We start from the raw sequence: 54364 nt of genomic DNA on the forward strand, positions 1-54364 counted from the left end.
ATCTCCTGCACCTGCACGCCCATCTGGCCGCGACGCACCTGGCCGGTGGCCTTGAGCTGGTCGGCGACGTTCATGACCACGTCGATCGGGATCGCGAAGCTCACGCCCATGTAGCCGCCGGAGTTGGAGAAGATCTGCGAATTGATGCCGATCACTTCGCCGCTGGTGTTGAGCAGCGGGCCGCCCGAGTTGCCGCGGTTGATCGCGACGTCGGTCTGGATGAAGGGCACGTAGCGCTGGTTGGCGTAGTGGTTGGCGCGGCCGACGGCGCTGACGATGCCGGCGGTGACCGACTGGTCGAAGCCGAAGGGCGACCCGATGGCGACCGCCCACTGCCCGGGCTTCACGTCGGCGGCCTTGCCGGCGCGCAGGAACGGCAGCCCGCTGGCGTCGACCTTGAGCAGGGCGACGTCGGACTGTTCGTCGCTGCCCACCACTTCGGCGTCGAAGCCGCGGCGGTCGGGCAGGGTCACCCGCACCGTGGTGGCGCCATCGACGACGTGGTGGTTGGTGATCACGTAGCCATCGGCCGAGATGAGGAAGCCGCTGCCCATCGACAGCCCGCCGCGGCCACCCGGATCCTGCGGCATGCCGGGGAACGGCGAGCCGGGGCCGAAGAAGCGGCGGAAGAACTCGGGCATGTCGTCGGGCAGCTGCTGCTGGGCCTGGCGGGTGTCACGCGGGCCGATGATGACCTCGATGTTCACCACCGCCGGCGCGACCCGGTCGACCAGCCGCGTGAAGTCGGGCAGGCCGGTGACCAGCGGCACCGCGGGAGGCGCGCTGGCGGCCTGGGCCTGCGGGGACTGTGCGGTGGCGGCGGGGAACACCACGGCGGCGGTGCCGGCCGCGGTGAGGGCGACCAGGGCGACGGCAAAGACAGGGGATTTCATCAAGTCGGTAACCTCGACGATCGGATCGAAAGAAGAAGGGGCGTGGGGTCGCTGTCCGGCCTACAGGCAGTGCCCCGCAAGCGGGATCAGCCGCCGGGAGGCTGGTCGGCCGCGGCCTGGTCCGCAGCCTGCTGCGCGGAGCCGGGCCGCGCGCCCGGGCGGGGCGCGGCCTGCGCCGGGAACGCGGCGCGCGCGCCATCCAGGCGCGGCTGGAACGGTGCAAAGGCCTCCTCCTGCTGCGGCAGCCCGTAGCCGGCTGCGAAAGGCTGGGCCCGCGACAGGCCCGGCAGCACGGCGCGCGGCCAGGGCCTCGCCGCCGCGGCCGGCGCACCGAACAGCGCATCGCCACCCGCGTCCGTGCCCGCCGCCGGCATGCCTGCCAGGACCGGGAGCGAACCGTCGGGGATCACGACCGCGGGCGCGGCCGCTGCCGGAACCATCCGCTGCGGCGCCGCGGCGACCGCGGTCCGCGCAGGCCCGTCCACGCCATCGGCCCGCCGCAGCGCGGCGCGCTGGGCCTGGCTGCGGGAACTGCCACGCTGGGCGGCACGTCGCGGCACTTCGGCCACGGCGATCACCGCCGGCGCCGCCGCGGCCAGCAGCGCGGCCGCGTCACCGCCCCGCTCCGGTCCGGGCTCCGGCTCCGGCGCCACGGCCAGCGCGCCATCGTCGGCACCCACCAGTACGCGCGGCGCCGCGTCGACCATCGCCGGCGCCGGACGCGCCGCGTCCGTCGCCTCGACCAGTGCCGGGGCCTGGGCATCGGGCATCTGCCGGGCCATGAACAGCGCCACCAGCGCCACCGAAGCGGCCAGCGCGCCGCCCCCCCAGCGCAGCAGCCGGTGCGACCGGTGCGGCGCGGCAACCGGCGCCGAGGCCGTCGCGGCCGCGGGTGCCGCGATCGCGTCCGCCACCCGCTTCGAGAAGTCCGCCGGCAGCAGCGCGTGGCCGCCGCCGCGCAGCACGTCGCCGCAGACCTGCCAGCGCTCCCAGCATGTCGCCAGCTCGGTGTCGTGCTGGAGCCGGCGCAGCATGAAGCGCGCCTGGTCCGGCGACAGCTCGCCGTCCAGCATCGCCGACAGCTGCCGGCGGTTGTGGGCGTACAGCCTGTCGGGTTCGGGCTGGAATTCGATATCGATGTCGTCGTTGGGGTGGCTCATCTCGTACTCATCGCGCCGCGCGTTCGGGCGCGGCCTCGTTGTCCATCAGCGGCCTGAGCTCGACGTCGATCGCCTCGCGGGCCCGGAAGATCCGGGAGCGGACGGTGCCGATCGGGCAGTCCATGCGCGCGGCGATCTCCTCGTAGCTCAGCCCTTCGACCTCGCGCAGGGTGATCGCCGTGCGCAGCTCCTCGGGCAGGGCTTGGACCGCGCGCAGCACCGTTTGTTCCATCTGCTGGCGCATCAGCTCGCGTTCCGGCGTGTCGTGGTCGCGCAGGCCGGTGGCGACGTCGAAGTGCTCGGCGTCGTCGGGATCGATGTCGTCGGTCGGCGGGCGGCGGTTGCTGGCCACGAGGTGGTTCTTGGCGGTGTTGACCGCGATCCGGTGCAGCCAGGTGTAGAACTGCGCGTCGCCGCGGAAGTTGCCGATCGCCCGATAGGCGCGGATGAAGGTCTCCTGCGCGACGTCCTGGCACTCGCTCCAGTCCCGGACGTAGCGGCCCACCAGCGCGGCGACACGGTGCTGGTACTTGCGCACCAGCAGGTCGAACGCAGCCATGTCGCCGCGCTGCACGCGGCGGACGAGGTCCTGGTCAAGCTGGCTGCTGTCGATCTCGGCCATGGGCCGGCACTCTCCTGGGAACCGGCCCTGGGACCGGATGTGACCTTCACGCAGGCGGAAAGTTCCGCCCTGCACGATGATCTGGGGCCGGGTTCAGCCTCCCGCAAGCCGCCGCCCGCCCTGGCGCCGATTTGACGGAGCCGAAAGGGACTCTGGATCATAGGCGGCTCCCGTACCCGCACGGATGGTTCCGCATGATCGCTGGACTCGATGGTCTGCGCTTCAGCCACTGGCACGCCGAGCAGCGCCCCGACGGCGTCGTCCTGCTGACCTTCGACCGCTCCGGCGAGTCGGTCAACACCTTCGCCCAGGACGTGCTGGTCGAACTCGACACCCTGCTCGAGCGCCTGGCCCTGGATCCGCCGCGGGCGCTGGTGCTGCGCTCGGGCAAGGCCCGGGGCTTCATCGCCGGCGCCGACATCCGCGAATTCGCGGAGTTCGATGCCAAGGGCACGATCGGCGACTCCATCCGCCGCGGCCAGCAGGTGTTCCAGCGCCTGGCCGAGCTGCCCTGCCCCACCGTGGCCGCGATCCACGGCTTCTGCATGGGCGGCGGCACCGAGATCTCGCTGGCCTGCCGCTACCGCGTGGCCAGCAACGACCCGTCCACGCGCATCGGCCTGCCCGAGGTGAAGCTGGGCATCTATCCCGGCTGGGGCGGCAGCGTGCGCCTGCCTCGCCTGGTCGGCACGCCGGCGGCGATGGACATGATGCTGACCGGACGCACGCTGTCGGCGTCGGTCGCCAAGGCCATCGGCCTGGTCGACCGGGTGGTCGAGCCGGCCCAGCTCATCGACGCCGCCGCCGAACTCGCGCTCAAGGGCGCCGAGCGGCCGTTCCGCCAGCGCTTCATGGGCTGGATCACCAACACCTGGCCGGCGCGTCAGCTGATGGCGCCGATGCTGGTCAAGCAGGTCGCGCGCAAGGCCCGCCGCGAGCACTACCCGGCGCCCTACGCGCTGATCGAAACCTGGCGCCGCACCGGCGGCGGCATCCAGAACCGTCTGTCCGCGGAGCGGAAAGCGGTGGTGAAGCTCGCCGGCACGCCCACCGCGCGCAACCTGACGCGCGTGTTCTTCCTGCAGGAGCGGCTGAAGGGGCTTGGTGGCAAGGACAGCGGCATCGCCCGCGTGCACGTGGTCGGCGCCGGAGTCATGGGCGGCGACATCGCCGCCTGGTCGGCGCTGAAGGGCTTCGAGGTCACGCTGCAGGACCGCGAGCAGGCCTATATCGACAAGGCCATGGCGCGCGCGCAGGAACTGTTCGCGAAGAAGGTGAAGGTCGACGCGAAGCGCCCCGAGGTGGTGGCACGGCTGAAGTCCGACCTGGCCGGCAACGGTGTCGCCGACGCCGACCTGGTGATCGAGGCGATCATCGAGCAGCCGCAGGCCAAGCGCTCGCTGTACGCGGGCATCGAGCCGGCGCTGAAGCCCGACGCCCTGCTTGCCACCAACACCTCGTCGATCCCGCTCGACGAGCTGCGCACCGGCCTCGCCCGTCCCGCGCGGTTCGCCGGCCTGCACTACTTCAACCCGGTGGCGCTGATGCCGCTGGTGGAGATCGTGCGCCACGATGCGATGGATCCGGAAACCGAGCGCCGCCTGGCCGCGTTCTGCAAGGCGATCGACAAGCTGCCGGTGCCGGTGGCCGGCACGCCGGGCTTCCTGGTCAACCGCCTGCTGTTCCCCTACATGCTCGAGGCCGCGACCGCGTATTCCGAAGGCATCCCGGGCGCGGTGATCGACCGCGCGGCGGTGAAGTTCGGCATGCCGATGGGGCCGATCGAGCTGATCGACACCGTCGGCCTGGACGTGGCCGCGGGCGTGGGCGCGGAGCTGGCGCCGTTCCTCGGGCTGCCGATCCCGCCCTCGCTGTCCACGCCGCCGGAAGCCGGCAGGCGCGGCAAGAAGGACGGCCAGGGCCTGTACGCCTGGGAAAACGGCAAGCCGAAGAAGCCCGAGGTGCCGAAGGACTACCAGGCGCCGGCCGATCTCGAGGACCGGCTGATCCTGCCGCTGGTCAACGAGGCGGTGGCGGCGCTGCACGAGGGCGTGGTCGCCGACGGCGACCTGCTGGATGCCGGCGTGATCTTCGGCACCGGCTTCGCGCCCTTCCGCGGCGGCCCGATCCAGTACGTGCGCGAGACCGGCGCCGAGGCGGTGCTGCTGCGGATGAAGGGCCTGCAGGCCGCCCACGGCGACCGCTTCGCGCCTCGTCCCGGCTGGGACTCCCCCGCGCTGCGCAAGTAGCGCCGCCATCCCCGCTGTGCGGACACCTCCCCCGCTACATCGTGTGCGTGGCCTTGTCCGCGTTCAGCGAGCCGGCGAGCAGCGTCTCGATCCGGCCCTTCACGTTCTCGCCCTCGGCGGTGTCGGCGAACTGCACGCCGATGCCGGCGGTGCGGTTGCCCTGGGCGCCGGGCGGCGTCACCCAGACCACCTTGCCGGCTGCGGGCAGGCGCTCGCTGGACTCGGGCAGGGTCAGCAGCACGAAGACCTCGTCGCCGATGAAATAGCGCCGCGTGGTCGGCACGAAGATGCCGCCGTGCTTGAGATACGGCATGTAGGCCGCGTACAGCTGGGCCTTGTCCTTGACCGCCAGCGACAGGATGCCCTGCCGCGCGCCGCCACCGGTTGCACTCATCGCGTCACTCCACTTGCGTTCCCGCCCGCGGCGTCGCGCCATGCGAGCAGCAGGTCCACCACCGCGAGGTCGGCGCGGACCGTGCTGCGCAGCAGTTCGCGCGTGCGGTTGGCGCTGTCGAACCAGGCGGCCAGCTTCCGGATTCGCGCCGGATCGGTCAAGCCGGCGGCCTCGTCGCGGGCCACGTCGGCGGCATGCAGCAGGCGCTGCGTGGCCTGCTCGTCCGCCGTCCAGGCCTTGGCGACCTCGAGCGGCGAAGCGCTGTTGCCCGCCAGCTTCGCCAGGTCGGCCGCAACCTCGCGGCGCAGCGCCATGCCGCCGTCGCGCAGCCAGGCATCGGCCAGCCCGGGATGGCCGCGGGCGGCGGCCAGAGCCTCCGCGGCGGCGCCGTCGGCGTGGCCCTGCGCGCGCAGCCAGGCCACGGCCTCGTCCGCCGGCGGCAGGCGGAACTCCAGGCGCTGGCAGCGGCTGCGGATTGTCGCCGGCAGGCGCGCGGGATTCGCGCTGAGCAGCCACAGGTAGCGGCCTGGCACCGGCTCCTCCAGCGTCTTCAGCAGCGCGTTGGCGGCGGCATCGTTCATGTCGTCGGCCGGATCGATGATCGCGACCTTGGCATCGCCGTACTGCGGCGTGGTAGCCAGGCGCGCCGACAGCTCGCGCACCTGGTCGACCGGGATCACCGAGAGCTGGCGCGGCGGCGACGGCGTCAGCCGCCAGGCGTGGCCGACGAAGATCGCGTCCGGATGGCCGGGATGGCCCCAGGGGTGCGAGGGCGAGCCGTCGGGCCGCTGCTCGAGCGGATCCTTCTGCGCACGCGCGCGATACAGGCTGCAGGACCGGCACTGGCCACAGGGGCGCGCGGCGGCGTCCGGCGACAGGCACAGCACGCGCTGCGCAAGCCGCTCGGCGACCAGGCGCTTGCCCAGCATCGCCGGGCCGCAGAACAGCAGCGCGTGGCCCATGCGCCCGGCATCGATCGCCGCGGCCGCATGGTCGTGCATGCGCTGCTGCCAGGGCGCGAGCGGCAGGTCGTCGTTCATGCCCTCTCCGCGAAGGCCCGCAGGGCCGCGACCGCGTCGGCCACGACCTGCTCGACCGCGCGCGAGGCGTCGACGACGCGGAAGCGCTGCGGCTCGGCGGCGGCCCGCGCCAGGAAGGTCGCGCGCGCGCGCTCGAAGAAGGCCGCGCGCTCGCGCTCGATGCGGTCCGGCCGTGGATCCCGGCCCTGGATGCGCTCGCGGCCCTGCGCGACGTCGAGGTCGAGCAGCAAGGTCAGGCCGGGACGGATGCCGACCACGCGACGCTCCAGCGCCTCGATGAAATCCGCATCGAGCCCGCGCCCCCCGCCCTGGTAGGCGTAGCTCGAATCGGTGAAGCGGTCGCACAGCACCCAGGCGCCGCGCTCCAGCGCCGGCAGCACCGTCGTACGCACGTGCTGCGCGCGCGCGGCGAACATCAGCAGCAGCTCGGTGTCCGCCGCCACCGCTTCGTCGTCGGGCTGCAGCAGCAGGGCGCGGATCTTCTCGGCCAGCGGCGTGCCGCCGGGTTCGCGGGTGACCACCACCTCGCGGCCCGAGGCGGCCAGCTCCGCGCGCAGCGCCGCCAGCACCGTGGTCTTGCCGGCGCCCTCGCCGCCTTCCAGCGAGACGAAGCGCGGATGCAGGGGCAGCGCGCTCATCGCGGCCCGTGCCGTTCGCGGTAGCGCTGCACGTACTGGCGCACGGCGGCGTTGTGCGCCTCGAGCGAAGGCGAGAACACGTGGCGGCCGCTGCCGTCGCCGACGGCGACGAAGTACAGCGCATCGCCCTCCTCCGGCTGCGTCGCCGCGCGCAGCGCATCGGCGCCGGCCATCGCGATCGGGGTCGGCGGCAGGCCGTCGCGGGTGTAGGTGTTGTACGGCGTGTCGGCCTGCAGGTCGCTGCGGCGGATGTTGCCCGCATACGCGCTGCCCATGCCGTAGATGACCGTGGGATCGGTCTGCAGGCGCATGCCGATACGCAGGCGACGGGTGAACACGCCCGCGATCAGCGGGCGCTCTTCGGCGATGCCGGTCTCCTTCTCCACGATCGAGGCCAGCACCAGCGCCTGCTCCGGCGTATCGATCGGCAGGTCGTCGGCGCGCGCCTCCCACGCCGCCGCCAGGGCGCGGTCGAGGTCGTCGGCGGCGCGCTCGAGCAGGTCGACGTCGGTGTCGCCGCGGTCGTAGGCATAGGTCTCGGGCAGGAAGCGGCCTTCCGGATGCACGCCCTCGCGGCCCAGCATCGCCATCAGCGCCGCGTCGTCGACCTCGTGCAGGGTCTGCACCAGCGGCGTGGCGCGGCCGAGGGCGGCGCGCAGCTCGCGGATGTTCCAGCCTTCGACGATGGTGAAGTGGTGGCGCACGACCTTGCCGTCGCGCATGTGCCGCAGCAGTTCGCCGGCGGTGATGCCGGGCTCGAGCGCGTATTCGCCGACCTGGATGCGGCCGCCGGTGCCGAGCTGGCGCGCGAGCAGGCGCCATTCCAGGTCGCGGCCGGCGTCGATGCCCTGTTGGCGCAGGCGCGCGACCACGCTGCGCAGCGTGTCGCCGCGCTCGACGACCAGGTTGTCGCCGGCCTCGACGCCCGCCAGCGGTGCGTTGGCGAAGTCCTGGTAACTGGTCCAGGCCCACCAGGCCGCCGCACCGGCGACCAGCGCCGAGAGCAGGAACAGGACCAGGACGATGCGCTTGAGCGCCTTCATGGCACGCGCCGCGCGGGGCGGTGATCGGGGGTCGGATGCATGCGCCGAAGGATACCGTGCCGACCGTGGCGCCGGTCAGGCACCGATTGCCTGCAGCATGCCGCGGGCCTTGGCGCGGGTCTCGTCCAGTTCGTGCGCAGGGTCCGAATCCGCGACGATGCCGGCGCCGGTGCGGAAGCGCAGCGTGTCGCCCGCCACTTCGGCGCTGCGGATCAGGATGTTGAGGTCGAGGTCGCCGCTGCGGTCGAGCCAGCCCATCGCGCCGGTGTAGGCGCCGCGGCCGACGCCCTCCAGCTCGGCGATGATCTCCATGCAGCGCACCTTCGGCGCGCCGGTGATCGTGCCGCCCGGGAACACCGCGCGCAGCACCGCGCCCGGGGTCGCGTCGTCGCGCAGGCGGCCGCGCACGTTGCTGACGATGTGGTGCACGTGCGCGTAGCTCTCCACCACCATCAGCTCGTCGACCTCGACGCTGCCGCCGCGGCAGACGCGGCCGAGGTCGTTGCGCTCGAGGTCGACCAGCATCACGTGCTCGGCGCGCTCCTTGGCGTGGCCGATCAGCTCGCGGATGCGGCCGGCGTCGTCGTCGCCGGGCAGGCGCGGACGGGTGCCGGCGATGGGGCGGGTCTCGACCAGGTCGCCGCGCACCGAGACCAGGCGTTCGGGCGAGGCGCTGACCACGGCGCCGGCTTCGCCCAGGTCGAACAGGCCGGCGAAGGGCGCCGGATTGGCGCGGCGCAGGCGTTCGTACAGCGCGGCCGGCGCCAGCGGCGCGTCGAAGCGCGCCTGCCAGCCGCGGGACAGGTTGACCTGGAAGACGTCGCCGGCGCGGATGTAGTCGAGCGCGCGCGCAGCCGCTGCGGTGTAAGTCTCGCCGGGGTCTTCGCTGCACGCCAGCAGCGTGGGCCAGCCGGTGTCGCCGGTCGCAGGCTGCGCTGCGCGCGCGCCGAGCGCTCCGAGCGCGCCGCATTCGCCGGACCCGGCCTGCGCCGCCGCGGGGTTCGCGACGGTGTCCGCGGCATCGGCCGGGGTGGGCAGGCCGCCGATGTCCGCCAGCACGGCGTCCAGCAGCGCCTCTGCGCCCTCCTCCGCCACGGCCACCACTTCGCCGCTGAGGCGGTCGCGGAGCACCGCCCCCCGGCAGCGACAGGCCACCGCCACCGGCAGCGCGCCGGGCGACGCCGGAAGCCGCAGCACCGGCTCCACCTGTGCCGCCAGCTCGTAGCCCAGCAGCAGCGCCCAGCCGCCCTGGAAGGGCCAGGGCGAGGCGTCCGGGGGGCGATGCAGCGCGCGCCAGTCGGCATCGAGGGCGCGAAGGAAATCGTGGTCGTGGTCGACGTCGTCGCTGCGATGGGCGGCAGCGCCCTCGCCCGCAACGCCGCCATCGACAGCGCCTGAACCCGAGTCGCCGTCAGCAAGCCTGTCACGCCGGACCCGGCCATCGCGCCCCAGCACCAGCCGCGTACCGTCGGACGCGAGCAGCATGTCCCAGCGCCCTTGCGCGGTGCCCGAGGCCACCGATTCCAGCAGCAGCGGATAGCGCGCGGGCGCACGCTGCTGCAGCGCAAGCAGGTCGAAGCCGTGCGCCAGCGCGCGGACGTGGGTCATGTGCGGGCCTCGCCGCCCGTCGGGGCGGCGCCGTGGATCAGATGCGGCGGAAGACCAGGCTGCCGTTGGTGCCGCCGAAGCCGAACGAGTTCGACATCGCGACGTCCACCTGCGCTTCGCGCGCGGTGCGCGGCACGTAGTCGAGGTCGCAGCCTTCCGACGGGTTGTCGAGGTTGATGGTCGGCGGGATCACGCCGGTGTGCAGCGCCATCGCCGAGAACACCGCCTCGACGCCGCCGGCAGCGCCCAGCAGGTGGCCGGTCATCGACTTGGTCGAGCTGACCATCACCTTGCGCGCGTGCTCGCCCAGCACGCTCTTGATGCCCATGGTCTCGGCGAGGTCGCCGGCCGGGGTCGAGGTGCCGTGGGCGTTGATGTAGCCGACCTCGGACGGATCGATGCCGGCATCGCGGATCGCGGCCACCATGCAGCGCGCGCCGCCCTCGCCGTTCTCGCTCGGCGCGGTCATGTGGTACGCATCGCCGCTCATGCCGAAGCCGGCGAGCTCGGCATAGATGCGCGCCCCGCGCGCCTTCGCGCGCTCGTACTCCTCGATCACGAGGATGCCGGCGCCGTCGCCCATCACGAAGCCGTCGCGGCCCTCGTCCCACGGACGCGAGGCCTTCGTCGGATCGTCATTGCGCGTGGACAGCGCCTTCATCGCGCAGAAGCCGCCGAGCGAGGTCGGGGTGGTGGCGAACTCGGCGCCGCCGGCGATCATCGCGTCGGCGTCGCCGTACTGGATCATGCGCATCGCCAGGCCGATGTTGTGCGTGGCCGTGGTGCAGGCGGTGACCGCGGCGATGTTCGGGCCCTTGGCGCCGGTCATCATCGACACCTGGCCGGCGATCATGTTGATGATGGTGCTGGGCACGTAGAACGGCGAGATCTTGCGCGGGCCGGCCTCGTGCCACTTGATCGCGGTTTCCTCGATGCCCTTCAGGCCGCCGATGCCGGCGCCGATGGCCACGCCGATGCGCTCGGGGTCGGCAGCGACGTCCAGGCCCGCGTCCTGCAGCGCCATCATCGAGGCGGCGACGCCGTAGTGGACGAAGGGGTCCATCTTCTTGACGTCCTTGGCCGCGATCCACTGCGTGGGATCGAAGCCCTTGACCTCGCCGGCGATGCGGGTGGCGAACGCCGACGCGTCGAAATTGGTGATCGGGCCGATGCCCGAGCGGCCGTCCACGATGCCCTGCCAGGACGAGGCCAGATCATTGCCGAGTGGCGACAGGATGCCGAGGCCGGTGATGACGACGCGACGCTTGGACATGGGAACTCCGGACGGTTGTGCGTGCTGTGCGAGCGCGCCGCTACGGCGCGCCGGAAACGCCCGAGGCCGCATCAGCGGCCCCGGGTTGTGCATTCGGTCGGCGCATCGCGCCGCCGGCGATCAGGCCTTGACGTGGGCCTTGATGTAGTCGATCGCCTGCTGCACCGAAGTGATCTTCTCGGCTTCCTCGTCGGGGATCTCGCACTCGAACTCTTCTTCGAGGGCCATCACCAGTTCGACGGTATCGAGGGAATCGGCACCCAGGTCGTCGACGAAGGAGGCGCTTGCGCTGACCTCGTCTTCCTTGACGCCCAGTTGTTCGACGACGATCTTCTTGACGCGCTCTTCGATGCTGCTCATGTGTTGTTGGCTCCGGTGGAGGCTGTTGCGGTGGGTAGTGTAAGGGATTCGGTCCGGGGCGGTACTGCCCGTCGGCTCCCCTTTCGATTCAAGGGCTTGGCGCCCGGGTGCATCACGGCATGTACATCCCGCCGTTGACGTGCAGGGTCTCGCCGGTGATGTAGCCGGCGTCCGGGCCGGCCAGGAAGGCGACGGCGCGGGCGATGTCGGAAGGCTCGCCGAGGCGGCCAAGCGCGATCTGCTGTGACATCGCCGCCTTCGCGTCCTCGGGCAGGTCACGGGTCATGTCGGTGGCGATGAAGCCCGGCGCGACCACGTTCACGGTCACGCCGCGGCTGCCGATCTCCTTCGCCAGCGACTTCGAGAACGCGATGATGCCGGCCTTGGCCGCGGCGTAGTTCGCCTGGCCAGCATTGCCGGTCACGCCCACCACCGAGGCGATGTTGATGATGCGGCCGCGGCGGGCCTTCATCATCCCGCGCATCACCGCCTTGCTGCTGCGGTAGACGCTGGTGAGGTTGGTGTCGAGGATGGCCTGCCAGTCCTCGTCCTTCATCCGCATCAGCAGGTTGTCGCGGGTGATGCCGGCGTTGTTGACCAGGATCGAGAGCGCGCCGATGTCCTTGCCGATGCCCTCGATCAGCGCCTCGATCGCACCGGGCGCGGCGACGTCGAGCACGCGGCCGTGGCCACCCTGCGCCGCGAGGCGCTCGCCGATGGCCTTCGCCCCGCCCTCGCTGGTCGCCGTACCGACGACCGTCGCGCCGCGCGCGGCCAGCTCGTCGGCGATCGCCGCGCCAATACCGCGGCTGGCGCCGGTCACCAGCGCGATCTCGCCCTTCAGTTCCTGGGTCATGTCGTTTTTGCCTGTGTCAGTTCAAAAGCCTTGCCACGGATGAACGCGGATCACACGGATTCACACGGATAAAGCAGGAAAAACATGTCTGCAACGGCGGCGCCAATGCTGTTTCATCCGCATTTGCTCTATCCGTGTAAATCCGTGTGATCCGCGTTCATCCGTGGCAAAAAATCAGCTCTTCCATTCCGCGAGCGCTGCCTCGAAGTCGGCGGCGGTGCCGAGCGTGCGGGCGTCAAGGGATTTGTCGATGCGCTTCGCCAGGCCGGTCAGGACCTTGCCGGGGCCGCATTCGGCGATGCCGGTGGCACCGCGGGCGGCGAGTGCCTGCACGCAGCCGGTCCACTGCACCGGGAGGTAGAGCTGGCGCACCAGCGCATCGCGGATGGCCTGCACGCCGTCGTGCACTTCGGCATCGACGTTCTGCACCACCGGCAGCGAGGGCTCGCGCCAGGCGAGGCCGGACATGGCTTCGGACAGGCGGTTGGCGGCCTCGCGCATCAGCGGGGTATGCGAGGGCACGCTCACCGCCAGCTTGACCGCCTTGCGCACGCCCTTCGCGGCGAGCAGCTCCAGCGCGCGGTCGACCGCGGCCGCATGGCCGCCGATCACCACCTGGCCGGGCGAGTTGAAGTTCGCGGGCACCACCACGTCGTCGCCGGATGCCTCCGCGCAGGTGTCGCGCACCAGCGCGTCCTCGGCGCCGATCACCGCGGCCATCGCACCGGTACCGGCCGGCGCGGCGTCCTGCATCAGCTGGCCGCGCAGGCGCACCAGGCGCGCGGCGTCGGCCAGCGGCAGCGCGCCGGCGGCCACCAGCGCCGAGTATTCGCCCAGGCTGTGGCCGGCCAGCAGCGACGGCATCGCGCCGCCCGCCGCCTGCCAGGCGCGCCAGACGGCCACGCCCGCGGCCAGCAGCGCCGGCTGGGTGAACTCGGTCTGGTTGAGGCGCCCGTCGCCCTCGTCCTGCGACAGCGCCCAGAGATCCACGCCCGCGCCTTCGGAGGCCTCGGCAAACGCCTCGCGCACCACCGCATGCACGTCCGCCAGGTCGGCGAGCATGCCCGGCGACTGCGAGCCCTGTCCGGGAAACACGAAAGCGAGCTGGGAACCGGTCACGCGCACATCCATTCGAAAAAAGCCGGGCGATGATAAGCGCGAACCCCCCGCTCCGTCTGTACCCGCCCGTATTGACCGCCCATGACCGCGGACGCGATGTGGCATTTGAAAGCCTTTGGCCACGGATGACGCGGATTAGCGCGGATTGCGCGGATCTGGCCGGGGCAAGCCAGGAGCATCACGTCTCTTGGTCAGCATTCTTTCTTTTCAATCAAGGGGATCGCTCCGATCTGGCCTCAGCCGGATCCGCGCAATCCGCGTCAATCGGCGTCATCCGCGGCAGAAAGCTCTCGACAGCCCGGAACGCAAAAAGGCCGCGGAATGCGCGGCCCTTGCGTGGTGCGATGTGGCGCGGCTCAATAGCGCAGCAGCGCCGAGCCCCAGGTGAAGCCGCCGCCGAAGGCTTCCAGCAGCAGCAGCTGGCCGCGTTCGACCTTGCCCGAGCGCACCGCTTCGTCCAGCGCCAGCGGTACCGAGCCCGAGGAGGTGTTGCCGTGCTTGTCGACGGTCACGACCACGCGCTCCATCGGCATGTCCAGGCGCTTGGCCGTGGCTTCGATGATGCGCAGGTTGGCCTGGTGCGGGATCAGCCAGTCGATCTCGTGGCGGTCGATGCCGTTGGCCTCGAGCGTCTCCTCGACGATCGCATCCAGCGCCTTGACCGCGTGCTTGAAGACGTCGCTGCCGGCCATGTTGATGCGCACGCCGGCGTTCTTCTCGCCTTCCTTGAAGCCGACCGACACGCCCACCGGGTTCCACAGCAGCTCCTTCTTCGCGCCGTCGGCGTGGAGATGGGTGCTGAGGATGCCGGTTTCGGTGTCGGCCTTGAGCACCACCGCGCCGGCGCCGTCGCCGAACAGCACGCAGGTGGTGCGCTCGCTCCAGTCGACCATGCGGGTGAGCGTCTCGGAGCCGATCACCAGCGCGGTCTTCACCGAGCCCGAGGCGATGAACTTCTCGGCCACGCTGAGCGCGTAGATGAAGCCCGAGCAGGCGGCGTTGACGTCGAACGCGGGACAGCCGGCGATGCCCAGCCGCGCCTGCACCAGGCAGGCCGTGGACGGGAACACCAGGTCGGGCGTGGTGGTGCCGACCACGATGAGTTCGACCTCGGACGCATCCGTGCCCGCCGCTTCCAGCGCGCGCAGGGCGGCATGCACGGCCAGGTCGCCGGTGGTCTCGCCTTCGGCGGCCACGTGGCGCTGGCGGATGCCCGTGCGCGCGGCAATCCACTCGTCGGAGGTGTCGACGAACTTCGCCAGGTCGTCGTTGGTCAGGACCTTGGCCGGCAGGTAGCTGCCGGTTCCGGCGATGCGCGCATACACGCGCGGCACGGGAGATTCGCTCATTTCGCGAATCAGTCTTCTTCGACGACGCGGGTCTTCGGCACGATGACCTGGCGGCCGCGGTAGAAGCCGTCGGCGGTCATGTGGTGGCGGATGTGCGTCTCGCCCGAGGTCGGGTCCGTCGACAGCTGCTTCGCGCTCAGCGAATCATGGGCACGGCGCATGCCGCGGCGGGAGGGGGACACTCGGGACTTCTGAACAGCCATGGGATTGCTCCAGCAACGAATTCGGGGTGATCGGGACGATCGGGCAACTCAATTGTTCTTCTTCAGCGCCGCCAGTGCCGCGAACGGATTGGCCTGCGCCTCCTCGTCGTCGGTGACCGGCCAGTCACGGTCGACGCTTTCCGATCCGGGCGACACCGGCACCACCGGCACCGCCAGGATCAACTCATCTTCCAGCAGGTCCGCGGGGCGGATGGCGCCGTCCTCGCCCACCTCGAGGGCTTCGTAGCCCTCCGGCAGCGCGGCCTCGGCGACCTCGGCCTCCTCGTCCCCCGCCCGCAGCAGGCCCAGCCGCTGCACCACCGCCACCGGATGCACGAAGCGCTGCAGCGTGCGCTGGCAGAGCAGCGGCAGCTGCGCCTCGACCCCCAGTTCGACGTAGGGCACCCGCAGCGCGTCGCGGTCGAAGGACAGCGTGAACGCCACGTCGCCCTCGGCATCGACCAGCAGCTCGCGCAGGCGCGGCATGGCGGACAACGGCAGGCGGCCGGCGAACTCGCGACGGGCCGCGACCATGCGCCAGGCGTCGAGTACTTCGGGCACGTCTGCGGACATAAGCCGCGGAATGTTATGCCTCGGACACACCCATGTCAAACCGCCGGGATCCCGGCAAACCCTTGTCGCCGCGGGCAATTTGCCTCGCGCGAGGGTTCGGCGGCAGACTGCGGGCCCGCACGCGAGACCCCCGGTTTGAGCCTGATAGCGCTGCTGATCGCGATCGCCGTGGCCCTGGCGGCCTGGCTCCTCTTCCGCCGGCGCAGTGGCCACGACCGCCACCGGCGGGCCATGGCCGGCGTGCTCGACGCCGCCGACGCCCTCGAGGCCCGCCTGCGCACCGCGCGCAGCGAGATCGAGGCGGTGGCCGGGGACGGCGCCGACCCGGTGCGCGAGGCCATGCAGGAGATGCTGCGCCAGCGCCTGTGGCTGCAGCAGCACGGCGCCTCGGCGTCCAGCGGGCAACTGGACGCCGTGCGCGAGTCCATCGACGCCGCCCGCTCGCGCATCGACCACCAGCTCGGCCGCATCGAGCGCGCCCGGGCACCGCTGCCGTGAGCGCGATGCCGCGCCTGGTGCTGGCCTCCACCTCGCGCTACCGCGGTGAGCTGCTGGCGCGGCTGCGATGGCCCTTCGACACCGAGCGCCCGGACGTCGACGAGACGCCGCTGGCGGACGAGACCCCGCAGGCGCTGGCCCTGCGCCTGGCCGTGGCCAAGGCCTCCGCGGTGGCCGCCCGGCTGCCGCATGACTGCGTGATCGGCTCCGACCAGGTGGCCGATTTCGACGGCCGGCCGCTCGGCAAGCCGGGTGGACGCGAGGCCGCGATCGCCCAGCTGATGGCGATGTCGGGGCGCTGCGTGGCCTTCCGCACCGCCGTGGCAATCGCCCTGGGCGGCCGCGTGGCCAGCGCCCTGGACACCACCGTGGTGCGCTTCCGCAGCCTCGCCCGGGGCGAGGTCGAGCGCTACCTCGACCTCGAGCAACCCTACGATTGCGCCGGCAGCTTCAAGTCGGAAGGCCTGGGGATCACGCTGTTCGACGCCATCGAGACCAGCGACCCCACCGCCCTGGTGGGCCTGCCGCTGATCGCCACCGCGCGCCTGCTGCGCGAAGCCGGCCTCGCCCTGCCCTGAGCCTCAGTGCGCCGCGGCGTCGAGCACTTCGATCCGCTGCTCCGACCAGTCCTCGACGCTGCCGTCGCGCCCGTGCAGGCGCAGGCCGAGCCAGTGCGTGCCGCCGCTGCCGGGCGGCAGCGCGACCTTGGCCGAGAAGCCGACGCCGGGATGGCCCGGATCGGTGGAGATCTTCCAGTACCGGGCCACGCCGGGGCTGGCGAGCCCGTACGTGGCCTCGGCGACGACGCTGCCGTCGAACAGGACCTCCACGCGTTCGATGCCGACGCCGTCCTTGAAGGCCCAGCCATCGACCCTGAAGTCGCCGCCGACCCGGGCATTCGCCACGGGCGCGTCGACCCAGGCCATCGCCGGCAGCGTGCACGCCGCGTCGGGGTCACGCGTGCCGCCGTCGATGGCGAACAGCAGGAAGCGGGTGCGGCCGTGGTCGACGTTGAGCACGCGCGGCGGCGGCAGCGGGCCGAAGCGGCGGCACAGCGCGTGGTAGCGCAGCAGCAGGTGCTTGTATTCGACCTCGCTGGCGGCGATCACCAGCAGCACCGGCCCGCCGGGATCGGTGGCGCCGGTGGCCTCGAGGCCCCACAGGCGCAGCTGCGGGGCGCGCCCGTGCTGGCGGTTGACCGGGTGCTCGAGCACTTCGATCCCGGCATCGCCCAGCGCGAAGCCCAGTTCCGCCCCGACCTTGAAGTTGTCGGCCACGATGCGGGTGCCTTCGGGCATGCCCTCGCGGACTTCGCGCACGCCATCGGCGAGCACGTCCCAGCCGGCGAAATTGGACGGGTACCACTTCATGGCCGCGGTGCGGGCACGCAGGTCGGGCACGGAAACGAAGGCGTAATACCCCAGCACCGCCGCCATGCCGACGCCCGCACCGGCCCAGGTGAGCACGCGCAGCCAGCGCGGCCAGCGCAGCAGCAGGGTCGGCAGCAACGGCAGCAGCGCGACCAGTCCGGGCAGCGGCCAGTGGAAGCTCACGCGCTCGGTGTCGGCGAAGAAGCCGAGCACGAAGAAGCCCAGCACCACCAGCCCACCGCACAGCGCGATGAAGCGCACCGGGTCGCTGTCGTCGCGGACGCCGCGGACGCCGGCCCACAGCAGGGCCGCGAACAGCAGCGGCGTGGCCAGCAGCGCCTGGATGGCGATGAACCAGACGCCGTCCCACTGCCAGGCCCAGGGATGGCGGTCGACCAGCTGGAAGCGCAGGCCGGCCTCGGCGTTCTCGAAGTTCCAGGCCAGCAGCGGCGTCCACGCCGCGATGCCGAAGGCGATCGCGATCCACAGCCGCGGGTCGCGCAGCGCCTGCCGGCCCTGCGGCAGCGCCAGCAGCGCGAGCGCGCCAACGCCGATCACCGCCGCGAAGCGGTAATGGCTCAGCGCTCCGATCGCGAGGCCGAGCGCGAGCTGCAGGGCGGCGCCGTAGCCGACGCCGCGCAGCAGGCGCGCGCCGGCGTCCAGGCACAGCAGCGTGGCCAGCACCATCGCCGTGTCCGGCAGCGCCATCAGGCCCAGCGTCCCCGACAGCGGCAGCAGCAGCGTGGCGATGCCTGCCAGCCAGCCGTGGCGCTCGCCGAATTCGCGCGCGGTCACCCGCACCACCAGCCACGGCACCAGCGAGGCCAGCAGCAGGAACGGCATGCGCAGCGCCAGCGTGCCTTCACCGAAGACGGTGGTGCCGATGCGGATCAGCCACGCGGTGAGGCCCGGGAGATCGGAGTACGCCCACGCCAGGTGGCGGCTCTCCTGCCAGTAGAACGCCTCGTCCACGAACAGCGGCAGGCGCGCGGCGACCACCGCCTTGAGCAGCAGCAGCGCGCACCAGAGCGCGACGAAGGTCGCGCGCGCATCGATCTTTTCCCGCATCCCGCAACGACCTCGCTACACTTCGCCGGAGCCACACGGAGCCCGGCATGACCGCCCAGTCCGCGAAACAGGACATGCTAACCGACGCCCTGCGCAACGCCCTGAACGATGCACAGGCGCAGGTGAATTCCCTGGTACTGGGCAAGCAGCAGGCGGTGCGCTTCGCCTTCACCGCCCTGCTCTCCGACGGCCACCTGCTGATCGAAGACCTCCCCGGCCTGGGCAAGACCACGCTGGCGCATGCGCTGGCCGCGACCCTGGGCCTGGGCTTCCAGCGCGTGCAGTTCACCTCCGACCTGCTGCCGTCGGACATCGTCGGCGTGTCGGTCTACGACGCCCAGGGCGGCGGTTTCAGCTTCCATCCCGGCCCGGTGTTCGCGCACGTGCTGCTGGCCGACGAGATCAACCGCGCGCCGCCGCGCACGCAGAGCGCGCTGCTCGAGGCCATGGCCGAGCACCAGGTCACCGTCGACGGCACCACCCATGCGCTGCCGCGGCCGTTCTTCGTCATCGCGACCCAGAACCCGGTGGACCTGGCCGGCACCTACCCGCTGCCGGATTCCCAGCTCGACCGCTTCCTGCTGCGCCTGCAGCTGGGCTATCCCGATCCCGAGGCCGAGCGCGCGCTGCTGGCCGGCACCGATCGCCGCGACCTGATCGCGCAGGCGGTGCCCGTGCTCGGCGCCGACCAGGTGCTGCGCCTGCGCGAAGCGGTGCTTGCGGTGCATGCCAGCGACGCGCTGGTGCGCTACGTGCAGGCGCTGCTCGAACGCAGCCGCCACCACGCCGGCGTGCGCGTGGGCCTGTCGCCGCGCGCGGGCATCGCCCTGCTGCGCGCGGCACGCGCGCACGCGCTGCTGCTGGGTCGCGGCCACGTCCTGCCCGACGACATCCAGGCGCTGTTCGGCGCCGTGGCCGCGCACCGCCTGGTCGGCGATGCCGACGCCGGCGACGCCGCGGCGCTGGCGCAGGCGATCCTGCACGCCGTCGCGGTCGACTGACCGTGGCGGGCGGGCGGCTGTCCGGCCTGCGCGCGCGCCTGGAGGCGCTGGCGCGGCCGCGCGGGCCGGAGCCGCTGCCGGTCGTCTTCGACCGCCGCCGCATCTACGTCCTGCCCACCGCCTTCGGCGCGTTCTTCGCCGCGCTGCTGGCGGTGATGCTGGTCGGCGCGCTCAACTACAACAACAATCCCGCCCTGCTGCTGGCGCTGCTGCTGGGCGGGGCGGCCAACACCAGCCTGTTCGCCGCGCACCTGCAGCTGTCGGGGCTGGCGGTGACGGCTGTCGACGCCGATCCGGTCGCGGCTGGATCGCCGATGGCGCTGCGCGTGCACCTGCGCGCCGATCCGGCGCGTGCGCGCCGCGGCCTGCGGCTGCGGCTGGGCGATGCCGTCGCCACGGCATCGCTGGTCGACGGCGCCGGCGAAGCGCGACTGCTCCTGCCCACGCGGCAGCGCGGCTGGCTGCACCCCGGGCGGATCACCGTGTCCACCACGCGCCCGCTCGGCATCGCGCGCGCCTGGGCCTACGCCTGGCCCCCGGCGCCGCTGCTGGTGTATCCGCGACCGGAAACCGGCGGACCACCGCTGCCGCTGGGCGCCGGCGACACGGCGCAGGCGCGCCTGCATCCCGCGGGCGACGACGTCCACCACCTGCGCGCCTACCGCCGCGGCGATTCGCGGCGCGCCATCGCCTGGAAACCCTCCGCGCGCCACGGCGCGCTGCTGGTGCGCGAGTACGAGCAGCCGCAGGGCGCCGACGTCGTGCTCGACTGGTCGACGCTGGTGTTGGCGCATGAGGACCGCATCCGCCGCCTGGCGCGCTGGGTCGACGAGGCCGAGCGCGAAGGCCGCCGCTACCGGCTGCAGCTTCCGCGGCAGGCGATCGGCCCGGCCAGCGGTCCGGCGCACCGCCACGCCTGCCTGCGCGCGCTGGCGCTGCTGCCGCCGGCCGACCCCGACGCCGTGATCCGCCATGGCTGAGCCGCGCAGGAGCCTTCCGCTCGATCCCCAGGCACGCGCCTGGACCCTGGCCGCGGCGGCGGCCTGCCTGCTGCCGCTGCTGCTGCAGCTGCCCGGGCCGCTGGCGGTGGGCCTGGCGGCGGTGTCGGCGATGGTGGGCGCCCTGTCCTGGTGGCGCCGGCTGCCGGCGCCGCTGCGCCTGGCGCTGTCGCTGGCGCTGGTCGCGGTGGTGCTGGCGCAGTGGCGATTCTCGTTCGGCCGCGACACCGGCTGCGCGCTGCTGGCGGCGATGCTCGCGCTCAAGCCGATGGAGCTGACGAACCTGCGCGACGCGCGCAGCCTGCTCGGTTTCGCGCTGTTCGCGCCGTTCGCGACCTTCCTGCTCGACCAGGGACCGGTGAGCCTGGTGCTGGGCCTGGCCGCGGCCCTGCTCGCGCTGGCGGCCATGCTGCGCCTGGCCGAGCTGGAAAGCGGCGAGACCGCCACGCTGCGCCCGCGCGAGCGCCTGCGCCGCGTCGGCGCCATGGTCGCGATCGGACTGCCGCTGGCGCTGGCGGTGTTCTGGCTGTTCCCGCGCATGGCGACGCCGCTGTGGGGCGTGCCCGAGCGCGCGATCAGCCGCACCGGCCTGTCCGACACCATGCGCCCCGGCGACTGGGTCGACATGATGGCCGACGACCGGCCCGCGCTGCGTGCCACCTTCGACGGCGCCGCACCGCCGACTTCGGAGATGTACTGGCGCGGGCCGGTGCTCTGGGACTACGACGGCCGCGAGTGGAGCGCCTCGCGCTGGTTCAGCGCCCTGCCTCCGGCCGCGGTCGAACACGGCCCCGCGCGCTACAGCTACGAACTCGAGGTCGAGCCGACCGAGCGCCGCATGCTGGTCGCGCTCGAACTGCCGCTGGCAGCGCCGGACGGCGTGCACCAGGGCTACGACCACACCCTGTCCACGCGCCGCCCGCTGACCGCCATCACGCGCTGGCGCATGCAGTCGGCCGCACCGACGGTGTTCGACACCGGACTGCGGCCGGTCCTGCGCCAGGCCGCGCTGCGCCTGCCCGAGGGCTTCAACCCGCGCACCGTCGCGCTCGCCCGGCAATGGCGCGCCGAGGCCGGCGACGGCGCGCAGGCCGATGCCGCGATCGCCAACCGCGCCCTGGCGTGGATCCGCGGCGAATTCGGCTACACGCTGACCACGCCGCTGCTCGGCCGCCACGCCGTCGACGAGTTCCTGTTCGAGCAGAAGCAGGGCTTCTGCGAACACTTCAGCGGCGCCTTCGTGGTGCTGATGCGCGCGGCCGGCGTGCCGTCGCGCGTGGTGACCGGCTACGTCGGCGGCTACCGCAACCCCTTCGGCGACTACTGGATCGTGCGCAACTCCGACGCCCACGCCTGGGCCGAGGTCTGGCTGCCCGAGCGCGGCTGGGTGCGCGTGGATCCCACCGCGGCGGTGGCGCCCGAGCGCATCTACGACACCATCGCCGAGCGCGCCTCGCGCAGCCCCGGAGGCCTGCAGGCGCTCGCGCCGGTGGTCGACATCGGCGACTGGATGCGCCGCGGCTGGAACGACCTGGTGCTGGGCTTCGACGCCGGGCGCCAGCAGCGCCTGCTGCACGCTTTCGGCGCCGGCGACCTCGGCAGCCGCCAGCTGGTGCTGCTGTTCGCGCTGGTGGCCGGGCTGGCGCTGGCCGCGATGCTCTGGATGGTGGCCCGCGGCGAACGCGAGCGTGATCCCGTGCTGCGCGCCTGGCACCGGCTCGGCGCCCGCTACGCGCGACTGGGCCTGGCGCGGCATCGCCACGAGACGGCCTCCGACTGGGCCGCGCGCGTGGTCGCGCTGCGCCCGCGCTCGGCGGCGCTGCTGCCGCTCACCGCGCGCTTCAGCGATTGGCGCTACGCTCCGGCCCAGGACGGCGTACGCGACCTGCTGCGCGACCTGCGCGCCCACCGGCCGTGACCACGGCCCAAGCCCGGACCCGAATGGAGACCCCCATGCGCACCACCCTTCTCGCCCTGGCCGCGATCGCGCTGCTCGGCGCATGCGCGTCGCAGCCGAAGCCCCTGCAGGGCGAATACGCCGCGCTGACGCCGCGCGACGCCGCCGAAACCGACGCCACCGGCAGCCCCGTGCGCTGGGGCGGACGCATCGTCCAGGTCGAGCCGCGCGCCGACAGCACCTGCTTCGAGATGGTGTCCACGCGCCTGGACCACTACGGGCGCCCGTACTGGGCGAGCGACGACACCGGCGGCCGCTTCATCGCCTGCCGCGCCGGCTTCTACGACCCGGCGGTGTTCGAAGTGAACCGCGAAGTGACCTTCACCGGCCGCCTGGCCGGGCACGAGAGCCGCAGCATCGGCGGCTACAGCTACCGCTTCCCGCTGGTGGACGCGGACATCGTCTACCTGTGGCCCAAGCGCGAGCGCAGCCTGGTCACGCGGCCGGCGCCGTGGCCGTGGTGGGGTTACTGGTAGGAGCCGCCACGGCGGCGACGTGTCGCGCCTGGTGCGTCAGCCGGACGTGCCGAAGCGGCCCAGCGGCGCACCCGCCAGCAGGTGCAGGTGGATCTGGAACACCGTCTGCCCGCCGTCCTCGTTGCAGTTCATGACGATGCGGTAGCCGTCCTCGGCGAAGCCTTCCCGCTTCGCGTATGCCGCCGCGGCCACCGCCAGGCGTCCGACGACTTCGGCCTGGTCCGGCGCCAGGTCGTTGAGCGTGGCGACGTCGACCTTGGGCACGAACAGCACGTGCACCGGCGCCTGCGGCGCGATGTCGCGGAAGGCGATCAGGTGCTCGTCCTCGTAGACGATGTCGGCGGGGAGTTCGCGGTTGATGATGCGGTGGAAGATGGTGCTCATCGCGAAGGACCTGGCAGCGGACGTTGCCGCGATGGTAGCGCTTCGCTTCCGTCGGCACGCCGCTGCGGCGCTGCCGCGGCGCCGGCTGCAGGCCTCAGGCCGCAGGGCTCAGGCCATCTCGCCGCGGCTGCCAAACGCATGCGACAGCGTGCCGCGGTCGACGTACTCCAGCTCCCCGCCCAGCGGCAGGCCGTGCGCGGGGCGGCTGGGGCGCACGCCGTGCTGGCGCGCGAGCTGCGCCAGGTAGTGCGCGGTGGCCTCGCCTTCCACCGTGGGGTTGGTGGCGATGATCAGTTCCTGCACCTCGCCCTCGGCGAGGCGCTCGCCGAGCAGGTGCAGGCCGAGTTCGCGCGGGCCGACGCCGTCGAGCGGACTCAGCCGGCCCTGCAGCACGAAGTACAGGCCGCGGTAGCCGGTGGCCTGTTCGATCGCCAGGCGGTCGGCGGGTGATTCCACCGCGCACAGCAGGTGCGCATCGCGCGAGACGCTGGCGCAGGTCGGGCACAGCGGCGTCTCGCTGAAATCGCGGCAGCGCTCGCAGTGGCCGATCTTCTCCACGGCTTCGCCCAGCACCGCGGCCAGGCGCCGGCCGCCGTCGCGCCCGCGCTCGAGCACGTGGTAGGCCATGCGCTGCGCGGTCTTCTGGCCGACGCCGGGCAGCACCCGGAAGGCCTCGACCAGCTGTTCGAGGAGGGGAACGCTCATCGGGGTACGTTCACAAGGGCATGTTCACAGGGCTCGCTCATGCCACACGAGCGCTTCGGACGCGCCTGCTCAGAACGGCATCTTCATGCCGGGCGGCAGCGGCATGCCGGCGGTGGCCGCGCCCATCCGCGCCTGCGACTCGGCATCGACCTTGTTGCTGGCGTCGTTGAAGGCGGCCGCGATCAGGTCCTCGGCCATTTCCGGATCCGCCAGCACGCTGGGATCGATGCGCACCTTGCGGCACTCCTTGGTGCCGCTGAGGGTGACGCTGACCATGCCGCCGCCGGCGCTGCCGGTGACTTCGAGGTTGGACAGTTCGGCCTGCGCCTTCTGCAGGTTTTCCTGCATCTTCTGCGCCTGCTGCATCAGCTGGGCGATGTTTCCACGCATGTCAGTGCTCCTGTTCCTGGATCGGTCGTATCGAATCCGGCACCAGGCGCGCGCCCTGCTCCACCAGGCGGCGCACGTGCGGATCGTTGTGGAAGGCGGCTTCGGCGGCGCCCTGGCGTTCATCGCGCACGCGCTCGTTGCGCGCGTGCAGGGTGTCGCCGGCGGGCGCGCCGGCCTCGAAGCGGATCTGCGGCGGCGCGCCCCAGCGCGCGCCCAGCGCAGCGGCCAGCTGCTGCACCAGGAAGGGCGCGCGCAGGTGGTCGTCGGACTCGGGCAGCGACAGACGCAGCACCTCGCCCTCGCGCGCGATGAACGCCGAACTGGCGGCCAGCTCGCGCACCGGGCCGCGGAGGTCCAGCGCGGCGACCAGGTCGGGCCAGGTTCCGGCATCGAGCGACGCAGCCATCGCCCCGGCGGGTGCCGGCGACACCGGCGCGGCGGCGGCAGGCGGGGGCGAGGGGCGCGCGGGCGCGGCGGCCGGCGCGCGAGGCGCCTCGGCACGCTGCGGCGGCACTTCCGGCCACGGCGGCGCATCGTCGAACGGCGCAGGCGCCGGACGGTGCGGGGGCGGCGGGGGCGGCGATGGCGCTGGCGACGGCATCGATGGCGGGCGGGCCGGCCCGTCCGCGCGCGCCGACGCCGCGCCTTCGAGCGCCGCACGCGCGGCCGCGGCGGCCGAGCGGCCCGAACCTGCCCCCGCACCGGCGCCGCTGGCGGCGCTCCCGCCCGCGCCGGGCGATGCGCCCGTCCCCGCCTCTCCCGGCCGGAACGCCAGCATGCGCAGCAGGCTCATCTCGAAGCCCACCCGCGCGCTTGGTGCCAGGTTGATGTCGCGGCGGCCGGACACCGCCATCTGGTACCAGAGCTGCACCAGCTCCGGACGCAGCGACGCGGCCAATGCATCGACATCGATGCCATCGGCCTCGACCTCGCTGCCCGGCACCAGCTGCTTCACCTGTATGCGGTGCAGGGCTTCGGCCAATGCGTCCAGCACGCCGCCCCAGTCCGGCGAGAAGCCCGCCAGCACCTCGATCGTCGCCATCAGCCCGGCGCCGTCGTCCTCTGAAAGCGCGGCGAGCAGGGCCGCCACCCGGGTGCGGTCGACCGAGCCGAGCATGGTCGCGACCGCCTGGTCGGTGAGCGCGCTGCCGGCGCCGGCGCCGCTGTAGGCGATCGCCTGGTCGAGCAGCGACAGCCCGTCGCGCAGGCTGCCGTCGGCCGCCTTCGCCAGCTGGCGCACCGCGCCAGCCTCGGCCTCGATGCCCTCGGCGCCGAGGATCTTCGCGATCTGGCCGCGGATCTGCTCCTCCTCCAGGCGCTTGAGGTTGAACTGCAGGCAGCGCGACAGCACCGTCACCAGCAGCTTCTGCGGGTCGGTGGTCGCGAACAGGAACTTGACGTGCTCCGGCGGCTCCTCGAGCGTCTTCAGCAGCGCGTTGAACGCCGCCTTCGAGAGCATGTGCACTTCGTCGATCAGGTAGACCTTGTAGCGGCCGCGCGAGGGCATGTACTGCGCGTTGTCGATCAGGTCGCGGACGTTGTCGACGCCGGTGTTCGACGCCGCGTCGATCTCGAGCAGGTCGATGTAGCGGCCGGCGTCGATGGCCTGGCAGGTCTCGCACTCGCCGCAGGGGTCGCTGGAGGCGCCGCGCTCGCAGTTCAGGCTCTTGGCGAAGATCCGCGCGATCGTGGTCTTGCCCACGCCGCGCGTGCCGGTGAACAGGAAGGCGTGGTGGACGCGGCCGGAATCGAGCGCGTTGACCAGGGCGCGGACCACGTGTTCCTGGCCCACCAGCTCGGCGAACCGCTTCGGGCGCCACTTGCGGGCGAGGACGAGGTAGGACATGCGGTCATTCTGCCACGCTGGCCGAAGCGGGCGACGACCGAGTAAGGCGGAGGTGGGGAAAAGCGTCGCGCCTTCCGCCTTGTCGGCTGACCGGCCGTACCGTGTGCCTCCGCGCTCCGGTATTCCTTGTCCCCGCCAGCCCCGGGAGGATAGAATTCCGGGTCCCGTACGGTCGCGCCAAGGCAGGCACAGCGTACGGACCAGGTGCGGAGAGGTGTCCGAGTGGTTGAAGGAGCACGCCTGGAAAGTGTGTAAGCGTCTAAACCGCGCTTCGGGGGTTCGAATCCCCCTCTCTCCGCCAGTTTTCGCAACAGCCTGCGGCTCCGGCCAAGCAGTTCCGGCCCCCACCCTGCCCGAAGACCTCCTGCGCCTGATGTTCCGGAGGGATCAGCAGCGCCCCGGCCCGCCGTGCTCCAGTCCCGCCAGGATCGGGCAATCCGGGCGATCGTCGCCGGCGCAGGCATCGACCAGCTCCTGCAGCGTGTCCACCATCTGCTGCAGCTGTTCCATGCGCCCGCGCAGCTCGCCGATATGCGCCCGGGCGAGCTTGCGGACATCGGCGCTGTGCCGCGAGCGGTCGTTCCACAGCCCGAGCAGTTCCGAGATCTCCGCCATCTGGAAACCCAGGTCGCGTGCCCGGCGCACGAAGCGCAGCCGGTGCACGTCGGCGTCCGAGTAGATGCGGTAGCCGGCCGCGGTCCGGTCCGCGGGCGGCAACAGGCCGTTGCTCTCGTAGTAGCGGATCATCTTGGCCGACACGCCGGAGGCGCGGGCCGCCTGGCCGATGTTCATCTCGCTGTCCATCAGTGGATCCTAGCGCCCGCCGGGGGCTGGAAGCGGCGCAGGCGCAGGGCGTTGCCGAGCACGAACACGCTCGACAGCGACATCGCGCCGGCGGCGAAGATCGGCGACAGCAGCAGGCCAAACGCCGGGTACAGCACGCCGGCCGCGACCGGGATCAGCGCGGTGTTGTAGGCGAAGGCCCAGAACAGGTTCTGGCGGATGTTGCCCAGGGTCGCCTTCGACAGCGCGATCGCGGTCGGCACGCCCTGCAGGCTGCCCGACATCAGCACCACATCGGCCGACTCCACCGCCACGTCGGTGCCGGTGCCGATCGCCAGGCCGACGTCGGCCTCGGCCAGCGCGGGCGCGTCGTTGATGCCGTCGCCGACGAAGGCGAGCGTGCCGTGGCTGGCGCGCAGCCGCTGCACCGCCTCGACCTTGCCGGCCGGCAGCACCTCGGCGACGACTTCGTCGATGCCCAGCTGGTCGGCGATCGCCCGCGCGGTGCGCGCGTTGTCGCCGGTGATCATCGCCACCTTCAGGCCGAGCCCGTGCAGGGCGTCGATCGCGGCCTTCGAGCTGGGCTTGATCGGATCCGACACTGCCACGATCGCGGCCAGCCGGCCGTCGAGTGCGGCATACAGCGGCGACTTGCCTTCGCTGCCAAGCCGCTGCGCGGAGGCGCCGAACGTGGTGACGTCCAGGCCCAGCTCCCGCATCCAGCGGTCGGCGCCGACCTCCACCCGCACGCCGTCCACGACCGCGCGCACGCCCATGCCAGTGACCGACTCGAAATCGGCCAGCGCCGGCAGTTCCAGGCCCTCGCCTTCCGCCGCTGTCACGATCGCGCGGGCGATGGGATGCTCGGAACGCGACTCCACCGCGGCGATCGCCGCCAGCACCCGGGTCCGGTCGAAGCCCTCGGCCACGTCCAGGTCGGTCAGCACCGGATGGCCCTCGGTCAGCGTGCCGGTCTTGTCGACCGCCACCACCCGGGCGTCCTTGAGCAGCTGCAGCGCCTCGCCCTTGCGGAACAGCACGCCCAGTTCGGCGCCGCGCCCGGTGCCGACCATGATCGAGGTCGGCGTGGCCAGGCCCATGGCGCAGGGGCAGGCGATAATCAGCACCGCCACCGCGTTGACCAGGGCGAAGCTCAGCGCCGGGGATGGGCCAAAGACCAGCCACACCAGGAAGGTCAGCAGCGCCGCGCCCATCACCGCCGGCACGAACCACAGCGTGACCTTGTCCACCAGCGCCTGGATCGGCAGCTTGGCGCCCTGCGCCTGCTCCACCATGCGGATGATCTGCGCCAGCATGGTCTGCCCGCCCACGGCGGTCGCGCGCAGGGTGAAGGCGCCGGTCTGGTTGACCGTGCCGCCGACCACCGTGCTGCCGGCGCTCTTTTCCACCGGCACCGGCTCGCCGGTGATCATCGATTCGTCCACGTAGCTGCCGCCTTCGATGACCTCGCCGTCCACCGGCACGCGCTCGCCCGGGCGCACTTCCACCAGGTCGCCGGCCACGAGCTGCTCGACCGGGACATCGACCACGCCGCCTTCGCGCCGCACGCGGGCGACCTTGGCCTGCAGCCCGACCAGGCGCTTGATCGCCTCCGAGGTGCGCCCCTTGGCCCGCGCTTCCAGCCAGCGGCCCAGCAGCACCAGCGCGACGATCACCGCCGCGGCTTCGTAGTACACGTTGACGGTGCCGGCGGGCAGCAGCTGCGGCAGGAAGGTGGCGACCACCGAATAGCCCCAGGCCGCGGCGGTGCCGACCGCCACCAGCGAGTTCATGTCCGGCGCCAGCCGCGCCAGCGCCGGGAAGCCCTTGAGGTAGAAGCGCCGGCCGGGGACCACCAGCACCAGCGTGGTCAGCGCGAACTGCAGGTACCAGCTCGCCTGCATGCCGATGCTGCGCTCGATCAGGCCGTGCACGCCCGGCAGCAGGTGGGCGCCCATTTCCAGCAGGAACACCGGCAGCGCCAGCGCGGTGGCCAGCAGCAGGTCGCGGCGCAGGCCTTCGCGCTCGGCGTCCTTGCGCTGCGCGGCGGCCTCATCGTCGGCGCCGGGGGCGGCGGTGTCGACCGGCCGCGCTTCATAGCCGGCGTGTGCAATCGCCGCCAGCAACGCCTCTGCACTGGCGGTGCCACGCACGGTCGCACGCTCGGTGGCGAGGTTGACCGCGGCATCGACGACGCCGGGCACGGCCTTGAGCCCGCGCTCGACCCGGCCCACGCAGGACGCGCAGGTCATGCCGTCCACGTTGAACTCGACCGTCGTGGCCCCCTTCGGGGAACTGCCCATATCCGGATCCTCCTTCAGACGATGGCGGCAGCATGGACCTTGACATCATGGCAAGGTCAAGCCCGACCTTCCCACAATGGCTGCATGTCATTCCCCAACCGGAGCAACCCCATGCAGACCAACGTCCTGATCCGCGCCATCGCGATGTCGCTGGCCCTCGCCAGACCGGCGGCCAGCACGGGACCGGCCGCCGGAACGCCAGCAGGTTCGCGATCAGCTTCTGGCAAACCTCACTCCATGGATCGGGCATACGGCGGGTAATCGACCAGCCCCCGGGCGTCGCCTCCGTAGTACGTCTCGCGGTCGGGCGTGGCCAGGGGCCAGCCGTTCTCCAGCCGCGCCACCAGGTCCGGGTTGGCGATGAACGGCTGTCCGAAGGCAACCAGGTCGATGATGCCTTCGCCCAGCAGCTGTTCGCCGCGCTCGCGGGTCATGCTGCCGGCCAGGATGACCGCGGTGGTGGTCGGCAGCGCCTTGCGGATGCCGGCCAGCAGGGCGTGGAAACGCGCGGCGATCTCCCGGGCTTCCTCCGACTGCGTGCCGGGGCCGACCTGGTCGTTGAGGTGCACGTAGGCGATCCCGCGCTCGCCCAGCGCCCGGGCATAGGCGAGGTAGGTGGCGTCGATTTCGTCGTGGTGCGGCATGTCGGCGAAGCGGCCGTACGGAGAGATGCGCACGCCCACGCGCGCGGCGCCGATGCGGGCGCAAACCGCGTCCACCACCTCGAGCGCAAAGCGCAGGCGGTCGTCCATGTTGGCGGCGCCGTAGCGGTCGCTGCGCGCGTTGACGTGCGGGTTGAGGAACTGCTCGAACAGGTAGCCGTTGGCGCTGTGGATCTCCACGCCGTCGAAGCCGGCGTCGATGGCGTTGGCCGCGGCCTGCGCGAAGTCCGCGACCACCCGCGCGATCTCGTCGGTGTCCAGCGCGCGCGGCACCCCGGGCGGGATGAAGCCGGGATTGCCGTCGGCGTCATAGCCGAAGGCATGCGAGTTGGCCGGCTGCTTCGCCGAGGCACTGACCGGATCCCGGCCCTCGTGCTGGATCGACGGATGCGACATCCGCCCGACATGCCACAGCTGGGCGAAGATCCGGCCACCGACCGCGTGCACCGACTGCGTCGTCAGCCGCCAGCCCTCGATCTGCTCCGGGGTGAAGATGCCCGGGTTGAACAGGTAGCCCTGCCCCTCGCGCGACACCGGCGTCCCCTCGCTGACGATCAGCCCGGCGGTGGCGCGCTGGGTGTAGTACAGCGCGATGGTGTCGGTGGCGATGTCCTCCGGCGCTCGGGCGCGGGTCATCGGTGCCATCACGATGCGGTTGGCCAGGTCCAGGCCGGACAGGTTGAAGGGGGTGAACAGGTCGGACATGAAGGAGTTCCATGAAGGAAGAATCCTCCCAGATGGCGGCTTCGCCGTGCCGCACCAGCGCAGGATCCCGAACAGTGCGATCCATCGCGGAGCGGTTGGGTGGCTCGCTGGCGCTCTCGCCACGCGAGCCACACGGGCTGGTCGCCGTCCTTACGCTGCCGCTGCAGCCAGGTACTCGTCCGTGGCGATGACCTTTGCGTCACCCAGTGGCTGAACGCCGAGCGCGTCGCGCGGGCGCAGCAGCTGCTGGAAACCACCGACATGCCGATCGAGGCGGTCGCCGGCGAGGCGGGATTCGGCACGCCGCTGGGCCTGCGCCAGCAGTTCGCGGCGCAGCTGGGCACCACGCCGTCGCACTACCGGCGCACGTTCCGCGAAGTCAGCCGGCCACGTCCCGCGCAACACCCGCCACAGGCGTTGACCTTTCCACGGTGACAAACCTGACAATGGTCCCCGACGCATTTCCCCCGACTGGAGAAAGAGCAATGCAACTGAACGTGGAAGGCATGACCTGCGCCCATTGCGAGCGCGCCGTCCAGAAAGCGGTCGCCGGGCTTGGCGGCACGGCCGTGGTCGACCTGTCGGCCGGCACCGTGCACGTGAGCGGGATCGATGACGTGGCCGCCGTGCGCAGCGCCATCGAAGAGGCGGGCTACAAGGTCACCGACGCACCGGGCCGGTAGCCGTCGGGGCGCCGGGAGCGCGCTTGCTCCTGGCGCCCTGCCCCAGGCACGAAGCGGATCCGACCCGCCGGGGCTGGCTGCGCCTGCGCCCAGTCCGCTAGAATGGCGGGCTCACGGAACAGGGCGCCAGCCCGATGCGTGAATGCCAACTGGTTCAACCGGTTGGACCGGTTTCAACGGCACGCCGCAACGGCATGCCCGCATGATTTCCATGGTGGCCCCGTCGGCCCCTCGCGACGCTAGGTCGAAAACCCCGCCAGGGCCGGAAGGCAGCAACGGTATCGATCGACGCGGGTGCCGAGGCCAGTCGGCGGGGCTGCCTCCATTCCGGACCACTGTTCCCGTGCCCACGGCGCGGCGATGCCCCGCGCACCGGGCCCGCGCCTCAGCCCGGCAGCGCCGGGTGCGGCACCGGTGCGGCCAGCGCGAACGCCTCGCCCGGACGCGCGACGCGGTGGCCCCGTCCGCGCAGCGCCTCGCCGTCGGCCTCGCTGGCGTAGTGGTAGAGCACGCAGCGGGCCAGGAGGCCGGGCGGGTATTCGCGCTCGAGGTCGTCGATGCCGGTGTGCGAGGGATTGCCGACCAGCCCGCAGTCGTGCGCGACCAGTTCACCCTCGCCGGCCGCCGCCGCCAGGACCTCGGGGATCGGACGCGTGTCGCCGGTCCACGCCAGGCTGCCGCGCAGGCGCAGGCCGAAGGCGGTGCGCGGCCAGTGGTGGCGCGACTCGAACACCTCCAGGCGCACGCCGTCGTGCCAGAACGCATCGCCAACGGGGACCACGCGGAAGGCATCCCAGAAGTTCGCCCCGCCCTCGGCCAGCGCGTTCGGGTAGTCGGCCACGCGCCGGTGCAGCAGCGGCAGCACGTCCACCGGCACGTACAGCGGCATCCGCCCGCGGCGCGCCGGATCGAACCAGTTGGCCACGAACAGGCGCTCGAAGCCGGCGACGTGGTCGAGGTGGACATGGGTGACGAACATCGCCGGCGGCGGCGCGCCGTAGTGTGCGAGGTACGCGGTCAGGCCCTCGGCGCCGCAGTCGATCGCCAGCCACGGCGCGCCATCGCGCTCGATCGTCGCCATCGGCGAGCCCAGCGACACCGCCGACGCGCTGCCCACGCCCTGGAAGCGCAGCGTCCAGCCCATGCTCAGAAGCCCTTGTCCCACTGCGCGTCGTAGCCGGCACGCAGGCGCGCGAAGTCGGCGCGCACGTCGGCTTCGTCGCGCGTGCCGCGCAGCTTGAGCAGCGAGCGCTGCAGCCGCGCCAGGTTACGTTCGCGCCAGGCGGTTTCGGGGATGTGCATGCGGCCGCGGTCGAGGTCGATCAGCCAGCCCTTGCCGGCGTCGTCGTAGAGGATGTTGTGCGCGTTGAGGTCGGCGTGGTCGAGGCCCTCGCGGTGGAAGCGCGCGATCAGCCGGCCGGTCTCCGCCCACGGCACGGTCGCGGGATCGGCCGCGGCCAAGTCGGCCAGCGAACGCACGCCCACGAGGCGTTCCATCAGGATGGCGGCGGTATAGGTCAGGCCGTCGCGCACGTAGGAGGCCGCGATCGGCTGCGGCACCGGCAATCCGCGCCGGAGCAGTTCGCGCAGCAGCCGGTACTCCACGAAGCTGCGCGCGCGGTTGGCGCCGCGCCAGAGATGGCGGTCACGGTTGAGCGGCGCGACCAGGCCGCCGCGCAGGTAGTGGCGCAGCACGGTCGGCCCGTTGCTGGTGTCGTCGATGAACCAGGCCCCGCCGCGGCCGCTGCCGGACACCGGGACCGCGCGCGGGCCCCAGGCCTGCGGATCGAACCAGCGCGGGTCGGCTTGCCGCAGCTGCGTCCGGTCGAACAGAATCGAGCCCGCGCCGCGTCCTCCGGGACCGGCGCGGAACGGCGTCAGGCTCTCGGCGGCGTCGAACACTGCCATCCGCCGGAGTCTAGCAAGCTTGCAGCCTCAACCCGATCCACCGCGTTCGATCTGCCTGCTGCGCCTGTCCGCGCTGGGCGATGTCACCCATGTGCTGCCGCTGGTGCACACGCTGCAGCGCGCATGGCCGGGCGTCGCGCTCACCTGGATCATCGGCCGTGGCGAGCAGCGCCTGCTCGACGGCCTTCCGGGCGTCGAGTTCATCGTCTACGACAAGAAGACCGGCCGCGAGGGCATGCGCGCGCTGCGCCGCGAGCTGTCCGGCCGCGAGTTCGACGCCCTGCTGCTGATGCAGCTCGCGCTGCGCGCCAACCTGCTGTCGCGCGCGGTGCGGGCGCGGCGCCGCATCGGCTACGACCGCGCGCGCTCGAAGGAGCTGCACGGCCTGTTCGTCGGCGAACGCATCCCCCCGGCGCCCGGAGGCCACGTGCTGGACGTGCTGGGCGCCTTCGCCCGTCCGCTTGGGCTGCGCCAGGAGCACATCGAGTGGAACCTGCCGGTACCCGGCGACGCCCGTGACTGGGCGCGCGCGCAGTGGCCCGACGACGGCCGCCCGACGCTGGTGGTGTCGCCCTGCTCCAGCCACCCGCTGCGCAACTGGAGCGCGGAGCGCAACGCCGCGGTGGCCGCGCACGCGGTGGCGCAGGGCTGGCGGGTGGTGCTGTGCGGCGGGCGCAGCCAGCTCGAACGCGACACCGCGGATGCGATCCTCGCCCGGGCCGGCGTGCCGCTGCTCGACCTCGTTGGCAAGGACACGCTGAAGCAGCTCCCGGCGCTGCTGGAGCGCGCCGACCTGGTGATGACGCCCGACTCCGGCCCGACCCATATCGCCAACGCCATGGGCACGAAGGTGCTGGGGCTGCACGCGGCCACCGACCCCGCGCGCAGCGGGCCGTACTCGGACCGCCGCTACTGCGTCGATCGCTACGACGAGGCCGCGCGCCTGTACCTGCGCCGGCCGGCGTCGGCGCTGCGCTGGGGCACCAAGATCGAGCGCGAGGGCGTGATGGACCTGATCAGCGTGGACGACGCGATCGGCGCCTTCGAGCGCTACCGCGCCGACCACCTCGCCGCGAAGCAGCTGCCGCCCGTGTAGGAGCACTACAGCTGCGACCGCGTCATCCCCGGTAATCCTGGTACGACTTCTCCTCGACATAGCTCGAACCCAGCGCGAGGTTGATCGCCTTCTTGATCCGCGCGCGCTCGTCGTTCTGCTGGTAGACGCTGCGCGCCAGCTCGACGAAGGCCTGATCGAAGGACCCGGCCTTCTCCTTGAGGCGGACTTCGTCCTCGATGTCCCAGAGCCGCTCGTTGACGGCCTTCAGGTCCGCACGCAGGCGGGCGATGTCGCCGCCGGCGGCCGGGTGCGCCATCCAGGTCTTCTCCAGCGCCGACAGCTCGCGGCGGACGTTGGCCAGCTTGGCCTCGTCGCTCATGCGCTCGGACTTGATCTGCAGGATCGAGATCTTGTCCAGCAGCTCGCCGAAGGAGACGGGGACGGTGATTTCGGACATCGGGGACCGCCGGAGCGTCGGTAGGGCCGGCCAGTGTAGCGCTTCGCCTTGTCGCCGCTCCCCGCGGCCCGTATCATTGCGCCCCCGGCCCACGCGGCCGGGACCACCGGAGAGGTGGCAGAGTGGTTGAATGTACCTGACTCGAAATCAGGCAGGCGTTTATAGCGCCTCGGGGGTTCGAATCCCCCCCTCTCCGCCAGATACGCAAAGCGCCCCGCAAGGGGCGTTTTGCGTATCTGGCGGAGACGGCGGATGTTGATTCAACCATCCGGTTCGACCCGGAGGCGCGCAGCGCCGCAGGGCGCCCGGCCAACGGCCGGGCCATCCCCCCCCGGCCCGGTCTAACGGAAGACCACCCCAAACGCGACGTTGCCAAAATCCGCCCGCGCGCACCGTCGCGTGCATTCCCCCATACGCATGCCACCATCAGCCAATCCCACGCGCCTTCCACGCCGTGTATACCATCATCCCCATCCGACTCCGCCGTCCCACGCACTGCATGCCCGCTGACCTCCGCCGCCCGCCGCTTCCGTTCTCCCATCCAGCCCACCCGGGAACCGACGCGGCCAGCGCATGATCGAATTCGGCCATCTCACCCACGTCGGCCTCCGGCGCGAGCTCAACGAAGACACCTATTACGGCGACAGCGAGCTGGGCCTGTGGCTGGTCGCCGACGGCATGGGCGGGCACGAGTACGGCGAAGTCGCCAGCGCGCTGGCGCGCGAGGCGATCGTGCGCGAGACCCGGCAGGGCACGTCGCTGGCGCAGGCGATCCGCATCGCCGACGAGGAGATCATCGGGGCTTCGCGCCGGCGCCAGGACGCGCTGCCGATGGGCACCACCGTGGTCGCGGCGCGGGTGACGGGCAGCCGCTTCGAGGTCGCCTGGGTCGGCGACAGCCGGGTCTACCTGTGGCGCGACGGCAAGCTGGCGCAGCTGTCGCAGGACCACAGCTACGTCCAGGAGCTGATCACCCAGGGCGCGATCAGCATCGACCAGGCGCGCAGCCATCCGCAGCGCAACGTGGTCACCCAGGCACTGGGCGTGACCGACCCGCAGGCGCTCAACGTCGAGACGATGTCCGGCGAGCTCGGCCCCGGCATGCAGCTGCTGCTGTGCAGCGACGGCCTGACCGAGGAGGTGGACGACCGCGCCATCGCCCGGGTGCTGGCGCACGGCGAGTGCAGCGCGCAGGAATGCGTCGACGGGCTGGTGGCCGCGGCGCTGGACGGCGGCGGTTCCGACAACGTGACCGTGGTGCTGGTGCGCCGGCACTGAGGCCGGCGCAACGGATGACGTGCCGCCGCCGCGGGACCGGGTGGTCGCGGCCGCAGCCGTGACTACAGGGCGCTGGCCTCGGGAGCGGGCGCGCCGGCGTCGTCCCACAGCGCCGTACCGGCCCGCCCACGGATCGCGGCGACGCGCGCCAGGTGTGCCTCGAGCTCGACCGGGTCCACCGCCACGCGCGGCCGCGGAGCCAGCGCTGCGGCGCGCGGCAGGTCGATTCGCGCCACCGAAGGCTCCGGCATGGCCGGGCCGGCCAGGCCCAGCTCGGTCTGGCCCGAGGTCAGCGCCAGGTAGACCTCGGCCAGCAGCTGGGCGTCGAGCAGCGCGCCGTGCAGCTGGCGGGCGGCGTTGTCCACGCCCAGGCGGCGGCAGAGCGCGTCGAGCGAGTTGCGCTGGCCGGGGAAGCGCTGGCGCGCCAGCTCGAGCGAGTCGAGCACCGTGGCGCGGTCGGTGATCCGGCCGCGGCCATCGAGCATCGACAGCTCGTAGTCCAGGAAGCCGATGTCGAAGGCCGCGTTGTGGATGACCAGCTCGGCGCCTTCGATGAAGTCCAGGAATTCGTCGGCGATCGCGGCGAAGCGCGGCTTGTCGGCGAGGAAGTCCAGGGTCAGGCCGGTCACTTCCTGGGCACCCGCCTCGAACTCGCGGTCGGGATGGATGTACTGGTGCCAGGTGCGGCCGGTGGGCCGGCGCTCGACCAGCTCCACGCAGCCGATCTCGACGACGCGGTTGCCCTTGCGCCATTCCAGGCCGGTGGTTTCGGTGTCGAGGACGATCTGGCGCATCGGTGGTCGGGGCTTCCAGGTGGACGGAGGACGCGGGCTCAGCGCGCCGCGGCGCGGAACCGGATGGCTTCGTTGCGCGCCAGTGTGTCGACGCGCTCGTTGTCGGGGTCGCCGGAATGGCCCTTCACCCAGCGCCAGTCGATGACGTGCCGGCCGCTGGCGGCGTGCAGACGCTCCCAGAGGTCGCGGTTCTTCACCGGGTCGCCGCCGGCGGTCTTCCAGCCGCGGCGCACCCAGTTGCGCATCCACTCGGTGATGCCCTTGCGGACGTACTGGGAGTCGGTGTGCAGCGTGACCGCGCAGTCCTCGGTCAGGGTCTCGAGGGCGACGATCGCCGCCATCAGCTCCATGCGGTTGTTGGTGGTCTCCGCCTCGCCGCCCACCAGCTCGCGCTCGCGTGCGCCGTAGCGCAGCAGCGCGGCCCAGCCGCCCGGGCCGGGGTTGCCGAGGCAGGCCCCGTCGGTATGCACTTCGACCGCCTTCATGCCGTCGCGGCCCCCGGCGCCACCGGAAGCAGGCGCCGCCGCCGGATGGGCGTGAGCGGCAGGCTTCGCTTGTCCGCGCGCAGGAGGTAGGCGGCGCGCAGCCCGGCGCCCTCCTGGCGGCGCGCATCGGCCACAGGTTCCCAGCGCGGGCCCATGCCTTCCGACACCGCCCCCGGCTCGAGGCCTGCACGGCGCAGCAGCCGCCGCCACGACAGCGGCTCGGCGGCGCGCAGGCCATGGCCGCGCCAGCGCCAGCGGTACGGCGACAGCGGGTTGAGCCCGAACAGCAGCACGCGGCCGCCGGGCAACAGCAGGCGTTCGACCTCCTCCAGCAGCGCGCTGCCCGCCGCGGCCGGCAGTGCGACGTGCTGCAGCACCACGGTGCCGAAGGCCTCGCTGGGCAGCGGCAGCGGCAGGCCGCAAGCCACGTCGCCGCCGAAACGCCCGCCGCGGGGATACAGCGCGACGCCGCGACCGTCCTCGGGGCGCTCCGGCGGCAGCGGCGCCAGCCACAGCCAGTGCTGCGCGGGCCGCTCCGCCAGCGCGCCGGCGATGGCGTCGCGCTCGCTCTGGAGCAGGGCCGCGCCTTCGCTGGACGCGAACCAGGCCTGGGCGGCGTCGGGTTGACCGGAGCGGGAACGGAGGGGCATGGTCGCCATTCTAGACGCCACGTCCCCGCCACGCGCCCCCGCCCATGGCTCCCGTTCCGATCCCGGCGTTCGCCGACAACTACATCTGGCGGCTGCCCGCGCAGGCCGGTCGCGGCACGCTGCTGGTGGATCCCGGCGACGCCGCACCGGTGCTGGCCGCCGCGGATGCCGGTGGCTGGGAGCCCGATGCCGTGCTGCTGACCCACCACCACGACGACCACATCGGCGGCGTGGCGGCGCTGCGCGAGCGCTGGCCGGGGCTGGAGGTCATCGCACCCGACGAGCCGCGCATTCCCTTCGCCACCCGGCGGGTCGGCGACGGCGACCGGGTCGAGGTCGCCGGCCATGGCTTCGACGTGCTGGCGGTACCCGGCCATACCGTGAGCCACATCGCATTCCACGGCCATGGCCTCTTGTTTTGCGGCGACACGCTGTTCAGTCTCGGTTGCGGCCGGCTGTTCGAGGGTACGCCGGCTCGTATGCTGGCCTCGCTCGACCGGCTGGCGGCCCTGCCCGGCCATACCCTGGTGTGCTGCGGGCACGAGTACACACAGTCGAATGCCGCCTTCGCGCGGACGGTCGACCCCGACAACCCGGCGCTCGTGCGCCGCAGCGAAGAGGTGGCCACCTTGCGCGACAGTTCCCGTCCCACGCTTCCCGTCACGCTCGCCGACGAGCGCGCCTGCAACCCCTTCCTGCGCGTGGACGCGCCGGCTGTGCGCGCGTCCATCGCCGCCTGGTCCGGGGAGGACGCCCTGGCGCGCGTCGACGCATTCGCCGCGCTGCGGCGCTGGAAGGACGGATTCCGCGCATGAGGGCGCGCACCCTCGCCGCGGCGGCGCTGCTGATGGCGTTCGCCGCGGGACCGGTGGCGGCCGCCGACGCGGCGGCCGACGGATCGGACAGCAGTACCGCCACCAGCGCGACCGCGATCACCACGACCACTGCCACCGCCACTGCCGGGGCCACGTCAACGGCGGCTCCAGCGTCGGCCAGCCAGGCCGTCGCGGTCGCGACACCAGCAGCCGCCCAGGCTTCGACGGCCCCGCCGCCAGTCGGCCAGGCCGCCGCTGTGCCGGTACCTGACAGCGTCACCAGCGGCACCGCCATCTACGGGCGCTTCGTCGAAGGCCTGGCGCAGCCCGGGTGCGAGGACGCCAGCCCGCGCTGGCGTGCGCACTTCGCGCATGTGCCCGAGCAGCTCGTCTCCGGCGAGGGCGAGGTGCTGCCGCTGTTCGGCTACGTGGTCGAAGCGCTGCGCGCCGCGCACCTGCCAACCGAGTACGCGCTGATCCCCTTCGTCGAAAGCGGCTACCGCCCCGGCGCGCGCAGCGGCAGCGGCCCGGCCGGGCTGTGGCAGTTCATCGCCGTCACCGCCCGCAACCACGACATCCCGGTGCGCAAGGGTTACGACGGGCGCCTGTCGCCGGTCGACGCCACCCGCGCCGCGGTGCGCTACCTGAAGACGCTGCACGGCATGTTCGCCGGCGACTGGCGGCTCGCGGTCATGGCCTTCAACGCCGGCGAGTACCGCGTGCTCGGCGCCCTGCGCCGCCACGACCAGCGCGCCGCCGCGGCCAACCCCGAGCGGCTCGAGAGCCTGTCGGGCATCACCCGCGCCTACGTGCGCAAGCTGCATGCGCTGTCGTGCCTGATGGTCGAGGCCGGCGGCGACGCGGCCTGGACCCGCTCGCTCGACCGTCCGGTGGCGCGCCTGGTGGCGCTCGACATGGCCGACGAGCCCGCGGGCCTCGACGGCTATGCCAGGCGCCACGGCCTCGACGCCGCGCGCCTGCGCCGGCTCAATCCCGCGCTGTCCGGTGCGGCGCCGCAAGGCCACAAGGTCCTCGTCCCCATGGCGGCGACCCCGGCGGCGACCGGCGTGGCAAACTAGCCGGCCCACTCCACCGGGTCGAACACACCATGGGATTCCTGCAGGGCAAGCGCGCACTCATCACCGGCATCGCCAGCCAGCGCTCCATCGCCAACGGCATCGCCGAGGCCATGCACCGCGAGGGCGCCGAGCTGGCCTTCACCTACCAGAACGAGAAGCTCAAGTCGCGCGTCGAGGACGTCGCCTCGCGCCTGGGCGGCGGCCCCTCGTTCCCGCTGGACGTCACCGACGACGCGCAGATCGACGCCCTGTTCGCCGATGTCGGCAAGCACTGGCCGGACGGCTTCGACATCCTGGTCCACGCCATCGCCTTCGCCCCGCGCGAGGCCATCGCCGGGCAGTTCCTGGACGGCCTGTCGCGCGACGCCTTCTCGGTGGCGCAGGACATCTCCGCATACTCGCTGGCGGCGCTGGCCAAGGGCGCGCGCCCGCTGATGCAGGGCCGCAACGGCGCCGTGCTGACGCTCTCCTACCTGGGCGCCGTGCGCACCCTGCCCAGCTACAACGTGATGGGCGTGGCCAAGGCCAGCCTCGAGGCCACGATGCGCTACCTGGCCTACAACCTCGGGCCGGAAGGCATCCGCGTCAACGCGATCTCCGCCGGCCCGATCAAGACGCTCGCCGCGTCGGGCATCGGCGGCTTCCGGAAGATCCTGGGCCACGTCGAGGCGCATGCGCCGATGCGGCGCACGGTCAGCATCGAGGATGTCGGCAACGTCGCCGCTTTCCTGTGCTCCGACCTGGCCTCGGGCGTGACCGGCGAGGTCACCTACGTCGACGGCGGCTACAACATCGTCAGCATGACCGGGCTGGAAGAGCCGGCGGGTGGCGAAGCTGCGGCCGAGTAGTCGCTGCATACCGGCCGCCGCGCGTCCCGCGGCGGGCCTGGATACGAAGGTCCGCCGCGGGCCGCCGGCGTCGCCGCGGCCCCGGTGCGCGCTACAGGCGCGCTTCGACCGTGGTCACCCGCATCCGCTGGCGCAGCGCGCGCATCAGCGCCATCGCGTCCTCGTTGCCGGCCATGCCTGCCAGCTGCGTCTGCAGCATCGTGCGCTCCTCGGCGCTGGCCGCGGCGGCGTCGCCCGGGGTCACCTTCTCGACCGCATAGACCACCACGCTGCCGTCGTCCTGCAGCACGCGGCCCGCGGAAACCTTGCCTTCGGCCGGGGCCGGCGCGGCGAAGATCGCCTCGTTGGCCTCCGCCGACGGCATCGGCATGCCACGCGGCGTCCCGGGCATGGGCATGTGCATCCAGCCCTTGGCCTCGGCGACTTCGGCCAGCGGCTTGCCGCCGGCGACCTCGGCCACGGCCGCGTCGGCCTCGGCGAGCACGGCCTTGCTGGCGCGATCGGCGCGGATGGCCGCGACCACTTCGTCGCGGACATCGGCCAGCGGGCGTTCGCGCTCGGGTTCGTGCGCGGTGACGCGGATCAGCACGCTGTGGTTCGGACCCAGCTCGATCGGATCGCTGACGGTGCCGTCCTGGACCAGCGCCTCGGAGAACGCGGCGCGCTGCACCTGCTCGTTGGCGACGATGCCCTCGCCACCGCCGCGGACGAACGGGCCGGCCTTCTGCACCGGCAGGCCCGCCTCGCGCGCGGCCGGCGCCAGCGAGCTCGGGTTGCGGTAGATCTGGTCCACCAGGCGGCCGATGAGTTCATTGAACGCGCGTTCGCCGTCGGTCACGGCCTGCGCGGCCGCAAGTTCGGCGCGGGCCTCCTCGAAGCCGACCGCGCGGCCTTCGCGCACCTCGCGCACCAGCAGCACGTGCCAGCCGAAATCCGTCAGGACCGGTTCGCTCGGGACGCCGGGCTCGACCGAGGCCACGGCCTGATCGAAGCTCTCGCCCATGATCCCGTCTTCGATCCAGCCAAGGTCGCCGCCGCCGGCCTTCGAGCCCTCGTCATCGGACTCCTCGCGCGCGATCGCCGCGAAGTCGGCGCCGGGCGCCCGGACCTTCGCCGCGATGGCATCCGCGCGCGCCTTGGCCGCGTCGCGCGCGCCGGCGTCGTCGCCCTCGGGCGCGCGCACCAGGATGTGCGAGACCAGGCGTTGGGCAGGCTCGACGAACCGCGCCTTCTCCTGCTCGTAGCGCGCGCGCAGGGTGGCGTCGTCGGCGGGCTGCGGCGCAGGCACGGCGTCGGCGGTGATCTCGACGTACTCGATCGACACCTGCTCCGGCGCGCGGTACTCGGCGCGGTGCGCGTCGTACCAGGCCTGGATCTCGGCGGCCGACACGGCGCCGGTGTCCGCCGCGGGCGCCGGCAGCATGGCGACAGTGGCGTCGCGCTGCTGGCCCAGCAGTTCCATGGTGCGCGCCAGCTGGCCTTCGCTGGCGAACGCGGTCGCGGCGACGCGGCTGGGCAGCAGCACCATCTGCAGGCGTTCGCGGAGTTCGTCCTGGTGCTGGCGCGGCGTCTGCACCGGGACGCGCGACTGCAGCAGCATCTGGTAGCGCTGGGGATCGAAGCGGCCTTCGACCTGGAATTCCGGCATCGCCTGCAGCACTTCGCGCACCTGGTCGTCGCCCACGGCCACGCCGGCGCTTTCGGCGGCAAGACCGAGCACCGCGCGGTCGACCAGCTGGTCGAGGACCGCAAGCTTGTTGTCCATCTGTTCGAACGCGCGCGCGTCGAAAGCGTCGCCCTGGGCCGCGCGCGCCTGCTGGCGGGCGAGCTCGAATTCACTGCGGAACTCCTCCGGCGACACCTCGCGGGATACCCACACCGCCTTGCGCACCGGCCACAGGTCGGGCGCCGAACGCCACCATGACGGTGGTGCCTCGACCTTCGCGGCGTAGTTCGCCGAATTCTGGAACAGGTACTGCTCCATGCCGAAGAAGGCGAACGGGATCGCGAGGATCGCGACGATCACCACGGCGATCCAGCCGGAGGTCTTATCTCGAAGTGCTTGCAGCATGTCAGGGCGCGCGTTGGACGTAGCCGCGCAGTCTAGCGCATGGCCGGGCGCAGCGGCCCCGCGGACCGGAAAAGAAGAAAGGCGCCCTTTCGGGCGCCTTCCTGGTGTGACTGGCGGAGTGGACGGGACTCGAACCCGCGACCTCCGGCGTGACAGGCCAGCATTCTAACCAACTGAACTACCACTCCGCGTTGTCGAACCTTGTTGCGAGCGTCAATCCCCGGTGGTGGGTGCTGAGGGGATCGAACCCCCGACCCTCTCCTTGTAAGGGAGACGCTCTACCGCTGAGCTAAGCACCCCAGCGGAGTTGCTCAGTTTACTGCATCCTTCAGCGCTTTGCCAGCCTTGAACACAGGATTTTTCGAAGCGGCGATGGCGATCTCTTCGCCCGTGCGCGGGTTGCGGCCCGTGCGCGCGGCGCGCTCCTTGACCTGGAAGGTACCGAAGCCGACCAGCGCGACGGTGTCGCCCTGCTTCAGGGCCTTGCCCACCGACGACAGCACGGCGTCGACGGCGCGCGCGGCATCGGCCTTGGACAGGTTGGCCTCGTCGGCAACGGCCTGGACCAGATCATTCTTGTTCATCTATTCGGTGCTCCTGCGCAGCACATGGCCGCTCGTGTGGTGGCGGGCCTGCGGGCGGTGTTCGCCGCCGGCGGCTCCGGGGTCGCGTGCGGCGCGGGGCCGTCGATGCGAGCGCGACTTTATACCAGCGCGCCCGCACCCACGCAAGAAAAGCGTGCGCTCCGTCAGTGCTTGACGGCCGCGCGCGACGACGATTTGCGCGGCGCGCGCGCGGTCTGCGCGACCACCGCGCCGGCCTTCTTCACCGGCGACAACGGACGCTCGAGGGCGAGGTCGAGCACCTCGTCGATCCACTTCACCGGCACGATCTTCATGCCGTCGGTGACGTTCTTCGGGATGTCGGCCAGATCCTTCCTGTTCTCCTCGGGAATGATCACCGTGGTGATGCCGCCGCGCAGCGCCGCCAGCAGCTTTTCCTTCAGCCCACCGATCGCGGTCACCTTGCCGCGCAGGGTGATCTCGCCGGTCATCGCCACGTCGGCGCGCACCGGCACCTTCGTGAGCGTGGACACCAGCGAGGTCGCCATCGCGATGCCCGCGCTGGGACCGTCCTTGGGCGTGGCGCCGTCGGGCACGTGCACGTGCACGTCGTGCTTCTGCAGGAAGTCGAGCTCCAGGCCGAGGCGTTCGGCGCGCGCGCGCACCACCGACAGCGCGGCGGACGCGGACTCCTTCATGACGTTGCCCAGCTGGCCCGTCAGCGTCAGCTGGCCCTTGCCCGGCACCAGCGTGGACTCGATCTGCAGCAGGTCGCCGCCGACTTCGGTCCACGCCAGCCCGGTGACCAGGCCGATCTCGTTGTCCTGCTCTGCGCGGCCGAAGTCATAGCGCCGCACACCGAGGTACTTGTCGAGGTTCCTGGAGTTCACGCTGACCGCGCGCGCCTTCTTCTTCTGCGGGCCGGCCAGCGCCACCTCCTTCACCACCTTGCGGCAGATCTTCGCGATCTCGCGCTCGAGGCTGCGCACGCCGGACTCGCGCGTGTAGTAGCGCACGATGTCCTGGATCGCCTCCTCGGCCACCCTCAGCTCGCCGTCGCGCAGACCGTTGGCCTTGATCTGCTTGGGCAGCAGGTAGCGCATGGCGATCTTGATCTTCTCCTCCTCGGTGTAGCCGGGGATGCGGATCACTTCCATGCGGTCGAGCAGCGGGCCGGGGATGTTGAGCGAGTTCGACGTCGCCACGAACATCACTTCCGACAGGTCGAGGTCGACCTCCAGGTAGTGGTCGTTGAAGGCGTTGTTCTGCTCGGGATCGAGCACTTCAAGCAGTGCCGACGACGGGTCGCCGCGGAAGTCCATCGACATCTTGTCGATCTCGTCGAGCACGAACAACGGGTTCTTCGTGCCGGCCTTGTTGAGGTTCTGCACGATGCGGCCCGGCATCGAACCGACGTAGGTGCGGCGGTGGCCGCGGATCTCGGCCTCGTCGCGCACGCCGCCCAGGCTCATGCGCACGAACTTGCGGTTGGTGGCCTTGGCGATCGACTGCCCGAGCGAGGTCTTGCCCACGCCCGGCGGACCGACCAGGCACAGGATCGGGCCCTTCATCTTCGACACCCGCGACTGCACCGCGAGGTATTCGAGGATGCGTTCCTTCACCTTCTCCAGGCCGTAGTGATCGGCGTCGAGCACGTCCTGCGCGACCTTCAGGTCCTTGCGAACCTTGCTGCGCTTCTTCCACGGCACGCCCAGCAGCCAGTCGAGGTAGTTGCGCACCACCGCCGCTTCCGCCGCCATCGGCGACATCTGCTTGAGCTTGTTGAGTTCCGCCTTCGCCTTGGCCTCGACCGCCTTGGGCATGCCGGCCGCGGCGATCTTCCGCGCCAGCTCCTCCAGGTCGTTGGGCGCGTCGTCCATGTCGCCCAGTTCCTTCTGGATCGCCTTCATCTGCTCGTTGAGGTAGTACTCGCGCTGCGACTTCTCCATCTGCGACTTCACGCGGCCGCGGATGCGCTTCTCCATCTGCTGCACGTCGATCTCGCCGTCCACCAGGCCGACCAGCATCTCCAGGCGTTCGGCGGTGGGGAAGGTCTCGAGCAGGCGCTGCTTCTCGGCCAGGCGCACGCCCAGGTGCGCGGCGACGGTGTCGGCCAGGCGCGACGGTTCATCGATACCAGCCAGCGTCTGCAGCAGCTCCGGCGGCAGCTTGCGGTTGGTCTTGACGTACTGCTCGAACAGGCCCATCAGCGAGCGCGCGATCGCTTCGATCTCGCGCGGTTCGCGGTCCTCGACCGGCTCGACCACCGCTCCGGTGCCGAACAGCGCGCCGTCGACCTCGCGCACCGCTTCGACGGTGGCACGCGCAACGCCTTCCACCAGCACCTTGATGGTGCCGTCGGGCAGCTTCAGCAGCTGCAGCACCTGGGCAAGCGTGCCGACCGGGTGCAGGTCGTCGGCGCCCGGGTCATCGGTCTCCGCGGACTTCTGCGCCACCAGCAGGACCTGCTTGTCGCCTTCCATCGCCAGGTCCAGCGCCCGGATCGACTTGTCGCGGCCCACGAACAGCGGGATGACCATGTGGGGAAACACCACGACGTCGCGCAGCGGCAGGACCGGCAGGTCGATGGTGGTGGGCTGGGAGGTGCTCATCGGGACTCCTGGGATGGCGGGCGGCGGGTGGCCGCATGGCTCCCGTTATGGGGCCCGCCCGGGGTCCTTGCAAGCGGTGCCGATCACCTCGCCCAACGCCCGCTGGCGGGGCGCGTGCACCGCGTTCAGCCGGCGCCGGGAAAATCCCGCCTACTCCTGCGCGCCAGCCGAACGCCAAACGCCAACTCCTGTAGGAGCGGCTACAGCCGCGACCGCCACATGCCCCCGGAATGACGGGCCCAAGCCAGCGAATTGGCAGACCGGGTCGCGGCTGTAGCCGCTCCTACAGGAGAGCAACGGGCGGCCGGGCGCGCGAAGGGGCCCGGCCGGGGATTCAGTCGCCGGAGGCGGCCTTGGCGGCCGGCGCGGCCGGCGTCTCGTAGATCAGGTAGGGATCGGACTTGTGCTCGATCACCGACTCGTCCACCACCACCTTGCTCACGTTCTCCTGCGACGGCAGGTCGTACATGGTGTCCAGCAGGACCGATTCGACGATGGTGCGCAGGCCGCGGGCGCCGGTCTTGCGCTTGAGCGCCTTGCGGGCGATGGCGGACAGCGCGTCGGGGCGGAACTCCAGCTCCACGCCTTCCATCTCGAACAGCTTGCGGAACTGCTTGGTGATGGCGTTCTTGGGCTCGGACAGGATCTTGACCAGGGCGGCCTCGTCCAGCTCCTCGAGCGTGGCGACCACCGGCAGGCGGCCGACGAACTCGGGGATCAGGCCGAACTTGATCAGGTCTTCCGGCTCGACGTCGGCCAGCACCTTGCCGACCTCCACCTTGCGCTCGGCGCTCTTGAGTTTGGCGCCAAAGCCGATGCCGCCGGCTTCCGTGCTGCGCTGCTGGATAATCTTGTCCAGCCCGGCGAAGGCACCGCCGACGATGAACAGGATGTTGCGGGTGTCGACCTGCAGGAACTCCTGCTGCGGGTGCTTGCGCCCGCCCTGCGGCGGCACGCTGGCCACGGTGCCCTCGATGAGCTTCAGCAGCGCCTGCTGCACGCCCTCGCCGGACACGTCGCGGGTGATCGACGGGTTCTCGCTCTTGCGCGAGATCTTGTCGATCTCGTCGATGTAGACGATGCCCTGCTGCGCTTTCTCGACGTCGTAGTCGCACTTCTGCAGCAGCTTCTGGATGATGTTCTCGACGTCCTCGCCGACGTAGCCGGCCTCGGTCAGCGTCGTGGCATCGGCCATGGTGAACGGCACGTTGAGCATCCGCGCCAGGGTCTCGGCCAGCAGGGTCTTGCCCGAACCGGTGGGGCCGACCAGCAGGATGTTGGACTTGGCGAGTTCGACGTCGTCGTTCTTCTGGCGGCTCTCGATGCGCTTGTAGTGGTTGTACACCGCCACGGCGAGCGTCTTCTTGGCCCGCTGCTGCCCGATCACGTACTGGTCGAGGACCTCGAGGATCTCCTTCGGCTTGGGCAGCGAACTGCGTGCGCTCTGGGCCTTCTCCTCGAGTTCCTCGCGGATGATGTCGTTGCACAGCTCCACGCATTCATCGCAGATGAACACGCTCGGGCCCGCGATCAGCTTGCGGACCTCGTGCTGGCTCTTCCCGCAGAACGAGCAGTAGAGGATCTTGCTGCTGTCGCCGGAGCGGCCCTGTCTGTCTTCGGTCATGCCTTCGCCAATCGGTGTATCGGGGGATGTCGGGTCGAGAATAGCACCCGGGCCCCGGGCCGCAAGCGCGGCGGGGCCGGGTCGCCGCGGGCGGGCCGCGGCTCGGGATGGCCGGTCGAGGGCCCGGTCAGGCGGGCTGGATGGAGTCTTCCGGCCGGCGCTCGAGGACCTGGTCGACCAGGCCGTATTCACGCGCGGCCTCGGCGCTCTTGAAGTTGTCGCGCTCGGTGTCGTGGGCCACCGTTTCGATGGACTGGCCGGTGTGGCGCGCCAGGATCGCGTTCAGGTTCTGCTTCATCGAGAGGATCTCGCGGGCGTGGATCTCGATGTCCGTCGCCTGTCCCTGGAAGCCGCCCAGGGGCTGGTGGATCATCACCCGCGAGTTCGGCAGCGCGTAGCGCTTGCCCGCCGCGCCGGACGCCAGCAGCAGCGCGCCCATGCTGGCCGCCTGCCCGACGCAGATGGTGCTGACGTCGGGCTTGATGAACTGCATGGTGTCGTAGATCGCCATGCCGGCGGTGACGATGCCGCCGGGCGAGTTGATGTACAGGTTGATGTCCTTCTCGGGGTTCTCGGCCTCGAGGAACAGCATCTGCGCCACGATCACGTTGGCGACGTGGTCGTCGATGCCGCCGACCAGGAAGATCACCCGCTCCTTCAGCAGGCGCGAATAGATGTCGTACGCGCGCTCGCCGCGGCTGGTCTGTTCGACCACCATCGGCACGAGGTTCAGGGCCTTGGTCTCGATGCTCATCTCAATCCTGTGTCAGCGGACGCGTCACGCCTGCGGCGCGATCGCTTCCTGGAAGGTCAACTGCTTGTCGGTGTGCTCGGCGCGCTCGGCGATCCAGTCGATCACCTGCTCCTCCATCACCCGGTTCTGCAGGCCCGACATAAGCTGGGGATCGTTGCGGTACAAGTCAATGACCTGCTGCGGCTCCTCGTAGGTCGAGGCGATCAGGCGCAGGGTCTCGTCCAGGCGCTTGCGGTCCAGCACCAGCTGGTGCTTGCGGGCGACCTCGCCCACCAGCAGGCCGACCAGCACGCGCTTGCGCGCCGGCTCCATGAAGTTCTCGTGGGCGTTGGCCGGCGGCTGCGAGGAACGGCCCTGGCGGCGGTTCTGCTCGGCAACCTGCGCCACCAGCGCACGGGCCTCCTGCTCGACCAGGTTCGGCGGCAGCTCGACGCCGGCGAAGGCCTCGACCAGCTGCTCGCCGACGGCGCGGCGCAGGCGGTTCATCAGCGCGCCCTTCAGCTCGCGCTCGAGGTTGGTGCGGATGTCGGCGCGGAACTGCTCCATCTCGCCGCTCTTGACGCCGAAGCTCCTGATGAACGCGGCATCGGCCTCGGGCAGCACCGCTTCGGAGACCTGCTCGGCCTTGAGGTGCACCTTTGCGGTCTTGCCGGCCAGCTGCGGCACGCGCCACTCGGCCGGGAACGCGACCTCGATGTCCTTTTCGTCGCCGGTGGACATGCCGACCAGCGCCTGCTCGATGTCGGGCAGCATCGCGCCGGAGCCGATCACCGACACGCCGCGCTCGACGCCCTCGGCGGGCAGGCGCTCGCCCTCGACGTCGGACCAGGTTTCGATGTCGACCGCGTCGCCTTCCTTCGCGGCCCGCGTCACCGCCGACCAGCTGCGGCGCTGCTGGCGAAGGTTCTCGATCATGCGGTCGATGTCTTCCTCGGTGACCTCGGCCACCGCGCGCTCGACCTTCAGGCCGGACACGTCGAGGTCGCCGAAGTCCGGCACCACCTCGAAGGTCGCGACGTAGGCGAGTTCGTCGCCTTCGGCCGGCTCGATCTTCGGCTGGCCGGCGATGCGCAGCGCGTTGTCGCGCACGGCACCGTCGAAGCCTTCGCGCAGCAGGCCGTCGAGGACTTCGCCGCGCACCTGCTGGCCGAAGCGCTGCTCGATCACCTTCGCGGGCACCTTGCCGGGGCGGAAGCCCTTGATGCGCGCGGTGCGGGCGATCTCGCGGAGGCGGCCGCCGACCTGTTCCTGGAGGCGGTCGGCCGGCAGGTTGATGGTCATCCTGCGCCCGAGGTTGCCGACGGTCTCGACTGAAACTTGCATACCCACTCCTGCCGCCGCGGCCGTTGCCGCGTGCTCTGGTTGTCTGGTTGGCCGGCCTGCCGGGCAGTGCCCGCGTCCGGCGACGGAACGGGATATTTTGGCGGAATCCCGCCGCTGCCGCCAGCACTGCGCGTTGACACCATCCGGGGCGCTCCCGACAATGCCCCGTGGCCCGCCATTCCACCGGCTCCGGGCCACGTCCGTCGGGGTATAGCGCAGTCTGGTAGCGCGCCTGCTTTGGGAGCAGGATGTCGGGGGTTCGAATCCCTCTACCCCGACCATCCCCGCGCCCGTAGCTCAACCGGATAGAGCACCGGCCTTCTAAGCCGGTGGTTGCAGGTTCGAGTCCTGCCGGGCGCGCCACAGGCCTGCCCACGCGCACGTCGCACTTTTCGCATCGAGCCGCTACAATGGCCGGCCCCCGGCACTGCCGGCGGCACCAGTGGTGGATGTAGCTCAGTTGGTTAGAGCACCGGATTGTGATTCCGGGGGTCGCGGGTTCAAATCCCGTCTTCCACCCCAGCTTTCCCGCCTGGCCGGCGGGTGTTGATCGACCGGCCAGCGCTTTGGTACCATTTCCCGCTCGGGGCCGTTAGCTCAGTTGGTAGAGCAGTTGACTCTTAATCAATAGGTCCAAGGTTCGAATCCTTGACGGCCCACCAAACCCGAAGCGCCCGGCACCGCCGGGCGTTTTTTTTGCCCGGGCCCACCCCGGGCCGATGCGAAAGTGGCGGAATTGGTAGACGCCCTGGTTTTAGGTACCAGTGCCGCAAGGCGTGGGGGTTCGAGTCCCCCCTTTCGCACCACCCCCTGCAGATGCACGCCGCGCACCCCGTGTATCCTCGGGGCCGGCACCTTTCATCGAACCCTTGGGGGGACTTCATGCGCAGCGGCAATCCGGTCCTGTCGGACTCCACGTTCCTCGACCTCGGCAGCGGCACCGTCGTCTCCCGCGACGCCGGGGCGATGACCATCAACGGCACGGTCAACAAGACCGCGTTCCTGCTGCTCCTGACGGTGCTCACGGCGGCCTTCGCCTGGAGCCAGGCGTTCGCCGCCCCCGGCGAGCTCGCGCCCGGCTTCTCGGTCTACATGTGGGGCGGCGCGATCGGCGGCTTCGTCCTGGCACTGGTCACGGTGTTCAAGAAGGAATGGGCGCCGGTCACCGCGCCGCTGTACGCCCTGGTCGAGGGCTTCTTCCTCGGCGCGATCTCGGCGCTCTACAACCACCTGTACGAAGGCATCGTGCTGCAGGCGGTGATGCTGACCTTCGGCACCCTGTTCGCCCTGCTCTTCGCCTACCGCTCGGGCTGGATCAGGGCCACGGAGAACTTCAAGCTGGGCGTGGTCGCGGCCACCGGCGGCATCGCGCTGGTCTACCTGGCGACGATCGTGCTGGGCTTCTTCGGCATCAACATCCCGATGATCCACGACAACGGCATCGTCGGCATCGGCTTCAGCCTGTTCGTGATCGTGATCGCCGCGCTGAACCTGGTGCTGGACTTCGACTTCATCGAGGCCGGTGCCGAGCAGGGCGCGCCGAAGTACATGGAGTGGTACGGCGCCTTCGGCCTGATGGTCACCCTGGTCTGGCTGTACATCGAATTCCTGCGCCTGCTGGCGAAGCTGCAGTCGCGCGACTGAGCCTCCCGCACATGCAGTGAGAGGAAGGGCGCCTTGTCGGGCGCCCTTCGCTTTTTTTGCCGGGAGAAAGGAAAAGCTTTTGCCACGGATGACGCGGATGGACGCGGATCTACACGGATCGGGCAAGAGCTGTTTTTTGCAGGAGGGCAACCGTGGTTCGGGGAGCGGCCGGAAACCTGGCAGCAGCAACTGCTGCGACCCGCCTGGGCTTCAGCCCGCTGCAGACGCGGTGTTCCGGGATCAAACTGAAGGAAGCTCCTGCTCTATCCGTGTAGATCCGCGTCCATCCGCGTCATCCGTGGCAAGGCATCTGCTTCCCACGCCCCCGCCAACGCCCGGGAAGGTGCTCAGGCCGCGCGCGTCGGGCTCGCCGCCGGGGCGTCCGCGCGCCGCGGCCAGGCCATGAAGGCCATGGCGATGAGGACCAGGATCCAGCAGTAGAAGACGGTGCCGGCGAGCGCCAGCGGGGAGACCGAGGCCAGGCCGGCGGCCAGCAGGATCTGCGCGCCGTAGGGCAGGATGCCCTGGGGCACGCAGGCGAAGATGTCGAGCACGCTGGCTGCCCTGCGCGGACTGATGCCGTGGCGCTGCGCGATGTCCCGGGCGACATCGCCGCTGACCAGGATCGCCACGGTGTTGTTGGCGGTGAACACGTCCGCGGTCGCCGACAGCGCGGCGATGCTGAACTCGCCGGTGCGGCGCCCGGTATGTCCGCGGGCGAAGCGCGCGATCGCACGCGCCAGCCACTCGAGGCCGCCGGCGGCCTTCATCAGCGCGCCGACACCGCCGATCAGCAGGGACAGCAGCAGGATCTCGGTCATGCCTTCGAAGCCGGTCCAGATGTCGCCGGCAAGGTGCACCACGTCGTAGCCCGGAGACAGGGCGATGCCGGAGATGCCGGCCAGCGCGAGCCCGATGCCCAGCACCAGGATCACGTCCAGCCCGCTCAGCGCCAGCACCAGCACCAGCACATAGGGCAGCACCAGCCAGGCCGAGGCCGGCTCGTCCGTCGTCACCGGCGCCGGCTCGCCGAGGAACGCCAGCAGGGCGATGGTCACCAGCGCGGCCGGCAGCGCGATCGCGAAGTTCTCGCGGAACTTGTCGCGCATCTCGGCGCCCTGGCTGCGGGTCGCGGCGATGGTGGTGTCCGAGATCACCGACAGGTTGTCGCCGAACATGGCGCCACCGATCACCGCCCCCAGCACCAGCGCGCGGTCCAGGCCCGATGCGTCGGCCACGCCGAGCGCGATCGGCACCACCGCCGCGATCGTGCCCATCGAGGTGCCGATGGCCAGCGAGATCAGCGCGGAGACCACGAACAGCCCGGGCAGCAGCAGCGCCGACGGCACCGCGCCGATGCCCAGCGCCACCACCGCGTCGACGGCACCGATCGCCTGCGAGACGTAGGCGAAGGCGCCCGCCAGCAGGAAGATCAGGCACATGGTCATGATGTTCGGGTCGCCCATGCCGCGCAGCAGGGTTTCGCCGGCGCGCACGCCGCGGCGATGGGCGATCCAGGCCGCCAGCGCCAGCGCCGGCAGGATCGCGACGGGTGCGCGCAGCTGGTAGAAGCCCATGTCCTCGCCCTGCAGCGTGAAGTACAGGCCGCTGCCGAAGAACAGCGCCAGGAACAGCAGCAGCGGGGTCAGCGCCAGGGCGCTGGGGCGGGTTTCCATCGCTTTATCCGCATGAAGGGATTCGGGATTGTGGCGGTCGCGGGCCAGCGCTGTCGAGGCGCCCTCCGGGATGCCGGCGTTCCAGAAACGAAACGGGCGCCGAAGCGCCCGTTCCATGATCCGCCCGGGGCCTGCCTGCGCAGGCGACGGGTCAGGCCGCCACGCGGCCCGCGATCGCCTTCGCGAAGGACATCGTGGTGCCCGTGCCGCCGAGGTCGGGGGTCAGCGAGTCCTTGGCCTCCAGGGTCGCGACGATCGCCGCGCGCAGCTGCGTCGCCCGGTCGGCCATGCCGATGTGGTCGAGCATCTGCGCCGCGCCCAGCAGCAGCGCGCAGGGGTTGGCCACGCCCTTGCCGGCGATGTCCGGCGCGGAGCCGTGCACGGCCTCGAAGATCGCCGCGTCCTTGCCGATGTTCGCGCCCGGGATCAGCCCCAGGCCGCCGATCAGGCCGGCGCAGAGGTCGGAGATGATGTCGCCGAACAGGTTGGTGGTCACGATGATGTCGAACTGCTCGGGACGCATGACCAGCTGCATGCAGCAGTTGTCGACGATCATCTCGTTGCACTCGATGTCCGGGTACTCCTTCGCCACGTCGCGCGCGGCATTGAGGAAGATGCCGGAGGTCGACTTCAGGATGTTCGCCTTGTGCACCACCGTGACTTTCTTGCGGCCAGTGCTGCGCGCCAGGTCGAAGGCGTAGCGCACGATGCGCTCGGAGCCCTTGCGGGTGTTGCGCGTGATCGAGACCGCCCAGCTGCCGTCGGGCGCGGTTTCCTGGCCTTCGGCGGTGTACGCGCCTTCGGTGTTCTCGCGCACTGTGATGATGTCGACGCCTTCGGTGAAGCGCGAGCGGGTGTTCGGGAACGAGGTCGCCGGGCGCACGTTCGCGTACAGGTCGAAGTGGCGGCGCAGCTGCACGTTGATCGACGAGAAGCCGCCGCCGACGGGCGTGGTCAACGGGCTCTTGAGCGCGACCTTGTTGCGGCTGATGGAATCCAGCGTGGCCTGCGGCAGCAGGTCGCCGTGCTTCTCGAGGGCCACCAGGCCGGCGTCGGCCTCTTCGTACGCCAGCCCGAGCTTCATCGCGTCGAGCACGTGCAGGGTGGCGTCCATGATCTCCGGGCCGATGCCATCGCCGCGGATGACCGTGATTGTCTGGGTCATTGAGTGGGGTCCATGCTGGGGGGACGCCGGGCGCGATGCGGGGCGTCAGGGGGACGGAATGCAGCGGCCAATTATGCCAAAAGCGGCCGTTTCCTGCCGCCCGGCGGGGCCTGGACGCTGTGATCCACGGGCGCCTGCAACCCGCCGGAAGCCGGCCCGGCGGCCGCGGGAACCGCTTGGGAGCCGCCCGGATCGCGGCCATGGCCGCTCCCACAGAGGCTCCCTGGGGCTTCTACAGGGGACTCCTTGGGGGCTCCCACGCGGGCGGCCGTGGGCGTCAGCCGTGGACGTGCTCGCCGGGGGCTTCGGCGCCGGCTTCGAGCTGGTCGAGGAAGTCGACCGCACGGCGCAG

The 54364-nt window shown here is 71.5% G+C and carries 53 protein-coding genes, 9 tRNA genes and 1 other RNA gene (2 of these 63 cut by a window edge); 23 read left to right on the plus strand and 40 right to left on the minus strand.

The annotated features are described in order from the left end of the window. The 3 genes from IE168_RS07075 to rpoE all read right to left on the minus strand — a co-directional run. Window positions 1–893 carry the 5' portion of a Do family serine endopeptidase gene (locus tag IE168_RS07075; RefSeq protein WP_189496649.1) on the minus strand. The gene continues 613 nt to the left of window position 1, outside the view, so the window shows 893 of its 1506 coding nt (coding positions 1–893); its start codon is at window positions 891–893; its stop codon lies beyond the left edge, outside the window. An 86-nt stretch (window positions 894–979) separates the two neighbouring features. Then, window positions 980–2053: a sigma-E factor negative regulatory protein gene (locus IE168_RS07080; protein ID WP_189496651.1), complete on the minus strand. Its 1074-nt coding sequence runs from the start codon at window positions 2051–2053 to the stop codon at window positions 980–982. A gap of 7 nt (window positions 2054–2060) precedes the next feature. Next, the gene (gene rpoE / locus IE168_RS07085; RefSeq protein ID WP_189496654.1) at window positions 2061–2675 is read right to left on the minus strand and encodes an RNA polymerase sigma factor RpoE; all 615 of its coding nucleotides are present in this window, start codon (window positions 2673–2675) and stop codon (window positions 2061–2063) included. 194 nt (window positions 2676–2869) lie between these two features. Here rpoE and IE168_RS07090 point away from each other — a divergent pair, with 194 nt between their 5' ends. After that, complete coding sequence (locus IE168_RS07090; protein WP_189496656.1) at window positions 2870–4924, plus strand: 3-hydroxyacyl-CoA dehydrogenase NAD-binding domain-containing protein; 2055 nt, start codon at window positions 2870–2872, stop codon at window positions 4922–4924. 34 nt (window positions 4925–4958) lie between these two features. Here the strand turns inward: IE168_RS07090 and IE168_RS07095 are convergent, their stop codons facing one another. From IE168_RS07095 to IE168_RS07150, 12 genes are all read right to left on the minus strand, one after another. After that, a complete protein-coding gene (locus tag IE168_RS07095) occupies window positions 4959–5318 on the minus strand; it encodes a PilZ domain-containing protein (protein ID WP_189496658.1) in 360 nt (119 codons plus the stop codon). After that, on the minus strand, window positions 5315–6358 hold the full coding sequence (locus tag IE168_RS07100) for a DNA polymerase III subunit delta' (RefSeq protein WP_189496660.1): 1044 nt from the start codon (window positions 6356–6358) through the stop codon (window positions 5315–5317). Before IE168_RS07100 ends, IE168_RS07095 begins: the two co-directional genes overlap by 4 nt. Beyond that, the gene (gene tmk, locus IE168_RS07105) at window positions 6355–6996 is read right to left on the minus strand and encodes a dTMP kinase (RefSeq protein WP_189496662.1); all 642 of its coding nucleotides are present in this window, start codon (window positions 6994–6996) and stop codon (window positions 6355–6357) included. The genes IE168_RS07100 and tmk overlap by 4 nt, the downstream gene beginning before the upstream one ends. Further along, window positions 6993–8039, minus strand: a complete 1047-nt coding sequence (mltG, locus tag IE168_RS07110; protein WP_189496663.1) for an endolytic transglycosylase MltG — start codon at window positions 8037–8039, stop codon at window positions 6993–6995. Before mltG ends, tmk begins: the two co-directional genes overlap by 4 nt. 75 nt (window positions 8040–8114) lie before the next feature. Continuing rightward, window positions 8115–9647: a chorismate-binding protein gene (locus tag IE168_RS07115; protein ID WP_189496665.1), complete on the minus strand. Its 1533-nt coding sequence runs from the start codon at window positions 9645–9647 to the stop codon at window positions 8115–8117. A 37-nt stretch (window positions 9648–9684) separates the two neighbouring features. Next, window positions 9685–10920 carry a beta-ketoacyl-ACP synthase II gene (gene fabF / locus IE168_RS07120; RefSeq protein WP_189496667.1) on the minus strand — a complete coding sequence of 412 codons (1236 nt, stop codon included), beginning with the start codon at window positions 10918–10920 and terminating at the stop codon, window positions 9685–9687. A gap of 120 nt (window positions 10921–11040) precedes the next feature. After that, the gene (gene acpP / locus IE168_RS07125; protein WP_133000863.1) at window positions 11041–11280 is read right to left on the minus strand and encodes an acyl carrier protein; all 240 of its coding nucleotides are present in this window, start codon (window positions 11278–11280) and stop codon (window positions 11041–11043) included. 112 nt (window positions 11281–11392) lie between these two features. Further along, the gene (gene fabG / locus IE168_RS07130) at window positions 11393–12136 is read right to left on the minus strand and encodes a 3-oxoacyl-ACP reductase FabG (RefSeq protein ID WP_189496669.1); all 744 of its coding nucleotides are present in this window, start codon (window positions 12134–12136) and stop codon (window positions 11393–11395) included. Window positions 12137–12310: 174 nt separating this feature from the next. After that, window positions 12311–13255: an ACP S-malonyltransferase gene (gene fabD / locus IE168_RS07135; protein WP_189496671.1), complete on the minus strand. Its 945-nt coding sequence runs from the start codon at window positions 13253–13255 to the stop codon at window positions 12311–12313. A 356-nt stretch (window positions 13256–13611) separates the two neighbouring features. After that, window positions 13612–14604: a beta-ketoacyl-ACP synthase III gene (locus tag IE168_RS07140; protein WP_189496673.1), complete on the minus strand. Its 993-nt coding sequence runs from the start codon at window positions 14602–14604 to the stop codon at window positions 13612–13614. 8 nt (window positions 14605–14612) lie between these two features. Continuing rightward, window positions 14613–14807, minus strand: coding sequence for a 50S ribosomal protein L32 (gene rpmF / locus IE168_RS07145; protein ID WP_189496675.1), 195 nt, complete (start codon window positions 14805–14807; stop codon window positions 14613–14615). Between the two features lie 48 nt (window positions 14808–14855). Continuing rightward, on the minus strand, window positions 14856–15380 hold the full coding sequence (locus IE168_RS07150; protein ID WP_189496677.1) for a YceD family protein: 525 nt from the start codon (window positions 15378–15380) through the stop codon (window positions 14856–14858). Between the two features lie 135 nt (window positions 15381–15515). Between IE168_RS07150 and IE168_RS07155 the strand changes: the two genes are divergently transcribed. Together IE168_RS07155 and IE168_RS07160 are read left to right on the plus strand one after the other, a co-directional pair. After that, the gene (locus tag IE168_RS07155) at window positions 15516–15878 is read left to right on the plus strand and encodes a hypothetical protein (protein WP_189496679.1); all 363 of its coding nucleotides are present in this window, start codon (window positions 15516–15518) and stop codon (window positions 15876–15878) included. A gap of 5 nt (window positions 15879–15883) precedes the next feature. Beyond that, a complete protein-coding gene (locus tag IE168_RS07160; protein ID WP_189496931.1) occupies window positions 15884–16456 on the plus strand; it encodes a Maf family protein in 573 nt (190 codons plus the stop codon). Window positions 16457–16459: 3 nt separating this feature from the next. Here IE168_RS07160 and IE168_RS07165 read toward each other — a convergent pair whose 3' ends face one another. Continuing rightward, window positions 16460–18316 carry a glycosyltransferase family 39 protein gene (locus IE168_RS07165; RefSeq protein ID WP_189496681.1) on the minus strand — a complete coding sequence of 619 codons (1857 nt, stop codon included), beginning with the start codon at window positions 18314–18316 and terminating at the stop codon, window positions 16460–16462. Between the two features lie 47 nt (window positions 18317–18363). Here IE168_RS07165 and IE168_RS07170 point away from each other — a divergent pair, with 47 nt between their 5' ends. Genes IE168_RS07170 through IE168_RS07185 form a run of 4 tightly spaced genes read left to right on the plus strand, consistent with a single transcriptional unit; the run spans window position 18364 to window position 22748 of the window. Continuing rightward, window positions 18364–19317, plus strand: a complete 954-nt coding sequence (locus IE168_RS07170) for an AAA family ATPase (RefSeq protein ID WP_189496684.1) — start codon at window positions 18364–18366, stop codon at window positions 19315–19317. 2 nt (window positions 19318–19319) lie between these two features. Beyond that, complete coding sequence (locus IE168_RS07175; protein WP_386659233.1) at window positions 19320–20297, plus strand: DUF58 domain-containing protein; 978 nt, start codon at window positions 19320–19322, stop codon at window positions 20295–20297. Continuing rightward, window positions 20290–22233 (plus strand): transglutaminase TgpA family protein, encoded by a 1944-nt coding sequence (locus tag IE168_RS07180; RefSeq protein ID WP_189496686.1) that lies wholly within the window; start codon window positions 20290–20292, stop codon window positions 22231–22233. Before IE168_RS07175 ends, IE168_RS07180 begins: the two co-directional genes overlap by 8 nt. A 35-nt stretch (window positions 22234–22268) precedes the next feature. Further along, window positions 22269–22748, plus strand: coding sequence for a Slp family lipoprotein (locus tag IE168_RS07185; protein ID WP_189496687.1), 480 nt, complete (start codon window positions 22269–22271; stop codon window positions 22746–22748). 36 nt (window positions 22749–22784) lie between these two features. On the opposite strand, the gene IE168_RS07190 is transcribed toward IE168_RS07185, so the two are convergent. The 4 genes from IE168_RS07190 to dnaX all read right to left on the minus strand — a co-directional run bounded on the left by IE168_RS07190 (window position 22785) and on the right by dnaX (window position 26073). Further along, window positions 22785–23132 (minus strand): histidine triad nucleotide-binding protein, encoded by a 348-nt coding sequence (locus tag IE168_RS07190; RefSeq protein WP_189496690.1) that lies wholly within the window; start codon window positions 23130–23132, stop codon window positions 22785–22787. A gap of 108 nt (window positions 23133–23240) precedes the next feature. Beyond that, the gene (gene recR, locus IE168_RS07195; RefSeq protein WP_189496692.1) at window positions 23241–23837 is read right to left on the minus strand and encodes a recombination mediator RecR; all 597 of its coding nucleotides are present in this window, start codon (window positions 23835–23837) and stop codon (window positions 23241–23243) included. A 69-nt stretch (window positions 23838–23906) separates the two neighbouring features. After that, window positions 23907–24227, minus strand: coding sequence for a YbaB/EbfC family nucleoid-associated protein (locus IE168_RS07200; RefSeq protein WP_189496694.1), 321 nt, complete (start codon window positions 24225–24227; stop codon window positions 23907–23909). A 1-nt stretch (window position 24228) separates the two neighbouring features. After that, window positions 24229–26073 (minus strand): DNA polymerase III subunit gamma/tau, encoded by a 1845-nt coding sequence (dnaX, locus tag IE168_RS07205; protein WP_189496697.1) that lies wholly within the window; start codon window positions 26071–26073, stop codon window positions 24229–24231. Window positions 26074–26281: 208 nt separating this feature from the next. On the opposite strand from dnaX, the gene IE168_RS07210 reads away from it, so the two are divergent. Continuing rightward, window positions 26282–26374, plus strand: a tRNA-Ser gene (locus IE168_RS07210). An 86-nt stretch (window positions 26375–26460) separates the two neighbouring features. Here IE168_RS07210 and cueR read toward each other — a convergent pair. The 3 genes from cueR to IE168_RS07225 form a co-directional block, all read right to left on the minus strand. Next, the gene (gene cueR, locus IE168_RS07215; RefSeq protein ID WP_189496935.1) at window positions 26461–26865 is read right to left on the minus strand and encodes a Cu(I)-responsive transcriptional regulator; all 405 of its coding nucleotides are present in this window, start codon (window positions 26863–26865) and stop codon (window positions 26461–26463) included. Window positions 26866–26876: 11 nt separating this feature from the next. Next, window positions 26877–29159 (minus strand): heavy metal translocating P-type ATPase, encoded by a 2283-nt coding sequence (locus IE168_RS07220; protein WP_189496699.1) that lies wholly within the window; start codon window positions 29157–29159, stop codon window positions 26877–26879. 230 nt (window positions 29160–29389) lie between these two features. After that, window positions 29390–30526 (minus strand): alkene reductase, encoded by a 1137-nt coding sequence (locus IE168_RS07225; RefSeq protein WP_189496701.1) that lies wholly within the window; start codon window positions 30524–30526, stop codon window positions 29390–29392. Window positions 30527–30625: 99 nt separating this feature from the next. On the opposite strand from IE168_RS07225, the gene IE168_RS07230 reads away from it, so the two are divergent. The 3 genes from IE168_RS07230 (at window position 30626) to ffs (ending at window position 31526) form a co-directional block, all read left to right on the plus strand. Continuing rightward, the gene (locus IE168_RS07230; RefSeq protein ID WP_229823227.1) at window positions 30626–30961 is read left to right on the plus strand and encodes a helix-turn-helix domain-containing protein; all 336 of its coding nucleotides are present in this window, start codon (window positions 30626–30628) and stop codon (window positions 30959–30961) included. Window positions 30962–31011: 50 nt separating this feature from the next. Further along, complete coding sequence (locus IE168_RS07235) at window positions 31012–31209, plus strand: heavy-metal-associated domain-containing protein (protein ID WP_189496702.1); 198 nt, start codon at window positions 31012–31014, stop codon at window positions 31207–31209. A gap of 220 nt (window positions 31210–31429) precedes the next feature. After that, an RNA gene (ffs, locus tag IE168_RS07240) (signal recognition particle sRNA small type) lies at window positions 31430–31526 on the plus strand. Between the two features lie 68 nt (window positions 31527–31594). On the opposite strand, the gene IE168_RS07245 is transcribed toward ffs, so the two are convergent. Both IE168_RS07245 and IE168_RS07250 read right to left on the minus strand, forming a co-directional pair. Then, window positions 31595–32353 carry an MBL fold metallo-hydrolase gene (locus IE168_RS07245; RefSeq protein ID WP_189496704.1) on the minus strand — a complete coding sequence of 253 codons (759 nt, stop codon included), beginning with the start codon at window positions 32351–32353 and terminating at the stop codon, window positions 31595–31597. A gap of 2 nt (window positions 32354–32355) precedes the next feature. Next, on the minus strand, window positions 32356–33117 hold the full coding sequence (locus IE168_RS07250) for a 3-deoxy-D-manno-octulosonic acid kinase (protein ID WP_189496706.1): 762 nt from the start codon (window positions 33115–33117) through the stop codon (window positions 32356–32358). A gap of 19 nt (window positions 33118–33136) precedes the next feature. Between IE168_RS07250 and IE168_RS07255 the strand changes: the two genes are divergently transcribed. Beyond that, window positions 33137–34213: a glycosyltransferase family 9 protein gene (locus IE168_RS07255; RefSeq protein ID WP_229823228.1), complete on the plus strand. Its 1077-nt coding sequence runs from the start codon at window positions 33137–33139 to the stop codon at window positions 34211–34213. A 22-nt stretch (window positions 34214–34235) separates the two neighbouring features. Here the strand turns inward: IE168_RS07255 and IE168_RS07260 are convergent, their stop codons facing one another. Continuing rightward, window positions 34236–34631, minus strand: a complete 396-nt coding sequence (locus IE168_RS07260) for a DUF6165 family protein (RefSeq protein WP_189496708.1) — start codon at window positions 34629–34631, stop codon at window positions 34236–34238. A 108-nt stretch (window positions 34632–34739) separates the two neighbouring features. Between IE168_RS07260 and IE168_RS07265 the strand changes: the two genes are divergently transcribed. Together IE168_RS07265 and IE168_RS07270 are read left to right on the plus strand one after the other, a co-directional pair. Beyond that, a tRNA-Ser gene (locus IE168_RS07265) sits at window positions 34740–34830 on the plus strand. A 374-nt stretch (window positions 34831–35204) separates the two neighbouring features. Then, a complete protein-coding gene (locus tag IE168_RS07270) occupies window positions 35205–35909 on the plus strand; it encodes a PP2C family protein-serine/threonine phosphatase (RefSeq protein WP_189496712.1) in 705 nt (234 codons plus the stop codon). Between the two features lie 62 nt (window positions 35910–35971). On the opposite strand, the gene dnaQ is transcribed toward IE168_RS07270, so the two are convergent. The 3 genes from dnaQ to IE168_RS07285 are packed head-to-tail and all read right to left on the minus strand — an operon-like array spanning window position 35972 to window position 37838. After that, window positions 35972–36703, minus strand: coding sequence for a DNA polymerase III subunit epsilon (gene dnaQ, locus IE168_RS07275; protein ID WP_189496714.1), 732 nt, complete (start codon window positions 36701–36703; stop codon window positions 35972–35974). Between the two features lie 38 nt (window positions 36704–36741). Continuing rightward, a complete protein-coding gene (gene rnhA / locus IE168_RS07280) occupies window positions 36742–37188 on the minus strand; it encodes a ribonuclease HI (protein ID WP_189496716.1) in 447 nt (148 codons plus the stop codon). Continuing rightward, window positions 37185–37838 carry a hypothetical protein gene (locus IE168_RS07285; RefSeq protein ID WP_189496718.1) on the minus strand — a complete coding sequence of 218 codons (654 nt, stop codon included), beginning with the start codon at window positions 37836–37838 and terminating at the stop codon, window positions 37185–37187. The genes rnhA and IE168_RS07285 overlap by 4 nt, the downstream gene beginning before the upstream one ends. Window positions 37839–37882: 44 nt before the next feature. Here IE168_RS07285 and gloB point away from each other — a divergent pair, with 44 nt between their 5' ends. Genes gloB through IE168_RS07300 form a run of 3 tightly spaced genes read left to right on the plus strand, consistent with a single transcriptional unit; the run spans window position 37883 to window position 40580 of the window. Continuing rightward, window positions 37883–38653, plus strand: a complete 771-nt coding sequence (gene gloB, locus IE168_RS07290; RefSeq protein WP_189496720.1) for a hydroxyacylglutathione hydrolase — start codon at window positions 37883–37885, stop codon at window positions 38651–38653. After that, the gene (locus IE168_RS07295) at window positions 38650–39732 is read left to right on the plus strand and encodes a lytic transglycosylase domain-containing protein (RefSeq protein WP_189496722.1); all 1083 of its coding nucleotides are present in this window, start codon (window positions 38650–38652) and stop codon (window positions 39730–39732) included. Before gloB ends, IE168_RS07295 begins: the two co-directional genes overlap by 4 nt. 29 nt (window positions 39733–39761) lie before the next feature. Then, a complete protein-coding gene (locus IE168_RS07300) occupies window positions 39762–40580 on the plus strand; it encodes an enoyl-ACP reductase FabI (protein ID WP_189496725.1) in 819 nt (272 codons plus the stop codon). A gap of 91 nt (window positions 40581–40671) precedes the next feature. Here the strand turns inward: IE168_RS07300 and IE168_RS07305 are convergent, their stop codons facing one another. The 8 genes from IE168_RS07305 to tig form a co-directional block, all read right to left on the minus strand. After that, on the minus strand, window positions 40672–42651 hold the full coding sequence (locus tag IE168_RS07305) for a SurA N-terminal domain-containing protein (protein WP_189496727.1): 1980 nt from the start codon (window positions 42649–42651) through the stop codon (window positions 40672–40674). A 111-nt stretch (window positions 42652–42762) separates the two neighbouring features. Beyond that, window positions 42763–42839 (minus strand) — tRNA-Asp (locus tag IE168_RS07310). 36 nt (window positions 42840–42875) lie between these two features. After that, a tRNA-Val gene (locus tag IE168_RS07315) sits at window positions 42876–42950 on the minus strand. 12 nt (window positions 42951–42962) lie between these two features. Next, entirely contained in the window at window positions 42963–43235 is a 273-nt protein-coding gene (locus tag IE168_RS07320; RefSeq protein ID WP_189496729.1) for an HU family DNA-binding protein, read from the minus strand. 164 nt (window positions 43236–43399) lie between these two features. Further along, window positions 43400–45826, minus strand: coding sequence for an endopeptidase La (gene lon, locus IE168_RS07325; RefSeq protein ID WP_189496731.1), 2427 nt, complete (start codon window positions 45824–45826; stop codon window positions 43400–43402). 334 nt (window positions 45827–46160) lie between these two features. Then, window positions 46161–47450 (minus strand): ATP-dependent Clp protease ATP-binding subunit ClpX, encoded by a 1290-nt coding sequence (clpX, locus tag IE168_RS07330; protein WP_189496733.1) that lies wholly within the window; start codon window positions 47448–47450, stop codon window positions 46161–46163. Window positions 47451–47577: 127 nt separating this feature from the next. Next, on the minus strand, window positions 47578–48204 hold the full coding sequence (clpP, locus tag IE168_RS07335) for an ATP-dependent Clp endopeptidase proteolytic subunit ClpP (protein WP_189496735.1): 627 nt from the start codon (window positions 48202–48204) through the stop codon (window positions 47578–47580). 24 nt (window positions 48205–48228) lie between these two features. Then, window positions 48229–49527, minus strand: a complete 1299-nt coding sequence (tig, locus tag IE168_RS07340) for a trigger factor (protein WP_189496737.1) — start codon at window positions 49525–49527, stop codon at window positions 48229–48231. A gap of 204 nt (window positions 49528–49731) precedes the next feature. Between tig and IE168_RS07345 the strand changes: the two genes are divergently transcribed. From IE168_RS07345 to IE168_RS07370, 6 genes are all read left to right on the plus strand, one after another. Next, a tRNA-Pro gene (locus tag IE168_RS07345) sits at window positions 49732–49808 on the plus strand. 5 nt (window positions 49809–49813) lie between these two features. Further along, window positions 49814–49890: transfer RNA gene (locus IE168_RS07350), tRNA-Arg, on the plus strand. Between the two features lie 82 nt (window positions 49891–49972). Next, window positions 49973–50049, plus strand: a tRNA-His gene (locus IE168_RS07355). Window positions 50050–50113: 64 nt separating this feature from the next. Continuing rightward, window positions 50114–50189, plus strand: a tRNA-Lys gene (locus IE168_RS07360). Window positions 50190–50248: 59 nt separating this feature from the next. Beyond that, window positions 50249–50333: transfer RNA gene (locus IE168_RS07365), tRNA-Leu, on the plus strand. Between the two features lie 76 nt (window positions 50334–50409). Continuing rightward, a complete protein-coding gene (locus IE168_RS07370) occupies window positions 50410–51171 on the plus strand; it encodes a Bax inhibitor-1/YccA family protein (protein ID WP_189496739.1) in 762 nt (253 codons plus the stop codon). A gap of 347 nt (window positions 51172–51518) precedes the next feature. On the opposite strand, the gene IE168_RS07375 is transcribed toward IE168_RS07370, so the two are convergent. The 3 genes from IE168_RS07375 to IE168_RS07385 all read right to left on the minus strand — a co-directional run. Continuing rightward, the gene (locus IE168_RS07375; RefSeq protein WP_189496741.1) at window positions 51519–52847 is read right to left on the minus strand and encodes a Na+/H+ antiporter NhaC family protein; all 1329 of its coding nucleotides are present in this window, start codon (window positions 52845–52847) and stop codon (window positions 51519–51521) included. 151 nt (window positions 52848–52998) lie between these two features. Next, the gene (locus IE168_RS07380; RefSeq protein WP_189496743.1) at window positions 52999–54012 is read right to left on the minus strand and encodes an isocitrate dehydrogenase; all 1014 of its coding nucleotides are present in this window, start codon (window positions 54010–54012) and stop codon (window positions 52999–53001) included. 277 nt (window positions 54013–54289) lie between these two features. After that, window positions 54290–54364 carry the 3' end of a carboxymuconolactone decarboxylase family protein gene (locus IE168_RS07385; protein ID WP_189496745.1) on the minus strand. The gene runs 303 nt beyond the window's last position, so 75 of the gene's 378 nt are visible here — the last part of the coding sequence; its start codon lies off the right edge, out of view; it ends in the stop codon at window positions 54290–54292.

Source organism: Luteimonas padinae (genome assembly GCF_014652935.1).
GTDB classification, from domain to species: Bacteria; Pseudomonadota; Gammaproteobacteria; order Xanthomonadales; family Xanthomonadaceae; genus Luteimonas; species Luteimonas padinae.

Bases quoted from the DNA above. Each gene is read 5' to 3' on its own strand.
- IE168_RS07080 (WP_189496651.1), bottom strand. From the start codon at position 2,053: ATGAGCCACCCCAACGACGACATCGATATCGAATTCCAGCCCGAACCC.
- rpoE (WP_189496654.1), bottom strand. From the start codon at position 2,675: ATGGCCGAGATCGACAGCAGCCAGCTTGACCAGGACCTCGTCCGCCGC.
- IE168_RS07090 (WP_189496656.1), top strand. From the start codon at position 2,870: ATGATCGCTGGACTCGATGGTCTGCGCTTCAGCCACTGGCACGCCGAG.
- IE168_RS07095 (WP_189496658.1), bottom strand. From the start codon at position 5,318: ATGAGTGCAACCGGTGGCGGCGCGCGGCAGGGCATCCTGTCGCTGGCG.
- IE168_RS07100 (WP_189496660.1), bottom strand. From the start codon at position 6,358: ATGAACGACGACCTGCCGCTCGCGCCCTGGCAGCAGCGCATGCACGAC.
- tmk (WP_189496662.1), bottom strand. From the start codon at position 6,996: ATGAGCGCGCTGCCCCTGCATCCGCGCTTCGTCTCGCTGGAAGGCGGC.
- mltG (WP_189496663.1), bottom strand. From the start codon at position 8,039: ATGAAGGCGCTCAAGCGCATCGTCCTGGTCCTGTTCCTGCTCTCGGCG.
- IE168_RS07115 (WP_189496665.1), bottom strand. From the start codon at position 9,647: ATGACCCACGTCCGCGCGCTGGCGCACGGCTTCGACCTGCTTGCGCTG.
- fabF (WP_189496667.1), bottom strand. From the start codon at position 10,920: ATGTCCAAGCGTCGCGTCGTCATCACCGGCCTCGGCATCCTGTCGCCA.
- acpP (WP_133000863.1), bottom strand. From the start codon at position 11,280: ATGAGCAGCATCGAAGAGCGCGTCAAGAAGATCGTCGTCGAACAACTG.
- fabG (WP_189496669.1), bottom strand. From the start codon at position 12,136: ATGACCCAGGAACTGAAGGGCGAGATCGCGCTGGTGACCGGCGCCAGC.
- IE168_RS07140 (WP_189496673.1), bottom strand. From the start codon at position 14,604: ATGAGCGAATCTCCCGTGCCGCGCGTGTATGCGCGCATCGCCGGAACC.
- rpmF (WP_189496675.1), bottom strand. From the start codon at position 14,807: ATGGCTGTTCAGAAGTCCCGAGTGTCCCCCTCCCGCCGCGGCATGCGC.
- IE168_RS07150 (WP_189496677.1), bottom strand. From the start codon at position 15,380: ATGTCCGCAGACGTGCCCGAAGTACTCGACGCCTGGCGCATGGTCGCG.
- IE168_RS07160 (WP_189496931.1), top strand. From the start codon at position 15,884: ATGCCGCGCCTGGTGCTGGCCTCCACCTCGCGCTACCGCGGTGAGCTG.
- IE168_RS07165 (WP_189496681.1), bottom strand. From the start codon at position 18,316: ATGCGGGAAAAGATCGATGCGCGCGCGACCTTCGTCGCGCTCTGGTGC.
- IE168_RS07170 (WP_189496684.1), top strand. From the start codon at position 18,364: ATGACCGCCCAGTCCGCGAAACAGGACATGCTAACCGACGCCCTGCGC.
- IE168_RS07180 (WP_189496686.1), top strand. From the start codon at position 20,290: ATGGCTGAGCCGCGCAGGAGCCTTCCGCTCGATCCCCAGGCACGCGCC.
- IE168_RS07185 (WP_189496687.1), top strand. From the start codon at position 22,269: ATGCGCACCACCCTTCTCGCCCTGGCCGCGATCGCGCTGCTCGGCGCA.
- IE168_RS07190 (WP_189496690.1), bottom strand. From the start codon at position 23,132: ATGAGCACCATCTTCCACCGCATCATCAACCGCGAACTCCCCGCCGAC.
- recR (WP_189496692.1), bottom strand. From the start codon at position 23,837: ATGAGCGTTCCCCTCCTCGAACAGCTGGTCGAGGCCTTCCGGGTGCTG.
- IE168_RS07200 (WP_189496694.1), bottom strand. From the start codon at position 24,227: ATGCGTGGAAACATCGCCCAGCTGATGCAGCAGGCGCAGAAGATGCAG.
- dnaX (WP_189496697.1), bottom strand. From the start codon at position 26,073: ATGTCCTACCTCGTCCTCGCCCGCAAGTGGCGCCCGAAGCGGTTCGCC.
- cueR (WP_189496935.1), bottom strand. From the start codon at position 26,865: ATGAACATCGGCCAGGCGGCCCGCGCCTCCGGCGTGTCGGCCAAGATG.
- IE168_RS07220 (WP_189496699.1), bottom strand. From the start codon at position 29,159: ATGGGCAGTTCCCCGAAGGGGGCCACGACGGTCGAGTTCAACGTGGAC.
- IE168_RS07225 (WP_189496701.1), bottom strand. From the start codon at position 30,526: ATGTCCGACCTGTTCACCCCCTTCAACCTGTCCGGCCTGGACCTGGCC.
- IE168_RS07235 (WP_189496702.1), top strand. From the start codon at position 31,012: ATGCAACTGAACGTGGAAGGCATGACCTGCGCCCATTGCGAGCGCGCC.
- IE168_RS07245 (WP_189496704.1), bottom strand. From the start codon at position 32,353: ATGGGCTGGACGCTGCGCTTCCAGGGCGTGGGCAGCGCGTCGGCGGTG.
- IE168_RS07250 (WP_189496706.1), bottom strand. From the start codon at position 33,117: ATGGCAGTGTTCGACGCCGCCGAGAGCCTGACGCCGTTCCGCGCCGGT.
- IE168_RS07260 (WP_189496708.1), bottom strand. From the start codon at position 34,631: ATGTCCGAAATCACCGTCCCCGTCTCCTTCGGCGAGCTGCTGGACAAG.
- IE168_RS07270 (WP_189496712.1), top strand. From the start codon at position 35,205: ATGATCGAATTCGGCCATCTCACCCACGTCGGCCTCCGGCGCGAGCTC.
- dnaQ (WP_189496714.1), bottom strand. From the start codon at position 36,703: ATGCGCCAGATCGTCCTCGACACCGAAACCACCGGCCTGGAATGGCGC.
- rnhA (WP_189496716.1), bottom strand. From the start codon at position 37,188: ATGAAGGCGGTCGAAGTGCATACCGACGGGGCCTGCCTCGGCAACCCC.
- IE168_RS07285 (WP_189496718.1), bottom strand. From the start codon at position 37,838: ATGCCCCTCCGTTCCCGCTCCGGTCAACCCGACGCCGCCCAGGCCTGG.
- gloB (WP_189496720.1), top strand. From the start codon at position 37,883: ATGGCTCCCGTTCCGATCCCGGCGTTCGCCGACAACTACATCTGGCGG.
- IE168_RS07295 (WP_189496722.1), top strand. From the start codon at position 38,650: ATGAGGGCGCGCACCCTCGCCGCGGCGGCGCTGCTGATGGCGTTCGCC.
- IE168_RS07300 (WP_189496725.1), top strand. From the start codon at position 39,762: ATGGGATTCCTGCAGGGCAAGCGCGCACTCATCACCGGCATCGCCAGC.
- IE168_RS07305 (WP_189496727.1), bottom strand. From the start codon at position 42,651: ATGCTGCAAGCACTTCGAGATAAGACCTCCGGCTGGATCGCCGTGGTG.
- IE168_RS07320 (WP_189496729.1), bottom strand. From the start codon at position 43,235: ATGAACAAGAATGATCTGGTCCAGGCCGTTGCCGACGAGGCCAACCTG.
- lon (WP_189496731.1), bottom strand. From the start codon at position 45,826: ATGAGCACCTCCCAGCCCACCACCATCGACCTGCCGGTCCTGCCGCTG.
- clpX (WP_189496733.1), bottom strand. From the start codon at position 47,450: ATGACCGAAGACAGACAGGGCCGCTCCGGCGACAGCAGCAAGATCCTC.
- clpP (WP_189496735.1), bottom strand. From the start codon at position 48,204: ATGAGCATCGAGACCAAGGCCCTGAACCTCGTGCCGATGGTGGTCGAA.
- tig (WP_189496737.1), bottom strand. From the start codon at position 49,527: ATGCAAGTTTCAGTCGAGACCGTCGGCAACCTCGGGCGCAGGATGACC.
- IE168_RS07370 (WP_189496739.1), top strand. From the start codon at position 50,410: ATGCGCAGCGGCAATCCGGTCCTGTCGGACTCCACGTTCCTCGACCTC.
- IE168_RS07375 (WP_189496741.1), bottom strand. From the start codon at position 52,847: ATGGAAACCCGCCCCAGCGCCCTGGCGCTGACCCCGCTGCTGCTGTTC.
- IE168_RS07380 (WP_189496743.1), bottom strand. From the start codon at position 54,012: ATGACCCAGACAATCACGGTCATCCGCGGCGATGGCATCGGCCCGGAG.